Origin of the sequence: uncultured Phyllobacterium sp., assembly GCF_902479695.1 — a bacterium.
GTDB lineage: Bacteria > Pseudomonadota > Alphaproteobacteria > Rhizobiales > Rhizobiaceae > Phyllobacterium > Phyllobacterium calauticae.
In genome coordinates, this window is sequence record NZ_CABSQF010000002.1 from 167526 (window position 1) to 224837 (window position 57312).

Consider the following 57312-nt stretch of genomic DNA (forward strand, 5'->3'; position numbering starts at 1 on the left):
CCATGACCCGGAATATTGAAACCTTTGCTTTTCTTTCCTCCGGAACACCGGAATCCGACGAGGCCATGGCGTCTCTCGTCAATGTCTACGGGCAGACGGCCCCCAAGGATGCCGACGTCATCATTGCGCTCGGCGGCGATGGCTTCATGCTCCAGACGCTGCAGAACCACATGAACCAGGGCAAGATGACCTATGGCATGAATCGCGGCTCCGTCGGGTTTCTCATGAACGAGTACAGCGAGACCGGCCTGAAGGAACGTGTGGAGGCGGCGCAGGCCGAAACCATCCGCCCGCTCAAGATGGTGGCGGAATCGCTGGAGGAAGGCACCGTGACCTCCTTTGCGCTCAACGATGTCTATCTGCTGCGCCAGTCCTATCAGGCCGCGAAGATCAGGATCACCGTCGACGACCAGGTTCGCCTGGAGGAACTGATCTGCGATGGCGTGATGGTGGCAACACCCGCTGGTTCAACCGCCTACAATCTCTCGGCGCAAGGGCCGATCCTGCCGCTCGATGCCCGTTTGCTGGCCCTCACCCCGGTCTCTCCCTTCCGCCCGCGCCGCTGGCGCGGTGCGCTCCTGTCGAACAAGGTCACGGTGCGGCTTGATATCCTCGAGCCGGAGAAGCGGCCGGTCAATGCGGTCGCCGATCACACGGAAGTGAAGTCGGTTCTTTCGGTCACCATCGAAGAAGCCTCACAACTGCGCGCAACCATCCTGTTCGACAAGAACCATTCGTGGAATGAACGAATTCTCAAAGAACAGTTCCTTTATTGACAACATTAGATTAAAGTGATGCACAATTGTAACAGACTCTTAAATCTCACGGGACGCGAGAGTTGACTTTTGCTGGCATGAGCCCTAACGCCATTCCTGCAAGACAATGTGCAATACAAAGCACCCATTCCATTGGCAAAAATGACGGACATGTGCGGCATCGACTGCAGATAGAAAGTTAAACCTCCATTGACCACGTTCGCTGATCTGGGCCTTTCGCCGAAAGTGCTCGACGCTGTCGAAGCAGCAGGATACACAATCCCCACTCCGATCCAGGCAGGCGCCATCCCGCATGCGCTGCAGCGCAAGGACGTGCTCGGCATTGCCCAGACAGGGACCGGCAAGACAGCCTCCTTCGTGCTGCCGATGCTGACGCTGCTGGAACAGGGCCGCGCCCGCGCCCGCATGCCGCGTACGCTCATTCTGGAGCCGACACGCGAACTCGCGGCGCAGGTCGAGGAAAACTTCGTCAAATACGGCAAGAACCATCGCCTCAACGTTGCGCTGCTGATCGGCGGCGTCTCGTTTGACGACCAGCTGCGCAAGCTGGAACGCGGTGCCGACGTCCTGATCGCCACGCCCGGCCGCCTGCTCGATCATTTCGAGCGCGGCAAGCTGCTCCTGACCGGCGTCGACATTCTCGTCATCGACGAAGCCGACCGCATGCTCGACATGGGCTTCATCCCCGATATCGAGCGCATCTGCAAACTGATCCCCTTTACCCGCCAGACACTGTTCTTCTCGGCCACCATGCCGCCTGAGATCACCAAGCTGACCGAACAGTTCCTGCATGCGCCGGTGCGTGTTGAAGTCGCCAAGGCGGCGACGACGGCCAAGACCGTCGAGCAGCAGCTGGTCAAATCGGGCAAGAAGGATTGGGAAAAGCGCGCCAAGCTGCGCGATCTCATCCGCGCCGAAGAGGATGGCCTGAAGAACGCGATCATCTTCTGCAACCGCAAAAAGGATGTTTCGGAGCTGTTCCGCTCGCTGGTCAAGCATGAATTCGATGCCGGTGCCCTGCACGGCGATATGGATCAGCGCGCCCGCACGACGATGCTGGCCAATTTCAAGGACGGCAAGCTCAAGATCCTCGTTGCCTCCGATGTGGCTGCCCGCGGTCTCGATATTCCCGATGTCAGCCACGTCTTCAATTTCGACGTGCCGATCCATTCGGAAGATTACGTCCACCGCATTGGCCGCACGGGCCGCGCCGGACGCTCGGGCAAGGCTTTCACGCTGGTCACGCCATCCGATGTCAAACATCTCGCCTCCATCGAAAAACTGATCGGCGAAGACATCAACTGGTATGACGGCGATCTCACCACCCTGCCCGTTTCGGAAGAAACCGACGAAGCGCCGCGCCGTGGCCGTAGTGCCCGCGGCAAGAGCGAAAGCAAGCGTAAGCCGCGCAATGAGGGCCGCGAGCGCGAACGCCCGCAGTCGGAAATCGACATCATTGCCGCCGCCGAGCGCGCCAAGGAAACCGGCGAACAGCCGGTTGTCGCCGAAGCGCCCGTCAAGAAGACGGCCGAGAAGCCGCAAAAGGCCGCGATCAAGGCTGACAATGAACAGCGCCGCGCCCGCCCTGCCGCTCAGCAGGAACAACCACGGCGCGAACGTGAGCGCGAATACCGCCGCGACCGGGGCGACAATGAACCGTCGCCGGTCGGCTTTGGCGATGATATTCCTGCCTTCATGCTGATCGACACGAAAATCTGAGGTTTTGGTGTGGATTCGCCGGGCGTCGGATGCGGAATCGTTTTCATAAGAGACGGCCACATCCTCTTGTTACAGCGCAAGAAAAGCCCGGAGACCGGTGCCTGGGGCATTCCCGGCGGCAAGATCGATTTCCTGGAAACCGCCGAACAGGCGATCCGGCGCGAAGCGCTGGAGGAAACCGGGCTGGAAGCCGGCGACATCAAATTGCTGGGCCTCAGCGAACAGCTTTTCCACGATGAGAAGCAGCATTGGTTCGGCGTTCTGTTTCAAGCGGAAAGCTTTTCCGGCGAAATGCAGCTGCTTGAACCGGACAAGCACGGCGGTATCGACTGGTTTCCACTCGATAAGCTGCCGGACAGACTGACACTCCCCACCGTTCATGCCCTGGACCTGATCCGTCAGATGGCCTGACAGGCTCGCAGAAGCCCGACAGAGCGGTTCTCAACGTCTATGCCTGCCTGGCCACGCGCAGCGAGGCCTCATAGGCCCTGCGCGCCCATTCGGTCATAATGTCAGGGTCATCGAATGCATCAGCAGGAACGGACCAATACGGCATGTTGACGATCTTCGACTTGCCTTCATAATTCCAGCGTCGGCAGCCGGCCGCCTCGAAATCCGGCGCGGAAATCGCATCGGCCTTGAGCAGGATTTCGTCGGCCACCTCAAGCGCAATGATCAGGCCATTGTGATAGATGCCCTTGCCGCCAAACATGCGTTTGATGGTGACAGGCCCCAGCCCGGAAAACAGATCGTGAATCGCGTCATTGTCCATGCCCGATTATTGCAGGCGCACAGGAAGACGTCACGCCCAAAAAGCGTTCCGTCCGTCCCGGATAGCGATTTCTGAAAAATCAGGAAGCGGCAGGCGCCAAGGCTTCCGGCTTGACCGGTGTCAGTTCGACCGACTCACCGCAGCCGCAGGCGGACGTCTGGTTGGGATTGTTGAAGACAAAGCCCGTGCGCAGGGTCGTGACCTCGAAGTCCATCTGCGTTCCCAGGAGATACAGCACCGCTTCCGGCGCAACGAAGACCCTGGAGCCTTCCTTTTCAACGATATCGTCGCCAGGCTTGGCCTCGGTGACGAGGTCGATGGTATATTCCATGCCGGCGCAGCCGCCCTTCTTGATGCCGACGCGAATGCCGAGCGCATTCTCGCGCGTCGCCACGATCTCGCTTACGCGGGCAGCGGCAGCGTCAGTCAACGTCATGACAGAAAAACGACCCATTTCTCATCTCTCTTGGTTCGGATCGTGTAATGATCCGTCTGTACCATAGTTAGTGTTACACAACCGTCACCGCAAGTGTTCAAACTCGTCCCGTCCCAAAAACCCGCACGCAGAAGGCAGAAATCATGAATTACCGCCATCTCATTCTCACCAGCCTTGCCGGTATGGCGCTGAACCTGACGCCTGCACTTGCTCAGGAGACCAAGAAGCCCGAGCCGAAGCAGGAAACCGGAACGAAGCCCGCAGCGGCGCCCGCCGAGGCCGCCCCAGAAGCACCTGCCCCCAAGGAAGCGGCTGGAGCGCCCAATCAGTCCGTACCGGACTATCTCGACGACCGCAGCACGCCGGAGCAACTGGTCAAATCCTATTACAATGCCATCAATCGCCAGGAATATGCGCGCGCCTACAGCTACTATGCCGAGGAAGGCCATAGCCAGCCGTTTCCGCAGTTCCAGGCCGGGTACGAGAACACCGTCTCGGTGGAATTGCGCCTTGGCAAATCCGAAAGCGAGGGCGCGGCTGGTTCCACCTATTGGAGCCTGCCTCTGGCGATCGAATCGACGCAGAAGGACGGAAAACACACCGTCTACAACGGTTGCTACCGCCTCCGGCTGGCGAATGCCGCCATCCAGGGCGTTCCCTTTGTTCCCTTGTCCATTCTCGACGGCACGTTGCAGAAATTCGAAAAGCCGCTGGATCAAAGCGTTCCGGAAGGCTGCGAAGCGCCCTGAGGGCGCTTCAAAACCAGCTGGCGATGCCGACGATGGCGGCCAGCACGCCCGCCCAAGCAGCGGCCCTGGAACCCCGGGCGTTCTGCCGCGCCTGTTCCAGCGCGGACTCGGCAACGACGCCCATGGCCGACCGGGCGTCAAGCAGCCCGGCAATATCCGCTCGCGTCAAAACGCCAGTCGATGCCTGCCAATGCCACGCGGCTTTGAGCGCAAAGAAGATCACACCTGCCATACCGAGGCGCACGATCCAGAAAGCACTCATCGCGGACCTCCTGAGGGGCTGTTCCGTTAATCGGCGGCCCACGCGCTGCGGCATGGGACACCCCACAGTGACGAGCCGCGACGTATCTGACAATTAGACATTAGGAGAAGATATCAGCCGAAAGCGCAATGCACCCGGAACAGATCAGTACCAGCCGACAGCGACCTGCGCTTCTTCCGACATGCGGTCGGGTGTCCACGGTGGGTCGAAAGTCATGGACACATCGACAAAGCTGACGCCCTCGACAGAGCTGACGGCATCCTGCACCCAGCCCGGCATTTCCCCGGCAACCGGACAGCCCGGCGCCGTCAAGGTCATCTCGATCTTCACCGAACGATCGTCTTCGATGTCGATCTTGTAGACGAGGCCAAGCTCATAGATATCCGCCGGAATTTCCGGATCATAGACCGTCTTCAGCGCGCCGATGATATCATCGGTCATGCGGGCGAGTTCATCGGCTGGAATGGCGGAAGCGGAAACCGCGCCGCTCACCGCGGAAGCCTCCGGCTTCAGCGTCTCGTCTTTTTCCAGCGTTTCGACTTTGTCGGTCATGGTCATCACCCAAAGAATTTCCGCGCCTTTTCCAGCGCATCGGCGAGAACATCGATCTCGTCTCTCGTATTATACATCGCAAACGATGCACGGCATGTGGACGTTACGCCGAACCGTTTCAAGAGCGGCTGGGCACAATGTGTGCCCGCGCGCACGGCAACACCCGCCCGGTCGATCACCATGGACACATCGTGTGCATGAATACCTTCGAGCTCGAAGGAGATAATCGCGCCCTTGCCCTTGGCATCGCCAAAAATGCGCAGGGAATTGATCTCACGCAGCCGCTCATGCGCGTAATCGCGCAGATCTTCCTCATGCGCGAGAATGGCGGCGCGGCCGATCTTCTCGACATATTCGATGGCAGCGCCAAGTCCGATGGCTTGCGCAATCGGCGGTGTCCCGGCTTCGAAACGGTGCGGCGGGTGATTGTAGGTAACGATATCCTCCGTCACCTCTTCGATCATCTCGCCGCCGCCCTGGAACGGGCGCATCGCTTCCAGCTTTTCCTTGCGGCCATAAAGAACACCGATACCGGATGGACCGTAAATCTTGTGCCCGGTGAAAATATACCAGTCACAGCCGAGATCCTGCACGTCAACCGGCAGATGCACGGCGCCCTGGCTGCCGTCGACAAGCACCGGAATGCCGCGCGCATGGGCAATACGGACGATGTCCTTGATCGGTGTCACGGTCCCCAGCACATTCGACATATGGGTGATGGCTACCAGCTTGGTGCGCTCCGACAGCCGTGCCTCGAATTCCTCGATATGGAACGCGCCCTGCTCGTCGACCGGAACCCAGACCAGCTTGGCGCCCTGCCGTTCCCGGATGAAATGCCATGGAACGATGTTGGAATGGTGCTCCATGATCGACAGGACGATCTCGTCGCCCTCGCCGATATGCGGCATGCCATAGCCATAGGCAACCGTATTGATCGCCTCGGTGGCCGATTTGGTGAAGACGATCTCATCGACCGAACCGGCGTTCAGAAAACGGCGAACGTTTTCGCGGGCCTTTTCATAGGCATCGGTGGCCGCGTTCGACAGGAAATGCAGGCCGCGATGCACATTGGCATATTCGTTCGAATAGGTATGGGTGATCGCGTCGATCACCGCCTGCGGTTTCTGCGCGGAGGCACCGTTGTCGAGATAAACCAGCGGTTTGCCGTAGACTTCGCGCGACAGGATGGGGAAATCGCGGCGGATCGCCTCGACATCATAACCGCTTCGAATGATCTTCGTATCCATGTTGCCCGCGCTTTCCTGCGTTTCAGTCGGGTGTTTCACCTGAAATAGTGCCCGCCGGACCAGCCGGCAGGCAAACGATCAGACATGCGCCGCCAGCCACTTGTCGAGAATGGCTTCCAGAGCCTCGACCAGTGGTTCGCTTTCCAGTTCTTCGATGATCTCAGCCACGAATGCCTTGATCAGCAGGCCGCGTGCATCGCTTTCCGGGATACCGCGCGCCTGCAGATAGAACAGGTGGTTTCCGTCGATCTCGGTCACCGTCGCCCCGTGGCCGCACGCCACGTCGTCGGCAAAGATTTCCAGTTCCGGCTTGGCATCGAATTCGCCGTCATCCGACAACAACAGGGTGTTGCAGGCCATGCGCGCATCGGTCTTCTGGGCGATCTTGTTGACCTTGATCTGTCCCTGGAAAACGCCGCGCGCCCGGTCCGTCACCACATTGCGGATGATCTGCACCGACGTGGTATTCTCGACGAGGTGGCCGAGCGTCATCGTCACGTCCGTGTGGCTGTCGCCGCCGAGCAGGTTGACGCCGCGCAACTGGAAGTCGGAGCCTTCGCCCTTCGACAGCACATGCACTTCCTGCCGCACCAGCTTGCCGCCGGCATTGACGATATAGAGCGTCAGCTTGGCATTGGTGCCGATGGTCGCGGTGAACTGGGCAAGCTGCGTTGCGTCGACACCCTGCTCGCGCAGGATGATCCAGACGATCTGCGCATCGTCGGCAACGGTGACGTTGCTGACACTGGTCGAGAAGCCCTCGCCCGCGCCGCCTGTCTGGCGTTCGATCACGGTTGCCTTGCTGCCCTTGCCGAATTTGACGGCAAAGCGCACGTGGCCCTGTCCGCGCGCCTGCGCATTCTGCAGTTCCAGCGGCGCCTGAAGCTCCGTGCCATCGGCAATGGAGACGGCCCAGCCGTCGGTCACGTAAGCTGCGTTGATCTGGCCGATCGCATCGTCACCGCCACGAATGGCGAGATCGCGGATCACCGATCCGTCAGCCAGTCTGTCGCTGTACTTGGCGAATTCGACACCGGCGACCCGCGGCGACGTCAGCGCCACACCATTGGAAACCGTTGCAACCGCCGATCCCGGGATGACTGCCGGCAAGGCATTGGTGCCCGCCGTGCCATCATAGGCGGCGACACTGCGCAAAAGGGTGCGCAGATCGGTATAGTGCCAGGCTTCGACGCGGCGTGACGGTAGACCCTGCGTCTTCAATGCCTCGATGGCATTGTCGCGCGCGCTGACAATCTCCGCATCGCCGGGCAGTTCGCCCATCCGGTCAACGAAGGAGTCGACCAGCGCCGCTTCTGCGCTTGTCGGCTGGCGTCCTGTATGAACATTCATGACGTCGCTCCTCAGGCTGCCTCGCCGATGATATCGGCGTAGCCGTTCTCTTCGAGATGGAGGGCAAGGTTCTTGTCGCCTGACTTGATGACCTGTCCCTTGTAGAGAACGTGCACGCTGTCCGGAACGATATAGTCGAGAAGGCGCTGATAGTGGGTGATGACGATCACGGCACGGTCGGGCGAACGCAGTGCATTGACGCCATCGGAAACGATCTTCAGCGCATCGATATCGAGGCCCGAATCTGTTTCATCCAGCACGCAAAGCTTCGGCTCCAGCAGCTTCATCTGCAGGATTTCCGCACGCTTCTTCTCGCCACCGGAAAAACCGACATTGAGCGGACGCTTCAGCATGGCGATATCCATGTCGAGCGAGGCGGCCGCCGTCTTCACCCGGGCAATGAATTCCGGGATTTTCAGCGGCTCTTCGCCGCGCGCCTTGCGCTGCGAGTTCATCGCCACTTTCAAAAATTCCATCGTGGCAACGCCGGGTATTTCCATCGGATACTGGAATGCCAGGAAGATGCCCTTGGCGGCGCGCTCGGACGGGTCGAGTTCGAGAATGGACTCGCCGTTGTAAAGGATGTCACCCGCGGTGACTTCGTAGTCTTCGCGGCCCGCAAGAATATAGGACAGCGTCGACTTGCCCGAACCGTTCGGTCCCATGATGGCCGCCACTTCGCCCGCCTTGACCGTGAGGTTCAGGCCGCGAATGATTTCGGTGTCCGTATCTGCGATCTTCGCATGAAGGTTTCTGATTTCCAGCATTCTATTACCCTTTGAATTCCTCGGGATCAGCCTCGGCGATCCCAACAATAATCTTGTTTGGCGAGTGACGGGCCGATGATGGCCGTCCCATGGCTATCCGACTGAGCCTTCGAGGCTGATGCCGATGAGTTTCTGCGCTTCCACGGCAAACTCCATCGGCAGTTCCTGAATGACTTCCTTGACGAAGCCGTTGACGATCAGCGCAATCGCCTCCTCTTCCGGAATGCCGCGCTGCATCACATAGAACAGCGCATCTTCGGAAATCTTGGAGGTGGTGGCTTCGTGCTCGAACTGCGCCGTGGCGTTCTTCGCCTCGATGTAAGGCACCGTATGCGCACCGCAATCATTGCCGATCAGCAGCGAGTCGCACTGGGTGAAGTTGCGCGCATTCTCCGCCTTGCGGTGAGCAGAAACCTGACCGCGATAGGTGTTGTTCGACTTGCCCGCCGAAATACCCTTGGAGATGATGCGGCTCGACGTGTTCTTGCCGAGGTGCAGCATCTTGGTGCCGCTGTCGATCTGCTGATGACCATTCGAAACGGCAATCGAGTAGAACTCGCCGCGTGAATTGTCGCCGCGCAGGATCACCGACGGATATTTCCAGGTGATCGCCGAACCGGTCTCGACCTGGGTCCAGGAGATCTTGGAATTGACGCCGCGGCAATCGCCACGCTTGGTGACGAAATTGTAGATGCCGCCCTTGCCTTCCGCATCGCCGGGGAACCAGTTCTGCACGGTCGAGTACTTGATCTCGGCATCATCCAGGGCAATCAGCTCCACGACAGCCGCGTGCAGCTGGTTTTCGTCGCGCTGCGGCGCGGTGCAGCCTTCGAGATAGGACACATAGGCGCCTTCTTCGGCGATGATCAGCGTGCGTTCGAACTGACCGGTATCCCGCTCGTTGATGCGGAAATAGGTCGACAGTTCCATCGGGCAGCGGACACCCTTCGGCACGTAGACGAAGGAGCCGTCCGTGAAGACAGCCGAATTCAGCGTCGCATAGAAGTTGTCGGAAACCGGCACCACGGACGCCAGGTACTTCTTGACCAGTTCCGGATGTTCGCGGATCGCTTCGGAGATCGAGCAGAAAATGACGCCGGCCTTGGCCAGTTCCGCCTTGAAGGTCGTAACCACGGACACGCTGTCGAACACGGCATCCACCGCCACGCGGCCGGACTTGTAGACATTGTCGCTGGCCTCTTCGTCTTCGTCCGAAGGGCTCGGTTCGCCCATCTTGCGCACGCCCGCAAGGATTTCCTGCTCTTTCAGCGGAATTCCCAGCTTCTCATAGGTGCGCAGCAGCTCGGGATCGACCTCGGCAAGCGATGTCGGTCCGGTCTGATTCTTCGGCCCGGCATAATAGACCATGTCCTGGAAATCGATTTTCGGGTAGTTCACCCGCGCCCATGTGGGCTCTTCCATCGTCAGCCAGCGTTCATAGGCTTTCAGACGCCATTCCAGCATCCACTCCGGCTCATTCTTCTTGGCCGAAATAAAGCGGATAATGTCTTCGCTGAGGCCCTTTGGCGCCTTATCCATTTCGATAAGGGTCTCAAAGCCATACTTGTACTGGTCCACGTCCAGGGTGCGGACCTGATCAATAGTTTCCTGCACGGCAGGCATTGGCGTTCTCCATCCTCGCGGGATTCAAGGTCCCGCAGTTGCAAACGTCAAGGCGTGTGTCGTCTTGAATATTTGCCTCAATGTAGTGTGCAATCGCACGATTTAACACCGGTATTCACCGGATTCTTTTGCATTTATCGACTATTTATTGTCGATATCTGCGATAATTCACGCCGCATCGGCAGAAACCGGCTTCGTCCGGTCCCGCCGCGCGACAATTTTTGTCAGCGCCTCAAGGAAAAGCGCAATTTCGTCCTGCGTGGTTTCCGGCGTTGTGGAGACCCGCAGCCCCCCGGTTCCATCGCCAAATCCCATGGCCGCAAGCACATGGCTTGGCCCGACTTTTCCCGAAGAACAGGCAGAGCCTGCCGATAGCGCAATTCCCGCCAGATCGAAAGCGATTTGCACGGTTTCCGCCTTCATATCTGTCAGGCTGAAGAAGGTCGTATTGGCGAGCCGCCCGGCCGCATCGCCATAAATCACCGCATCGGGCGCGATCGCCCGGATGCCGTCCTCGATCCGCTGCCGGTTGGCAAGCCCCCAGCCGCCGACCAGCAGCTGTTCGCGGGCAACCCGCGCCGCAGCGCCGAAACCCGCTATAACAGGCAAGGCTTCCGTCCCGGCACGGTGGCCCTTTTCCTGTCCGCCGCCGCGCACCAGCGCCTTCGGCATGACCAGATCGGACACCGCAATGATGGCGCCTACGCCCTTCGGACCGCCGATCTTGTGCGACGAGAGAATGAGATAATCAGCGCAAGCCGTTGCAATATCGAGAGGAATCCGCCCGGCCGCCTGCACCGCATCGACGACAAAAAAGCCACCGAACGCTTTGACAAGCCTGCCGATTTCATCGATGGGCTGCAAGACGCCGGTCTCGTTGTTGGCGGCCTGCACGGCGACCAGCGGCAGACCTTCGCCCTTGTCATGGGCCGCCAGCAGCGTACGCAGCCGCTCAAGATCGAGCAGTCCGTTGCGATCCACCGGAACCGTATCGATCTGGTCGGCGGCAAACTGCCCGCCCGCCAGCACGCAAGGGTGCTCGCTGGCGCTGACATAAAGCCGCGACAGCCGCACAGGCGCGCGTCCCATCATATAATGTGGCGTCAGAAGGGTTGAAGCAGCCTCGGTCGCACCCGATGTAAAGAACACATGATCAGGCTTGGCATTCACAAGAGCAGCCACGTCGCGGCGGGCGCGTTCGAGAATGGCTTTTGAAGCACGGCCTTCCTGATGAACGGACGATGGATTGCCCGTTTGCGCCAAAGCATCGACCACAGCATCGCGCGCAGCCGCAAGAAGCGGCGCACTGGCGTTGTAGTCGAGATAGGCGCGTTTTTGGGCCATACCTGTCATGATTCCTGTTCTTTTGAACTCAGCGCCGGCAAAAAGCGCAATTTTCTTGAAATTCAACCTCGGACCGGCCTATGAAGCCGCTTCGAGACAAAATCCTACACCAGTTTTGAACGGTTCTAAACTGGTTTTATGGGTGCTGTTGATCGCCGTCAAGTCCGGCTGATCGACAGACGCCCTGTGGCGAAGAGTGGAGTACACATGCCTGAAGTAATTTTCAATGGACCTGCGGGGCGTCTTGAGGGCCGTTATCAGCCTTCGATGGAAAAAAATGCACCGATAGCGATTGTCCTGCACCCGCATCCGCAGTTTGGCGGCACCATGAACAACAAGATCGTCTACGATCTGTTCTACATGTTCCAGCAGCGCGGCTTCACGACATTGCGGTTCAACTTCCGTGGCATTGGCCGCAGCCAGGGCGAATTCGACCATGGCTCGGGTGAATTGTCCGACGCGGCCGGCGCGCTTGACTGGGTGCAGTCGCTGCATCCGGATTCCAAGACGTGCTGGGTCGCCGGCTATTCCTTCGGCGCGTGGATCGGCATGCAGCTCCTGATGCGCCGTCCGGAAATCGAAGGGTTCATCTCGGTCGCGCCACAGCCGAACACCTATGATTTCTCGTTCCTCGCACCCTGCCCGTCATCCGGACTGATCATTCATGGCGATCAGGACAAGGTTGCACCGGCCAAGGATGTGCAGGGACTGGTCGACAAGCTGAAGACCCAGAAGGGCATCACCATCACGCAGAAGACGATGGTCGGCGCCAATCACTTCTTCACCGGCATGACCGATGAAGTCATCGGCGAATGCTCCGAATATCTCGACCGCCGCCTGAACGGCGAGCTGGTCGAAGCCAAGCCGAAACGTCTGCGTTAAAAAACGCGCTGCACGACGTTGTTGCAGCTATAGATTACGGTGAAGCCCCTATTTGTTGGGGCTCACCACCCCGCCCGAAACAGCCACATCGCAACCCGTCGTGGTCGGAAATGTCAGCGGCAGGCCATCGAGGGCCCGCACGGCGAGATAGGCCCAGGCCTCCGCCTCCATCGAATCGCCGTTCAGTCCCAATTCCTCGGCAGCGATCACAGTAGCACCCGATTTGGCCGCGCCCTCCACAAGATCAGCCATGACGGCCGCATTCTTGCGCCCGCCGCCGCAGATCACCCAGAGCGCCGGTTGTTCCGGCGCATAGGCGCCGGCTTGGAGAATGGCATCGGCGGTCACCCTGGCGAGCGTGCGGGCGCCATCGGCCAGTTCCGGATTGCCAAGGTCCTCAAGCGTGAAATCATTGCGGTCGAGCGATTTCGGCGGCTTCAGCGCGAAAAACGGCTTTGCCATATAGCGCGCCACGGCGCCGGCCAGCACCTGGCCTTCGCTGGCAATCATACCGCCCGCATCATAGGCGATTCCCGCCTTGTCGGCGACCCACTGATCGATCAGCGTGTTGCCGGGCCCGGTATCGAAAGCGACGGGGTCCCCTGTCGCCGAAACGATCGTGACATTGGAGATGCCGCCAATATTGACGAAGACGACCGGCTTGCCCCTGCCAAGCTCGACCGGAACCCTTGCCGCGAGTGCCTGGTGATAGACCGGAACCAGCGGCGCCCCTTGCCCGCCATGCACCATATCGTTGGCGCGCATGTCGTGGACAACGGGAATGCCTGTCATATCGGCCAGCAACCGCCCGTCACCCAGCTGGACGGTCAGCTGTTCCTGCGGGCGATGCAGAACGGTCTGGCCATGAAAACCAATAATATCAATGGTATCGGTGCTTAACTTATAATCCGAGAGGAAGCCGAGCACCGCCTCGCCATGTCGCCGCGTCAGTTCCTGTTCGACGGCGGCGAGACCGCCGGGGCGCTGATCGCGCTTGCGGATGGATTTGGCATCCTCGAGCCCTGCCTCGATCTGCCGCCGGAATGCCGGGTCATAGGCGACGAAGCCCGAAGGTCCGCGCTGCACCGCATTTCTGCCGTCGGTTTCGATGAGCGCGATGTCGATTCCATCCATGGATGTTCCGCTCATCAGGCCAATTGCCCGCCTTGTCGCTGTCACGTCACACCCTTTCTTGTGATTCGGCCCCGAATGATGTTAAACGGCCACGTCTTGTTCGGCACGTTCTTCATGCCGGACGCTTCCCTACGTAAAGTTTCAGGAAAAACTCATGTCTGCCTTCAAATCCGACTTTCTGCACACGCTTTCCACGCGCGGCTTCATCCATCAGGTCTCCGACGAGGCCGGTCTGGATGCGCTTTTCGCCAAGGAGACAGTGACAGCCTATGTCGGCTATGATGCGACGGCGACGAGCCTGCACATCGGCAACCTCATTTCCGCGACCATGCTGTACTGGCTGCAGGAAACCGGCCACCGGCCGATTGCGCTGATGGGCGGCGGCACCTCGATGGTGGGCGACCCCTCTTTCCGCGACGAACAGCGCAAGCTGCTGACACCCGAGGCGATCAACACGAATATCGAAGGCATCAAGCGGATTTTCGCCCGCATCCTGCGCTTTGGTGATGGCCCGACCGATGCTTTCCTCGTCAACAATGCCGATTGGCTGATGGGACTGGGCTACGTCGAGTTCCTGCGCGAGGTCGGCCGTCACTTCTCCGTCAACCGCATGCTGTCATTCGACAGCGTCAAGCTGCGGCTGGACCGGGAGCAGTCCCTCTCCTTCCTCGAATTCAACTACATGATCATGCAGGGTTACGATTTCGTCGAGCTCAACCGCCGCCATGGCTGCGTGCTGCAGATGGGCGGTTCGGACCAGTGGGGCAACATCATCAACGGCGTCGATCTCGGACACCGCATGGGAACGCCGCAGCTCTATGCCCTGACGACGCCGCTTTTGACCACCAGTTCGGGTGCCAAGATGGGCAAATCGGCCACCGGCGCGGTCTGGCTCAACGAAGATGTCTTCAGCCCCTATGATTTCTGGCAGTACTGGCGCAACACGGAAGATGCCGATGTCGGCCGCTTCCTGAAAATCTTCACGCGCCTGCCGCTCGATGAAATTGCCCGGCTGGAAGCACTTGGCGGTTCGGAAATCAACGAGGCGAAGAAAATCCTCGCGACCGAAGCCACCGCTATCGTTCATGGCCGTGAAGCCGCCACCATGGCCGCAGAAACCGCCCGCACGACCTTCGAGGAAGGCGCGCTGGCTGCCAACCTGCCATCCATCGACATCGCCACAGGCGAGCTCGAGGGCGGCATCGGCATTCTGACGCTGCTGGTCAAGGCCGGCCTGGCCGGTTCGAATGGCGAGGCCCGCCGTCACATTCAGGGCGGCGCGGTCCGGGTGAACGACGCCAGCGTTTCCGATGAAAAGGCGCAGGTTTCGACCGCTGACGTGACAGGCGACGGCATCGTCAAGCTGTCGCTGGGCAAGAAGAAGCACATTCTCGTTCGTCCGATCTAAGCCATTCGGCTTCAGCGTTGTGCGTGGTTCGACAAGCTCACCATGAGGGAGGTGGTTTGGTGCAAGATCACCACAAACGTTGCAGAACTTAGCTCCCAGCAGCCGACTCCATCCCTCATGGTGAGCTTGTCGAACCACGCACAATGATTCTACTACCAGAGATTCTCACTGAAACTCGAAAATCGACCGGAAAATACCCGGTGCGATCACCGAAATCGGATTGACGATGATCTGCGGTTGCTTGATCGGCCCCTGCAACTTGTAGGTGATGCCGATCAGGCCGCGATCCCGTCCATTGCCAAGCAGAAGGCCGAGGACGGGCAATTCGCCAAAGATGCGGTTGATGCCATAGGCGGGCATGAAGGTGCCCGTCAGCGCCATGTTGCCCTGGGGATCGCTGAGCACGCCCTGGAAGGTGGTGCCGATGGTCGAACCGCGGACCACGCCATTGGCAAGATTGATGTAGTTCTTGCCCTTTTCGATTTGCGAAAAGCCGCGCTCGAAGGTCACCACCGACACATCGATGTTCTTTTTCACCGCATCGTTGAGGCTCGTGCCATTCGGCGAGGATGACACGAGACTGGCCAGCCTGGGCTCGTTGACGAGGGTGAAGTCGCGCGCATCGATCTGCCCGCGCAGGGGGCCATCCCCCTTCGAATCCAGTGCAACAAGGATGCTGCCGCCCTGCATCTTGTCATAAAAGCCGGTGAAACGCAGCACGGCACCCGCATCCTTCGACTGCAGGCTGACGGAACGGGCACCGCTTTCCGAACTGTCCGTTGCGATCACCTTCTGGCCGGATTTGGTCACGGCGTTGAAGGCAAGGCCCGAGACATGCGAACCGACGCCCTCATAGGACAGCGAGACATTGCCGAAACTTTCGGAATAGAAGCCCTGTACATCGTCGATATCGGCATTGACCAGAATGCGCTTCTTGTCATTGCTGTCGCCTGCCTGCTTCTTGTCGGTCACCTGGTTCAGCAGCGACCGCGCATCGAAGGATTTCCCCTTCACGTCGGCCCGGTAGCCATAGCCGGTGCGCGATATTTTGACGGCGATGTCATCCGTCCGGTTGAGACTGACCTGGCTGAAATCCGCGGATACCAGATCGCCCTTGACCACGGAGATGTCCCCGCGCAGCCGGAACGTCTCTCCGGCGACATCGAGATTGCGCACGCTGATATTGTCCGCATCCTGCTGCAGGCTGAACTTGGCGGTGGCTTTCACCCCTGCGCCCTTGGTCCAGCCGAGTTGCGCCAGCTTGACCTCGGCCTTGGACAAATCCGCGACAGCGACCTGCGAGCCATCCGCCGACTTGTCGATATTGATGCTGATCGGGCCGGATATGAACGGATCGAGACTTGGGAACAGCGTGTTGCGCGTCTTGTCGTCCAGCTGCAGGGAAACCGACTGTTTGCGCTTGGCCGGATTGCTGCCGAGCGGCTCGAACATGGTGATATCGGCCGGCACGCCATTCAGCTGCGCTTTGACATCGATATTCGCCTCGGTGTCGTTGACGTTCAGCGTCCCGTTGGCATTGGTTATGGTCTGGCCATCGACCTTTTTGGCAAGGTTCACGCCGTTCAGGGCGATCTCCGCCGACCATTGCAGGCTTCCCTCCGGCGCATGGCGAGTGACGGGGAACGTCACGAGGACATGGGTTTTCACATCGCCGCTGATATCAGCCGGTGCAAAGGGCACGCCTTTCACCGCATTGATCGGTTTGAAACCGGCGATTTCGGCGATGGCCGAAGCATCGCCGGCAATATTCAGATCAAGCTCCGACAGCACCGGACGCTGCGGGCCCCACGGGATGATCAGCGTGCCGTCCACAATATGCGCTTCCCGGTTGCCGGGCGTAAACGCCGAGCCCTTCAGCAGCTTGATCGTGGTATAGGCGCCGCGCACGCTGATCGCGCCATCCGCATCGCGAATGGGCGGCAGATCGCCGACAATATCGAAACGCGTGTTCTGCACATTGAAATCGACCTGCACTTCGTCCGCCGTCAGCGGTGGCGGCTTGCCCGGACCGTCGAAACGGCCGGCGGCAAACATCACGTCCACCCGGCTGTCCCTGACATCGCCGCCGAACAGATTGTCGAGCACCCAGCGGCGCGCGCCGGTCGCCACCCAGATCGGCCAGAGCTGCTTCACCTGCGCGGTGGGCATTTTCGGTATGCGCAGCGCCAATGTCATGGCTGGCGAACCCTTGCCGAACACCACACTGCCCTGCCCGTAAAGTTCGCTTTCGCCATCGGCGCGCACGGCAATCTCGGAAATGTCCAGCTTGGCCTCCCCAGGCGCAAACCGGCCGGCAATGCGGGCATTGAAGGCGAGCGGCGGCTCGCTCGAATCCGCCGGAGCGGAAACGGCTTCCTGCGTGATCAGTTCAAAACGATAGCCGGGATTGGCAACGGCAGCGACAGCCGTCGCATCCTCCGGCAGCGGTTCGGGTCCGACCGCCCCCTCGACAACCCCTTTGAAACCGCCGAAATGGATGGCTGACGGCGTAATCTCGACCTTTTCAGTACCGAAAACATGCTCGAAATTGATTTGGGCACCGGCACCCATATCCTCCACATTGCCGATGCTCACCGGTCCTTCGCTCACATTGAGCGAACCGGAGATCCGCATGGGTATGGCGGCTGCGGCTGCAACCCCGTCCAGCCTGATTTCAGCTTCATTGTTATAGGCGAGATAGGACGTATCCGGCTTTATGCCATCGGCATCGGGAACAGGTGCTTCGCCCTGTTTGCCGATCAGCGGAATCTTGCTGATCGCCAACGAGAATGAATCAATCCTGGCGCCAAGGGCCGCGCGCTTGACCTGTGCCGAGACGTCGATGACCTTTCCCCGCCATTCCACCGTCCCCTTGATGGCAACGGGGCCGCCGGTTTCCGTCAGTTCCAGATGGATGATGCGCAGGTTTTCCGGCCGGCCCGCAACGGTGAAATCAAAGCGTGTATCGGCAACCGTGATGTCACGGGTTTCCCGCTGATCCAGCAGCGAAACGGCATTTTGCAATCCGGTGAAAATGAGTTGGGACACACCGTCGAGGTTGACGAGTCCGCGATCATCCTGCGGCACGATCGACATGAAATCGAACGGCTCCTGGCTGGCACCAACTGTGATCTGCGCGCCGGTGAGTTCGAGGCTCTGCACTTTGACGTCGCCCTGCAGCAACGGCAGGGTGGCCAGACCGATGCGCACGGAACGGATATTCTTGATCTCCACCCCGCGCTTGACGTCCGAAATATTGACGTTGCGCGCCTCGAGCGCGACGTGCTTACGCTGGTCGAGGGAAATTTGCGCCGACTGGATCGTCGCGTCTGTATCGGGACCGACAACGGATTTGAGCGCAGTCTGCGCGCGTTGGGTCAGGGCCTCGCCGCCGATACCCACCCGCAGGACGACAAAAGCTATTCCGGCCAGAACCACAAGGAGAATCAGGAATGACGCAAGTGCCCCGCAGGCGAAACGAAACCGCGAGCGGCGCGCGGGCATGGCCACGGGCACCTCGCCTTGCTCGACCGCAGAGGGGTAATGATGAAATTTTAGAAAGTCCCGCTTTGTAAAACGGACTCTTTTCGGTTTCTCTGTCAAATTCCCAAGCCAATTGAGGAATCATGTGGGAAACCGTAGACGATTCCCGTGCCTCTCTTATAGTTGCCTAACTGAGGCGCGCATTCAATGATGAAAGAAAGGCTTTCCTATGACAACGCTCGATATCGGCAGTTCTGCCCCGGATTTCACCCTTCCCCGCGACGGCGGCGGAACGCTTTCCCTGGCTGAATTGCGCGGGAAACCTGTCGTTCTCTATTTCTATCCCAAGGACGATACGAGCGGCTGCACCCAGGAAGCCATCGAGTTTTCCGGGCTGAAGCCGGAATTCGACAAACTGGGAGCCAAGGTCATCGGCATGTCGCCCGATCCGACCAAGAAGCACGACAAGTTCAAGACGAAGTACGATCTCAAGGTGGATCTGGTCGCCGATGAGCAGAAGACCATTCTGGAAGCGTATGGCGTGTGGGCCGAAAAAAGCATGTATGGCCGCAAATATATGGGCGTTGAACGCACCACCTTCCTGATCGATTCGAACGGCAGGATCGCAAAAATATGGAACAAGGTGAAGGTTCCCAATCACGCGGCCGAAGTTCTCGAAGCAACCAGGGCTCTCTAGACCGAACTCAACCGCTTTCTACCTGAAATTGATGGAAAATCGGCGCTCCGTCAGGATTTGTTAACCATAACGGGGTGTAATGCCTTCTATAAATTGAAGCTGCAAAATGACGAGCGAAGCGGCCATGAAGAAGGCAAAACACTCCCCCATCTTCAGCAACCAGCAGGAACCCCACACGATCATCATCGCGCGGGGCGAAACGATCCGTCATTTCACCCTGCGCCCCTGGGCCGCCATCCTTGGCGGCACACTGGCCTTTGCGCTGGCCGGCACCTACCTCATTGCCACCTCCTATCTGGTTTTCCGCGACGACCTGATCAATGGCAGCGTCGCCCGTCAGGCGCGGCTGCAGCAGGCCTATGAAGACCGCATCGCCAGCCTGCGCACCCAGCTCGACCAGGTCACCAGCCGCCAGCTGCTCGACCAGCAGGCGATGGAAGGCAAGGTCGCCGAACTCATCCAGCGGCAGAAATCCCTTACGGAACGCCATGCCAAGCTTGCCCCCATGCTGCAGCGGGCAGAACACGCCGGCGCTGCCATTCCGCCCGAGGCGGACAGCAATGCGCCGATGGACAGCAACGGCCAGGATATCGTCAAATCGAACGATGATGACGCCTTCTATGGCATCGATCCGATCATCACCGGTCCGACCAGCGTGACCCGCAAACCGGCACCGCGCGATGACAAGCCGCGCAAGAGTGTCGACAAGGCCGAACTGCTGCTGAAATCGGTCAATACCTCGCTGACGGATATCGAGACCAAACAGATCGCCCAGATGCAGGCGCTGTCCAATACGGCCTACGAGAATGCCGACAAGATCATGGAAGCGCTTGCCGCAACCGGGGTGAAACCCGTTCTGGATGAAAAGTCGGATACGGGCGGCCCGTTCATTCCCGCCGGCAGCATTGCCCCGTTTGACGCCAAGCTGAACGATCTTGATCAGGCGCTCGAACGGCTGGAAGGCGCCAAGGCTCTTGCCAAATCCATCCCGATTTCCAATCCGGTCCCCGGCATGCCGGTTTCCAGCACGTTCGGCGTGCGCAAGGACCCGATCATCGGCTCGATGGCGTTCCACTCAGGCATCGACTTTCGCGCCATGAGCGGCTCGTCGGTGCGCGCGACAGCCAACGGCACGGTCACCGAAGCGGGCTACAATGGCGGCTACGGCAATATGGCGGAGGGCCACCACGGCAACGGCCTCTCCACCCGCTACGGCCATATGAGCCAGATTCTCGTCACCCCCGGCCAAAAAATCAAGATCGGCGACGTCGTCGGCAAGGTCGGCAGCACCGGGCGCTCGACCGGCCCGCATCTCCACTACGAGGTGCGCCGGAACGGCAGCGCCGTCAATCCCGCCAGCTTCCTGACGATAGGTCGCGAAGTCGCGGCCGAACTATAAGCTCCTGGATGCAGGAGCTCGGATCATCATAAAAAATCCCCGGCAGGACATCTCCTGCCGGGGATTTTTGTTCAGACAATACGCCTGGACTTAAGCGATATCCTGCACTTCCACATCGCTGCCGTGCACGCGGTGCGCCAGGGCTGCCTCCATGAACATGTCGACGTCGCCGTCGAGCACATCCTGCGGGCTGGTGCTTTCGACACCGGTGCGCAAATCCTTGACCAGCTGATAGGGCTGCAGGACGTAGGAGCGGATCTGGTGCCCCCAGCCGATATCCGTCTTGGAGGCGGAAATGGCATCGGCCGCCTGCTCGCGCTTTTCCAGTTCCGCTTCGTAGAGCCGCGCGCGCAGCATCGACCATGCCGTGGCACGGTTCTTGTGCTGCGAGCGTTCCGCCTGGCACTGCACGACGATACCGGTTGCGATATGCGTGATGCGCACCGCCGAGTCAGTCGTGTTGACGTGCTGGCCGCCGGCACCAGACGCGCGATAGGTATCGATGCGCACATCCGATTCCGTCACCGCAATCTCGATATTGTCATCGACGACGGGATAGACCCAGATGCTGGAGAAGGATGTATGCCGCCGCGCATTGGAATCATACGGCGAGATGCGCACCAGCCGGTGCACGCCCGATTCGGTCTTCATCAGACCATAGGCATTGTGGCCCTTGATCAGAATGGTGGCCGACTTGATGCCCGCCTCTTCGCCGTCGTGGATTTCGAGCAGCTCGACCTTCATGCCCTTGCGGTCGGCCCAGCGCGTGTACATGCGCAGCAGCATCGATGCCCAATCCTGGCTTTCCGTGCCGCCTGCCCCCGAATGCACTTCGACATAGGTGTCATTGGCGTCGGCTTCGCCCGACAGCAGCGTATCGATCTGGCGCCGGTCCACTTCCACCTTGATGGCGCGAATGGCTTCTTCCGCCTCGGTGACGATGGACTTGTCGCCCTCTTCGTCGCCCATGGCGATCAGCTCGATATTGTCTTCGAGCGACTGGCTGAGCGTGCGGATGGAGTTGATGCCGTCTTCCAGCTGCTGGCGCTCACGCATGAGCTTCTGGGCTTCCTGCGCGTCATTCCACAGCGCTGGATCTTCGGCAAGCTGGTTCAGATAGCCAAGGCGTTTGATTGACGTATCCCAGTCAAAGATGCCTCCTCAGCAGGCTTATGGCCTGCTTGATCTCGTCGACCAGCGTCTCGATTTCAGCGCGCATTGGCTGTCCGTTCCTTCTGTATATGCCATTGTTTTCGAATTGCGGCGGACCATATTCACTGGTCCGCGCGATGTAAAGTCTTCAGACTTTACGAAAGTTCACAGGCTCGATCGGTCAGAAAAGTCCGCCGCCGCCGCCCTGGATGACCCTGTTGACGTTCGGAGACTGCACCTCCATGGGCGCGCCCTCGGAGAAGGAATTCGCGCCAATGACGGAATAGCTGTCCGCAGGGCCCGTGCCCGGCTTGAAGGCTTCCATGATCACGTTCGGCTGGCCTTCGGTGGCGCGCATGCCGGTCTTGCGGTCAATCGCCACAACGGTCATGCCTTCCGGCACGCGGAAGTCAACCGAACGCTGGCCCTTCATGGCAGCATCCATGAAATCCTTGAAGACCGGGGTCGCAAGGCCGCCGCCGGTGCCGCCATGGCCCATGGGCGTCGGCGTGTCATAGCCGAGATAGAGGCCGACAACGAGGTCCGGCGTGAAGCCGATGAACCAGGCGTCCTTTTCGTCGTTCGTCGTGCCGGTCTTGCCGGCGATCGGACGGTTGAGGCTCTTCAGGATGGTTGCCGTACCGCGCTGGATGACGCCTTCCATCATCGACGTGATCTGGTAGGCGGTCATCGGGTCGAGCACCTGATCGCGGTCGTCGACCAGCTCCGGCTCCGGCTGGTTCTTCCAGTCCTCGGCAGAGCAGTTGTCGCATTTGCGCTCATCGTGCTTGAAGATGGTCTTGCCGTAACGGTCCTGCACGCGGTCGATGATCGATGGCGTGATCTTGCGTCCGCCATTGGCGATGATCGAATAGCCCGTCACCATGCGCATCACCGTGGTTTCGCCCGACCCGAGCGCCATGGCCAGAACCGGCAGCATCTTGTCATAGATGCCGAACCGTTCGGCATATTCGGCAACGAGCTTCATGCCCATGTCCTGCGCCAGACGCACCGTCATCAGGTTGCGCGACTGCTCGATGCCGTAGCGCAGGGTGGACGGGCCGGCAAACTTGCCGCCATAGTTCTTCGGTGCCCAAATGCCGAGACTGCCGCCCTGGTCGATGGAGATCGGGCCATCCAGCACCACCGATGCCGGGGTGTAGCCATTGTCCAGCGCGGCCGAATAGACGAACGGCTTGAAGGAGGAACCCGGCTGGCGCATGGCCTGCGTGGCGCGGTTGAATTCCGATTCGGCGAAGGAGAAGCCTCCGACCATCGCGAGCACGCGGCCGGTATGCGGGTCCATGGCAACCATCGCGCCTTCGATTCCCGGCACCTGGTGCAGATCGAAGGCCGTATCGCTGCCTTCCTTCTTCTGCACGAATACCACGTCACCAGGCTTGAACACGCCCTCCAGTGATTTCGCCGATGTGCGCCTGCCATCCTTGTAGAGGTTCATGGCCCATTTGATATCGGCGGCGGCAATCGTGCCCTTCTTGCGCGCGGCAACCAGGCTGTTGGCATCGTTGCGCTCGGGCTGCAGGCCGATGACGGCCTGTGTTGGCGTCACCTCGAGAATGACCGCGAGCTGCCAGTCCGGAACATCGGAAAACGCCTTGATCTCGGCCAGAGGAATACCCCAGTCGCCGATGGTGGAAATCGTCTTGTACGGGCCGCGGTAGCCCTTGGCTTCGTCATACTTGAACAATCCGTGCTGCAGGGCGGCGCGGGCCTGCACCTGCATCTTGGGGTCAAGTGTGGTGCGCACGGACAACCCGCCCTCATAGAGCGCATTTTCACCGTACTTGCCGATGATCTGGCGACGGACTTCTTCCGTGAAATATTCAGACGCGAACAGGTAGTTGCCGGTATGGCGCGGCGTAACACCGAGCGGTTCGGCCTTGGCCGTCTTGGCTTCGTCCGTCGTGATGTAGCCGTTCTCGGCCATGCGGTCGATCACCCAGTTGCGGCGTTCGAGCGCCCGCTCCGTCTGGCGGAACGGATGATAGTTGGACGGTCCCTTGGGCAGCGCAGCCAGATAGGCCGCCTCGGCGATGGTAAGCTCATTGACCGACTTGTTGTAATAGGTCAGCGCCGCACCGGCGATACCGTAGGAATTGAGACCGAAGAAAATTTCGTTGAGGTAAAGTTCGAGAATGCGATCCTTCGAATAGGCCTGCTCGATGCGGAAGGACAGGATGGCTTCCTTCACCTTGCGGCCCATCGTCTGGTCGGACGACAGGAGGAAGTTCTTCGCCACCTGCTGGGTAATGGTGGACGCACCAACCGGGCGGCGCGAGCCCCAATTCTGCACATTGACGATAACGGCGCGGGCAAGACCGCTGATGTCGATACCCGGATGCTGATAGAAGTTCTTGTCTTCCGCCGACACGAATGCGGCCTTCACCCGGTCCGGAATGGCCTGGATCGGCAGATAGAGGCGGCGCTGCCTGGCGAATTCAGCCATCAGCGCTCCATCGGACGCGTGAATGCGCGTCATGACAGGCGGCTCGTACTTGGCCAGAACTTCATAATCGGGCAGGTCTTTGGATACTTTGACCACATAGAGCGCTGCACCGCCCGCGGCCAGCAGCGCGACGACGGTACCGATTCCGAAAAAATATCCGATCAAGCGTATCATTTGTATCCGGAACCCGTTTCATCCATTTGGCATGTCGATAATCGATGCACGATCTTGGTCAATGCAAATCGCACTCCGGGAAGCAGTTTCCCGGTACTCCAACCGGATTACACAACGCCCGGCAAATTCAGTGACGCAATTGAGCGACAAATGTGACAAAGGCAAGGACAACCCGGTTCTGCGCACAATTTAAATACCAATTGTGGAGTTTCGGCAACGCACAGACAAGTATATTAGGCTCCGCGAACTGTCTGATGGTCAATCGTTGCATAAACGCTGTCGGAAACTGTCAATTCGATGCGCCTGCTGTCTTTTTTCCTGAAAATTCGCCAACGGCTGCAGCAAGCCGTTCCGCCACATGGGTCCGCCATGCCGGGTCGAGCATCAGTTTTGCGTCTTCGTCATTGGACAAATAGCCGATTTCAACCAGCACGGAAGGCACATCGGGCGCCCGCAACACCTGGAACCCGGCGAAACGGTGCGGATTGTTGATCATGTTCACATCGCCCTTGAGCGCCCGCACCACGCCCTTGGCGAAACTGAGCGAGAATGTATGCGTCTCGCGCCGGGTCAGATCCATGAGAATATCGGCAATTTCCGGCGTCTCATTGTCAAAGGCAACACCGGCAACCGCATCGGCCTTGTTTTCGCGGTCGGCCATGGCGCGCGATGCGGCATCGGACGCCTTGTCGGAAACCGTATAGACCGTCGCGCCGCGAATGTTGCGCTGGTTGATCGTATCGGCGTGCACCGAGATAAACAGATCAGCCTCATATTGCCGGGCAATGCGCACGCGTTCCGGCAGGCGCAGGAATTCGTCGCTGTCGCGCGTCATCTCGATCCGCAGGCCGGGAATCTTGCTCAGCTGATCGCGCAGCTCGCGTGCGAACATCAGGGTGACATCTTTTTCCATGATGCCGCCGGTGCTTTCCGCGCCGCTGTCTATGCCGCCATGCCCCGCATCCACGACGACGGTGAACGGCTTGGGCGCCTTGCTGACTTCCAGCGGCGCCGCACTGGCAACACGGTCGCCCTTGGGGCCAACCTGCGTGGATGCGGTGGGTGCATTCTGGTTTTTGATGGCATCGGCAAACTGCCGGTCCGACGAGGCGACAAGATCGGCAACAAGGCGATAGCCGGGACTGTTGTCATTCTTGAGCACGTCGACGCGTTCGACACTGAACGGGCCCTTCATGGTAAAGATGAGCCGCGAACGGGCATCGCTGATCATCCCGTAGCGCACATTGTCGATCAGTCCGCGCGGCTCCAGTGATTTCTTGTCAAAGGCAAAGACGGCTTTCGGCAAATCGATCACCAGGCGATGCGGCTCGCCCAGCAGCAGCGTCGACACCTCAGGCTCATGGTCGAAATTGATCACGACGCGGGTGCGCAGTTCGTCGCCAGCCGCCTGATAGGTCAACGCCGCCAGTTCATCGGCCGCAACCGCGCCCTGGCCGGATTGCGCGACAGCAACCGAGACCAGAAAGACTGTTACCAAAAACCGGCAGATCACATTCATGTCATTGCAGATGGACGCCGGCGCGTGCCGGGCAATCATCCCCTCTGGTGCTATTTCGTATCAGACGGAGCCACATTATATGTGAATGATAGGTAACTCGTCGTGGTTAATTTAATCTTATTAACCGCCTATCCCCGTTATCCCGCTGTTATCGTGACCGCCACTTCTGTGCCATAGCGATGACACGATTATGAAGAAGGCCTTGTCATAACGCGACACACCTCCTAAAAGCAAAGGTGGGTTACTTTCCGCCATCCGGAATCATGCTCGCTATGTCACGGCAATTGGCCGGCTGACACTGAAGGCAGAGACACGGAGTGGCAGAAGCGAAGCATCGCTGTGGTAACCGGAAAAGAATTTGGCGTGAGCAGACAGGGAATGTCGGCTGCGCTTTGTGTGAACGGCAGATGGCGCAGACAAGGCGCGTCGAGCCAGCCCTTTCGAGGGTGTTACCGCATAACCCCAAAGATCATTTTCGATTTTTGGATAAGGATTATGCGCAATCTTAGTTGTTACTGCGCCTCTGTGCGTCCGAAAAGACGCACGGCGCAGTAACGGGTCGGCAATGCTTCAGAGCATGCCATTCGTAGAGGTCGTTTCGTCAGGAACAGAAATGTTTGACACAGGCGTGACTATTACCGGCTTGAAAGCCGCGGGTGCTGAAAAGCAACACCGCGTGATGCCGTGTCTGTCTGTTTCTGCGAACCTTAATATATCCGGCAAATGTGAAACCGCGGCTCCGGCACCCCTATGGGCGTCCCGGTTGTCCCGCGTTTTGTGCGTTTCAGCCGGGGAGAAGAATCATAATGTCGGACAAAATGCTAATCGACGCCTCCCACCAGGAGGAAACGCGCGTTGTCGTGGTTCGCGGCAACCGGATTGAAGAATTTGACTTTGAGTCGGAACACAAGAAACAGATCAAAGGCAATATCTATCTCGCGCGTGTCACACGTGTAGAACCATCGCTTCAGGCAGCTTTCGTTGAATATGGCGGCAATCGCCATGGCTTTCTCGCGTTCAGCGAAATCCATCCTGACTACTACCAGATTCCGATGGCGGATCGTCAGGCGCTGATCGACGCGGAAGCGGAGGCAGCCAGCCAGGACGAAGACCACGAGGAAGCAGCCGGCGAGCAGCGCACCCGCGATCGCAACGATCGCGGACAGCGCAATCGCCGCCGCAGCCGTCGGGGCACGCGCCAGGGCGACGAATCGGTCAAGCTCGATTCGGCGGATGACGAGAACGCTGCCGCCGATGAAGCTGGCGAAAGCCACGAATCATCAGAGCAGGCTGCATCGGATGAGAACCCCTCTTCCGAAAACAATGGCGGGCAGACACTTGCCGCCGCCATCGACGCCGATGTCATTTCGGAAGCCGTTGTCGTTGACACCAACGATGCGGCTGACGCTGCCACGGATGCCGCTGAAAGGGCCGACGACGGCGACCACCAGCCGCGCCGGTCGAAGCGCCGGTCGCAGGACGACAAGGAAGAGCCGCATGACGAGCTCGACGAAGTCGATTCCATCGGTGCCGAAGATGCCATGGAAGAAGTTCCGACGCATCAGCGCTTCCAGCGCCGCCAGTACAACATCCAGGACGTGATCAAGCGCCGGCAGATCCTGCTGGTTCAGGTTGTCAAGGAAGAGCGCGGCAACAAGGGCGCGGCCCTGACCACGTATCTCTCGCTCGCTGGCCGTTATTCCGTCCTGATGCCGAACACCGCGCGCGGCGGCGGCATTTCGCGCAAGATCACCAGCATCCAGGACCGCAAGCGCCTGAAGGATATCGTCAAGGACCTCGAAGTGCCCAAGGGCATGGGTGTGATCCTGCGCACGGCCGGTGCAATGCGCACCAAGCCGGAAGTGAAGCGCGATTACGAATATCTGATGCGCCTGTGGGAAAATGTCCGCAGCCTCACCCTCGCCTCCAGTGCGCCGACCCTCGTCTACGAGGAAGGCAGCCTGATCAAGCGCTCCATCCGCGATCTCTACAACAAGGACATCACGGAAGTGCTCGTCGCCGGTGAAAACGGTTACCGCGAGGCCAAGGACTTCATGCGCATGCTCATGCCGAGCCATGCCAAGGTGGTGCAGCCCTATCGCGAACTGACGCCGATCTTTGCGCGCAACGGCATCGAAGCGCAGCTCGACCGCATGCTGCAGCCGCAGGTGACGCTGAAATCCGGCGGTTACATCATCATCAACCAGACGGAAGCTCTGGTGGCGATCGACGTCAACTCCGGACGGTCGACACGCGAACATTCGATTGAAGATACGGCCTTGCAGACGAATCTTGAAGCGGCAGATGAAGTCGCGCGCCAGCTGCGGTTGCGCGATCTTGCCGGTCTGATCGTCATCGACTTCATCGACATGGAAGAAAACCGCAACAACCGTGCGGTGGAAAAGCGCCTGAAGGATTGCCTGAAGGACGATCGCGCCCGCATTCAGGTCGGCCGCATTTCCCACTTCGGCCTGCTTGAAATGTCGCGCCAGCGCATCCGCGCCAGCGTGCTGGAAAGCACCACGCAGATCTGCTCGCATTGCGGCGGCACCGGCCATGTGCGCTCCGCCTCCTCCATCGCGCTGCATGTCATGCGTTCGATCGAGGAATATCTGCTGCGTCATTCGCAGAACAACATCATCGTTCGCACCACGGTTGCAACGGCGCTCTATGTGCTCAACCACAAGCGTCAGAACCTTGCCGATCTGGAAGCCCGTTTTGGCCTGACGATCAGCATCGAAGCCGATGAGAGCGTGGGTGCGCAGCATTTCGCCATCGACAAGGGTTCCATTGCGCTTGGTCCGATTGTTCCGCTGACTGAAACGCCGGCCCTTGGCATTGTCGACGACTTCGACGAGACCGATCCGGTGATCGAGGATATCGACGAAGACGCCGACAGCGAAGCACAGCCCGGTGAAACCGCCCGCACGGGCGATCAGGACGAATCATCCCGCAAACGCCGGCGCAAGCGGCGGCGGCGTGGCGGTCGTGACCGCCAGGAAGCGGCAGCCGGTGAGCCCGGCCAGGCCGTGCGCGGTGACACCGATGGTGATGATGCGGATGTTCCGGCCGTCGAAGGCGAGGATGCAGCAGCAGCCAAAGCCCGCGAGGAAGAGAACGAACGTCGCAAGAAGCGCCGGCGCGGCCGGCGCGGCGGACGCAAGAACCGTCGTCCGGAAGATGGCGATGATCAGGAGATCGCTGCCAAATCCGTGCCCGATGCGGAACCGGTCTTCGTGACCATCCCTCTGCCGGATTTCAGCAAGCCAGCGGCCGTTGAAACCAAGGCGACTGCGGTTGAAGAGACGGTTGTCGTTGCAGACACCGTGGTTGAAGCGGAACCGGCGGTTGCCGGAGACTCTCCGGCCAAGAAGGCTTCCCGCCGCAAGCCGCGCGCCAAGGCGGGGGCCCAGCCGGTCGCAGAAGCCACAGCAGAGGCTGCGCCCGTCGAAGCCGAAGCCGAGGCTCCAGCCAAGCCGAAACGCGCACCGCGCAAGACCGCCAAGAAGGCGGTTGCCGAGGAAACGGTTGCCGAGCCTGCGCCAGCAGTCGAGGCGGAGGCGCCAGCTGCCGCTCCGGCGGAAATCCAGCCGGAACCCGCTACCCCCGCAAAGGCGGAACCGGCAAAGGTGGAAAACAGCACGCCAGTCGTCACGTCCACCTCTCCCAAGGACAAGAAGGACGGCGAAGCGTCGCCCAAGCGCGGCTGGTGGCAGAAGAAGGGTTTCTTCTGAGAGCCAGAAACGCGTGGATAACTGAACTGGAGAACCGGCATCTTTGCCGGTTCTTCTTTATCAAGGCCCGCGCTATCCTTAAGCCGGGCCTCAGATTTGCCGGAATAATCCGCCATCTCACAAAAAAGAGAACACGGTTTGCTTCTCTTTCCTTCAAAGACCGACTTCGATACGAATAAGCCATGATGACAGTTCGACAGATCATTTCCCGTCAATCGTTGACTGCCATGGCGCGCAGCACGGTCGCGGCTCTCGTTGCGGGCGCTGTCAGCCTGGTCCAGACGAGCATCGCTGCGGCACAGTCCAACGTTCCCATCGTCCGCGATGCTGAAATCGAAGCGCTTGTAACCGACTACGCCACGCCGATCATCAACACGGCGGGTCTGGGCAAACGCGCCATTCGCATCGTTCTCGTCAACAACAGCAGTTTCAACGCGTTTGTGGATGGCCGGCGTATTTTCATCAACACCGGGGCGCTGCTGCAGGCCGAAACACCCAATGAGATCATCGGGGTGCTGGCCCATGAAACCGGGCACCTGGCGGGCGGACACCAGTTCCAGTTGCGCGAGCAGATGGCGCACGCCAAGACCATGGCGGTTGTTGCCGGGCTGCTTGGCCTCGGTGCAGCCGTTGCAGGGGCCGCAACCAAGCAAGGCGGCATGGCGCAGGCAGGGACAGGCGTGGCCATGGGCGGTACGGAGATGGCCATGCGCAGCCTGCTCAGCTATCAGCGCACGGAAGAAATGGCAGCGGATCGCTCGGCAATCACCTATCTCGCCAATACCGGGCAATCGGCGAAGGGCATGCTGACGACATTCGAGCGTTTCTCCAATGCCCTGTCGCTCAGCGGCACGCGCACCGATCCCTACCGCATCAGCCATCCCATGCCGCGCGAGCGCATTGCCAATCTGGAAACACTCGCCCGCGCCAGCCCCTATTTCGACAAGACGGACAGCCCTGCGCTGCAGCAGCGCCATGATCTCATGCGCGGCAAGATCGCGGCCTATACCGGCGGCGGCGCCAGCGTGCTGCAGAACTTCCGCAAGGACCCGAACAATATCGGCGCCCGTTACGGCAATGCCATCGCCACCTACCTCAACGGCTCGTCGCAGGAAGCACTCGGAAAGATCGATGCGCTCATCCGCGAGCAGCCGAAGAATCCCTACTTTCACGAAATGCGCGGCGAAATCCTCCTGAAGCAGAACAAGGTGATGGAGGCAGCGGCGGCCTACCAGAAGGCCAGCACGCTTGATCCGCGCAAATCGGGCCTGATCCGCATGGCCTATGGCCGCGCGCTGATGCTGAGCGGCACGCCCGCCAACCTGAAGGCTTCGATCAAGGAAATTCAGGCCGGCATCGACCGGGACCGCGAATTCCCCGATGGCTACGGCTATCTGGCGCAGGCCTATGGCCAGCTTGGCGACGGACCGCGTTCGGACCTCGCCGCAGCTGAGGAAAAATACTATTCCGGCAAGATCCAGGACGCACAGATCTTCGCCATTCGAGCCCAGCGCGCCCTTGCAAAGGGATCGCCAGACTGGGTTCGCGCCCAGGACATCATCAATTCCAAGCGCAATTGAGCATGATCATCCTGCTTTTTGCCAACACCGATACAAACAAGGACATGACGTTATGAAAAAAGTCGCTCTGGTAAGTGCATCCGCAGGCCTCGCGGTCCTGGCCGCACTCGGTTTCAGCCAACAGGCTGTCATGGCACAGACCAGCACGGCTGCAACGCCGCAGCCCGCCATGTCCTCCACCGTCAACCGCGCCGAAGTTGAGGCCATTATCAAGGATTACCTGATCAAGAACCCGGAAGTGCTGCTTGAAGCGCAGGCGGCACTCAGCGCCAAGCAGGAAGCCTCGCAGCAGCAGGCACAGGGTCAGGTCATCAGCCAGAACCACGACAAGCTGTTCAACTCATCGCTCGATGCGGTCTTCGGCAATCCCAAGGGCGATGTCACCGTCGTCGAGTTCTTCGACTACAATTGCGGCTACTGCAAGCGCGCCCTGCCCGACATGGACGCCCTGCTCAAGAGCGACCCGAAGCTGCGCTTCGTGATGAAGGAATTCCCGATTCTGGGACCTGACTCCACCAAGGCCCACATTGTCGCCAAGGCGTTCAAGGCCCTGATGCCGGAAAAATACCTGGAATTCCACCGCGACCTCCTCGGCCGTGACGGCCGCGCCACGGAAGACGCGGCGATGCAGATTGCGGTCAAGCTCGGCGGAAACGAGAAAGCCATCCGCGAAAAGATGCAGTCACCTGATATCGCCCAGGCCTTCCAGCAGAACTACGACCTCGCCAACGCCCTGAACATCAATGGCACACCGTCCTACATCATCGGCAACGAGGTGGTTCCGGGTGCCCTCGGTGCCGATGCACTGGCGGAAAAAGTCAGCCATATTCGCAACAAATAGCGCTGCATTCATGCCAATGACTGCAGAAACCATTTGCGGACAGGCAATCGCGTGATTTTTCGGCTGGCGAACACCCGCTTTGTCAGGCAGTTTCGTCCGGTGGAGAAACATCGGACCTGCTACCTTCCTTGTGGATTGCTTCGCCATCCGGAAAAGAGAACTAGTTCCATTTGGCTATCCATTGCTCTATATGGGACCCGTCATCGGGTTCCGAAACCCGTCATTATTGTCCGGTATGGTATGAAACAGCTGATCTTTGTCCTCAATGGCCCGAACCTGAACATGCTGGGAAAGCGTGAGCCGGGAATCTATGGCGCTTCCACGTTGAGCGATATCGAGGCTCTCTGCCGTGCCGAGGCGGAAAAGCTCGGCGCCGGGATCGAATTCCGCCAGTCCAATCATGAGGGTGATCTGGTCTCGTGGATTCAGGAGGCAGGCGAGAAAAACGCCGCTGTCCTGATCAATCCGGCTGCCTATACGCATACATCAATCGCATTGCATGATGCCATCCGCGCGGCTGCCGTCACGCTGGTGGAAGTTCATCTGTCCAATATTCACGCGCGCGAGTCATTCCGCCATCACTCCTACGTTTCCCCTTTGGCCAAAGGGGTGATATGTGGCTTCGGAGTGGATGGCTATGTGATGGGCTTGCGCGCACTCGTCAAAGCAGCGGCACCGCAATAACAAGGGCTGCCGAACAGAAATAAGGGGCTTGAAAAAGCATGGCTAGCAGAAACAACGGGATCGACAAGGTCATGATCCGCGATCTCGCAGAAATTCTGAACGAGACGGATCTTACCGATATCGAGATCGAACAGGGCGACCTGCGTATTCGCGTATCGCGGCAGATCACGATGCAGGCTGCGGCACCGCAGGCCGTCTATGCGCAGGCTCCCGCCGCCATCGCTGCGCCATCCGCGGCGCCGGCCGATGCCGCCAAGCCTGCCGGTGATCCGTCCAAGAATGCGGTTCCCTCGCCGATGGTCGGCACGGCCTACCTCTCCCCGGCGCCGGGCGCCCGCGCCTTCATCGAAGTCGGTTCGAAGGTCAAGGAAGGCCAGACGCTGATGATCATCGAGGCAATGAAGACGATGAACCAGATTCCATCGCCGCGCGCCGGTACCGTCACGGCCATTCTCATCGAGGACAGCCAGCCGGTCGAATACGGCGAATTGCTAGTTGTGATCGAATAAATCGAGAGCGTGATGTTTCAGAAAATTCTCATAGCCAACCGCGGCGAAATTGCCCTGCGCGTCCTGCGCGCCTGCAAGGAGCTCGGCATTCAGACCGTCGCGGTCCATTCGACCGCCGACGCCGACGCCATGCATGTCCGCCTGGCGGATGAAAGCGTCTGCATTGGACCGCCCCCTTCGCGCGAAAGCTATCTGAATATTCACCAGATCGTTGCCGCCTGCGAAATCACCGGCGCCGATGCCATCCATCCCGGCTACGGCTTCCTGTCCGAGAACGCCAAGTTCGCGGAAATCCTCGAAGCGCACGGCATCACCTTCATCGGCCCCACCGCGGCGCATATCCGCATCATGGGTGACAAGATCGAAGCCAAGCGCACCGCAAAGCGCCTGGGCATCCCCGTCGTTCCCGGCTCCGATGGCGGCGTGACCGATGACAAGGAAGCCGCGCGCATCGCCGCTGAAATCGGCTATCCCGTGATCATCAAGGCTTCTGCCGGTGGTGGCGGACGCGGCATGAAGGTGGCGCTGAGCGAAGACGAATTGTCCGTTGCGCTTTCGACAGCGCGTACGGAAGCCGGCGCAGCCTTTGGCGACGACGCCGTCTACATCGAAAAATACCTGCAGAAGCCGCGTCATATCGAAGTTCAGGTGATGGGCGACGGCATGGGCAAGGCCGTGCATCTGGGCGAACGCGACTGCTCGTTGCAGCGCCGGCACCAGAAGGTCTGGGAAGAGGCCAATTCCCCCGCTCTGAATGCGGATGCGCGCGACCGCATCGGCATGATCTGCGCCAACGCCATGGCCGATATGGGTTATCGCGGCGCCGGTACGATCGAGTTCCTCTACGAAAACGGCGAGTTCTATTTCATCGAAATGAACACCCGCCTGCAGGTGGAGCATCCGGTCACCGAAGCCATCACCGGCATCGATCTCGTGCATGAACAGATCCGTGTTGCCTCCGGCGGCGGTCTCTCCGTCACCCAGGATGAGATCCGCTTCCATGGCCATGCCATCGAGTGCCGCATCAATGCGGAAGATCCCCGCACCTTTGCACCCTCGCCCGGCAAGATTACCCATTACCACACACCAGGCGGCCTCGGCATCCGTGTCGATTCCGGCGTCTATACCGGCTACAAGATTCCGCCCTATTACGACAGCCTCATCGGCAAGCTGATCGTGCATGGCCGCAACCGCGTGGAATGCCTGATGCGTCTGCGCCGGGCGCTGGATGAATTCGTGGTGGATGGCATCAAGACGACCCTGCCGCTGTTTCAGGACCTGATCAACAATCCTGATATCGCCAACGGCGACTACGATATCCATTGGCTCGAAAAATATCTGGCCGGCGATACCGCTATTGCCGAAGAAGAGGCATGACGGGCAAGGACCCGGCAGAGAACTTCAAAATAGACCCCGAGTTGCTGCTGCGCGCCTATGCAACCGGGGTCTTTCCCATGGCCGAAGAGGCTGACAACCCGGAAATCTTCTGGGTTCGTCCGGAACGGCGCGGCATCATCCCCTTCGAGAATTTTCACGTTTCGCACAGCCTGCGCAAAACCATCCGCCAGGGGCGCTTCGATATCCGTTTCGATACGGACTTTACCGGTGTGATCGACGGCTGCGCCAGCGGCAGCGGCGAGCGTGCCCGCACCTGGATCAACCAGCCCATCCGCGAAGCCTATGGCAAGCTGTTTGCCCTTGGCCACTGCCATACGGTCGAGGCTTGGCAGGAGGATCGGCTGGTCGGCGGTCTCTACGGCATCTCGCTGGGATCGGCATTTTTCGGCGAAAGCATGTTCTCGCGCCAGCGCGATGCGTCGAAAGTCTGCCTCGTACATCTGGTCAGCCATTTGATCGAAAAGGGCTTTACCCTGCTCGACACCCAGTTCACCACAACCCATCTGGAAAGCTTCGGGGCTGTTGAAGTTCCGCGACGGCAATACCAGAAGATGCTCGACAATGCCCTGGCGCAGTCAGCAGAGTTTTGAAACGTCATAGTCCTCGTGTGAATCTGTAGTATTGTGCCCCTGGCCGTAACTGTCGACGGGAGCAGACCGGCCGAATATTTTTCTGATGAACAGTGTCGGGTTGCGATCTCTCCATACGTCCTTGGACGGGAAGACCCAATCCATGCGAGGAGAACTGTTATGAAAATCAATGCCTATCTGAATTTTGACGGACAATGCGAAGAAGCATTCAAATTCTACGAGAAGGTCCTGAACGGCAAAATCCAGTTCATGGCCCGTTTTGGCGATATGCCGGAAGGTGCCCAGATGACCGGGTCGGAACATCTGATCATGCACGTCCATATGACGGTCGGCGACAATGCGTTGATGGGTTCTGATTCACCGCCGCCATACTTCCAGAAAATGCAGGGTCTGCAGGTTGCCCTTCATCTCGACTCCCCGGAAGAAGCCGACAGGATCTACGGCGCATTGAGCGAGGGCGGCAACGTCACCATGCCTATCGGCGAAACCTCCTGGGCGATACGCTTCGGCATGCTGGTGGACCGTTTCGGCACACCCTGGATCATCAACCACGCCAAACCAATGTAATCTGGTTTGGGCAGTTGATCCCGGTGCTCAAGTGCCGGGATCGATATCCGCTCGCAGCTACCTCTGTGGGTGTGCGTGGTTCGACAAGCTCACCATGAGGTAGGTGGTTTGGTGCAAGATTATGCACAAACGTCGCAGAATATGGCTCCCTGCAATCCCCAGCATCCCTCATGGTGAGCTTGTCGAACCACGCAGGGACGTTTATGCAACAGAAAACAATCAGCTTTTGGCTGGCGCGGGAACATCCGAGGACTGCTTGCAGCCTTTGAGCCAGACGTCGTACACGGGATGCTCCACGGCGTTGAGACCGGGGCTATCGGCAAACATCCAGCCCGAGAAAATCTTGCGGATCTTGCGGTCGAGGGTGATTTCATCCACTTCGACAAAGGTATCGGTTTTCGGTGTTTCCGTATCCGGACGCGTGTAGCAAACGCGCGGCGTCAGCTGCAGCGCGCCGAACTGAACCGTCTCATCGATATAGACGTCGAACGAGGTGATTCGTCCGGTGATCTTGTCGAGCCCGGAAAAAACAGCGATCGGATTGGAAATCTTGTCGTCGGCGGCATGCGCCGGTGCGCAAAGGCCGATAGCCATCAAACCGGCCGCGAGAAGACGGGCTTTGTTCTGGAACAGAAAGGACAAGTTGGGACGGATCATTTCAATTCCGGCTGTGTTCAGGCTGACGGGACAGTTTCATACCAGCCCGTCGATAATCGCCAATTGTGGCAGAAGAAAATCCGCTCAGGATCCCGGTGTCCACGCATCATAATCGCCCGTTACCGCAGGACGATTGTCGCCATGGGCGATGGAGCCCTTCGGACGGTAGGCAGCCGCGGAACCGGTCAGGTTCGGCTGATGGGTCTTTTCCCAGGCATGCGCCTTGTAGGTTTCACGCGATGGCGGCGTTTCGGCACGATGATGGATCCAGCCGTGCCAGCCTGCAGGAATGGCCGACGCTTCCGCATAGCCCTTGTAGATCACCCAGCGGCGCGTGCGGCCTTCGGAATCCTGCGTGCCTTCGTAATAGACATTGCCGAACTCGTCCTCACCGACTTTCGTACCCTTGCGCCAGGTAAAGACGCGCGTACCGATCGTCTGACTGTTCCACCAGGTGAAAAACTGTAAAAGGAAGGTCTTCATTGCAATCCTGCTTCGAACTATGTCGTTCAACTCTTCGGGTTATGGCCGTATCGCCGGGCGATAGCAAGGGTCAAGTTGCCGCTGGCACGGCTTCCACGAGCATTTTGAAACCGGCATGGCTCTTCTTGAACCCCAGCCTTTCATAGAACCGATGCGCATCCACGCGCTTGGCGTTCGACATCAGCTGGATCAACCCCACGCCGCGCGCCTTGCCCAGCGCAACGCAATGCTGGATCAGCTTGGCGCCGATCCCCTTGCCGCGCAGGTCGCTGCGCGTCTGCACCGCGCCGATGGTCATGTTGGTGGTGCCGCGGCTGGGCAATGTCGTGGTGAACGTCACCTGCGCCGTGGCAACCACGTCCCCGTCCAGCACGCCGACAATCAGCTCGTCGCAATTGCTGGCTTCAATCGCATCGAAGGCGCGCTCATAGCGCGGGAAAAATTCGGGATCCGTCGTGTCGCCATGGCCGCCGAGCACATCCTCGGCGAAAATCGCAATCAGCGCCGGCAAGTCCGCGCGCTCGGCGCGGCGAAAAACGGGCTCAGCGGCAGAGGTCACGGTGCAAGCTCATAGCCTGACAGGGATTTTTCCATGACCAGCACGGAAATACCGGAATTGGCTTCCCCCCAATTGTCCGTCCGCGCGCCTGTCAGATCAAAGCCCCGGCTTTCATAGAAGCGGCGGGCCTTCTGGTTCGATTCGATCACTTCGAGCTGCAGCATGAACACGCCGGGGAAAGCGCTTTCCACTTCCGCCAGCAGCAGCGAACCCACGCCGTTGCTCTGCTTTTCCGGATGCACATAGAGCTGGTTGAGCAGCGCCAGCTTGTGATCCTTTTGCGAGGCATAGGCCATGCCGTAGAGGTCGGCGCCATCATCGGCAAGAATGAACTCGGAATAGGGCTTTGCCAGCTGCTTTTTCAAGGCATCCAGCGAGTGGTAGCGATTGGTGACCGCATTGACCTTTTCAACGCCGTAGACATCGTCATAGGTGGCGTGCCAAGTCTCTACGAGCAATTCACGGACAGTTGCCAGATCGTCCTTCGTCGCGCTTCGAATCCACATGCTTTAATCGACAATCCCGAGTTTTGCCTTGACCAGATCGCTGACAGCCTGCGGATTTGCCTTGCCACCAGTGGACTTCATCACCTGCCCGACAAACCAGCCCGCCATGGTGGGCTTTGCCTTCGCCTGCTCGACCTTATCAGGATTCGCGGCAATGACATCATCCACGGCTTTTTCAATCGCTCCGGTATCGGTCACCTGCTTCATGCCGCGCTCTTCGACCAGCGCGCGCGGATCGCCGCCCTCGTTCCAGACAAGCTCGAACAGGTCCTTGGCGATCTTGCCGGAAATCGTGCCTTCCCTGATCAGGTCGATAATACAGCCGAGCTGATCCGGCGACACCGGCGACTCTTCGATGCCCTTGCCGGCCTTGTTCAGCGCGCCGAGCAGATCGTTGATCACCCAGTTGGCGGCAAGCTTGCCGTCGCGGCCTTCAGCCACCGCTTCGAAATAATCGGCAATCGCCTTTTCCGTCACCAGAATGGAGGCGTCGTAGACGGAAAGGCCGAGCACTGAAACAAGCCGCGCCTTCTTGTCATCCGGCAGCTCCGGAAGGTCGGCCCGCAGCTCATCGACATAGGACTGCTCGAATTCGAGGGGCAGAAGGTCGGGATCCGGGAAATAGCGATAGTCGTGCGCTTCTTCCTTGGAGCGCATGGAGCGCGTCTCACCCTTCACCGGGTCGAACAGGCGTGTTTCCTGATCGATCGATCCGCCATCCTCCAGAATGGCGACCTGCCGGCGTGCTTCATAGTCGATCGCCTGCCCGACGAAGCGGATGGAGTTGACGTTCTTGATCTCGCACCGCGTTCCGAATTCCCCGCCCGGCTTGCGCACCGAGACGTTGACGTCGGCACGCATGGAGCCTTCGTCCATGTTGCCGTCGCAGGTGCCGAGATAGCGCACGATGGTGCGCATCTTGGTGAGGTACGCCTTGGCTTCGTCGGCCGAGCGCATGTCCGGCTTGGAGACGATTTCCATCAGCGCCACGCCGGACCGGTTGAGGTCCACGTAGGACATTGTCGGGTTCTGGTCATGCAGGGATTTTCCGGCGTCTTGTTCCAGATGCAGACGCTCGATGCCGATCTCAATATCCTCGAACTGGCCTTTGTTATCGGGGCCGACCGAAATGATCATCGTGCCTTCGCCGACGATGGGCTGTTTGAACTGCGAAATCTGGTAACCCTGCGGCAGATCCGGATAAAAATAGTTCTTCCGGTCAAAGACCGATTTCAGGTTGATCTGCGCCTTCAGGCCAAGACCGGTGCGAATCGCCTGGCGCACGCACCATTCGTTGATGACAGGCAGCATGCCGGGCATGGCGGCATCGACCAGCGATACATTTTCGTTGGGCTCGGCACCGAATGTCGTGGAAGCGCCGGAGAACAGCTTCGAATTGGATGTGACCTGCGCATGCACTTCCATGCCAACGACAATTTCCCAGTCGCCTGTGGCACCGGAAATGAAACGCTTGGGTTCGGGCGTACGGGTATCAACGAGAGTCATGCTGGGCTGTCATTCCTGGCTAAATTTGTCTGTCTACTGGCTAGTCGAAACGGCCCCGTGAGGCAAGTGTTTCTCCATCCTGAAGCCGCGCGATTGCGGAAATGCGCCGCTTCGGCCTGTTTTTCCGGCGCAGCAATGCTAGGCTCGATTCCAGGCAGCGGTGATCGGGAGCGGATCGCCCGACACATTCGGAGGACACCGATGCAGAACATTTATGGCCTTGCCATCCCCGAAACCCTTGCCGAAACGGTCAGGTCCGAAACAACGGCGCTGGTGGTCTATGACATGCAGGTCGGCATATTGCGGCAGATGCAGGACGGCGGCGCCATTCTGGAAAAGGTGCTGCAAACCCTCGACATCGCCCGGTCCGCCGGTATCCGCATCTTTTTCATGCGCCATATGTCCCTGCCCAAGAAAATGGCTGGCGTATTTCAATACAAGCAGATGATGGCGTGGCAGCGCCAATCATCCGCTCAAAATGTCGAGCCATGGTTCCTGCGCGACAGTCCCGGCTTTGCACTTGCCCCGGAACTGGCCGTCCGCGATGACGAAGCCATTCTCGACAAGATCACCTTCTCGGCGTTCGAAGGCACGCCGCTGGCCATCGCCATGCGCGACTGCGGTCTCAAGAGTTTCATCATCTGCGGTATCGCCACGGAAATCGGTATTGATCCGACGGTTCGTCACGGCGCCGATCTTGGCTTCATCCCCGTCGTCCTGACCGATGCCTGCGGCGGCGGCCACGCGGAAGCGGCGGAGCGGTCAATGGCCAACCTGGCCTATATGGGTGACGCGATGCTGTGCACGGTCGAGGAACTCTCTGCAGCGGTTCGATAGACCAAGGGATATCAAGTGCGTGGTGCGTGGTTCGACAGGCTCACCATGAGGGAGGTGGTTTGGTGCAATGCCAATCGCAAAGGTTGCTAAATAGTGCTCCCTGCAATCCCTCGACTTCCCTCATGGTGAGCCTGTCGAACCACGCATGATTGTTCTGCAACGCTCTTCTCCGTTGCCACGCCCGCTTTCGCGTCTGGCCGTTGAAAGGTGGGAAAGACGGGCGGTCCCTGGAACGCGGGTCTTGGGTATTCTGGTATGCGATGCTTGCGATCCTGGGGACCACCCGCCCCGGCGTTTTTGAGGGTTTTGCCCAATGCGCAACCATTGAACCAAACCTCCCCGGCCGCACAGGTTCCTCCCTGTGAAGCCGAAGCGCCGATCCTTTCCCGACTTGCGAAGGTTTCCGGAAGCATTCCCGCCGGAAAGGACACGTTGAGAATAACGTGGGTTGGGACGTGTTGGATAAGTTGGTGTGGTTTTTATGTGGGATGGCAAAACTGTGGTGCGTGGTTCGACAAGCTCACCATGAGGGAGGTTGCATTTTGCAGAGCACTGGATTCCCTCATGGTGAGCTTGTCGAACCACGCACCACGAACAATGCAAATGCCCTCCAAATCGCCTAGCCCGCCAGCATTTCCCGCAGCACCATCCGCTTGAACGTCTCGACCAGTGCATCGCCTTCCCCGCGGTCGACGGAAATCGCCAGATGCATGGTGGCTTGGCCCAGCTGCATGATCAGGAAGCTGGAGCTTTCGAGCATCGCCCTGTCCGCCGCCGGGTTGATGCGCAAACGCGCCTCGGCAAGCACGGCGCCATTCAGGCGGCTGTCATGCAGATCGATATCGCGCAGCGCCTTGTCCGCCTGCGTTCCCGACCAGATGTCGCGCATGACGGGTTCGGCCAGAAACATCGCGTGATAGGTATCGATCAATTCTGCAAAAGATGACTGCAAGCCATTCATATCACTGACGTTTTGCAACGCGTCTGCAATGCATTCGCGCCCCAGTGCATTATACCTTTCCGCCAGCGTCCGGATGATCGATCCCTTGTCCGGAAAATACTGGTAGAGCGACCCGATCGATATTTCCGCCATCTGCGCCACATCGCTCATGCGCATGGCGTCGCTGCCGCCCGTGGCGATGAGCGTCGAGGCGCAGGACAGAATGCGCTCCACCCTCTCCCTGCTGCGCCGCTGCGTCGGCTCCTTGCGCGGCATGGTGGCTTCCCTGTCGCCGGAGGCAGGCACAACAGACGCAATCTCGTTCATGGGCAGGATCTCCAAGGTTCTCAAATTCCGCTTGACTCGCAGAATATGAGGATTTATCACATATTGCAAATGTGAGTGTTACTCATATTTTTTTGCAAGGGAGATCACCATGACCAGCAGCAACAGCATGTCGACAGCAAAACCCATTCTTATCGTCGGCGGTACGGGCAAGACCGGACGCCGTGTGGCGGAACGGCTCACGGCGCGGAACCTGCCCGTGCGCATCGGTTCGCGCAGCGGCAACCCGGCCTTTGACTGGGAAGACCGCAATACCTGGCTTCCCGTGCTTGACGGCGCCAAAGCCGCCTACATCACCTATTATCCGGACATTGCCATTCCCGGTGCGACAGAAACCGTCGAGGCGTTCACGCGGCTTGCCGTGGACAATGGCGTGAAACGGCTCGTGCTCCTGTCGGGGCGCGGCGAACATGAAGCCCAGCGTGCCGAAAAGGCATTTCAGCAGTCCGGCGCCGACTGGACCATCGTCCGCGCCAGCTGGTTTGCCCAGAATTTCAGCGAGAACGTCATGCTGGCCTCCATTCTTGCCGGCGAACTCGCCCTGCCGGTCGGCGATGTGGGCGAGCCGTTCATCGATGCCAACGATATTGCCGATGTGGTGGCGGCAGCGCTGACCGACGATCGTCATATCGGCCAGCTCTATGAAGTCACGGGGCCGCGTCTCTTGACTTTTGCGCAAGCGACGGAAGAAATCGCCAGCGCCGTCAAACGCGATATTCGCTATGTGACGATCACGCCGGAACAATTCTCGCAGGGGTTGGCGCAGGAACAGCTTCCGCCTGAAATCGTCGGCCTGCTCAACGAGCTCTTCACCCAGGTGCTTGACGGGCGCAACGAATATCTCGCCGATGGCGTGCAACGGGCGCTGGGCCGCGCCCCGCGTGACTTCTCGCACTACGTTCAGGAAACAGCAGCAACCGGCATCTGGTCGGATATTTCGGAGGGACAGTAACATGTGGCTACCTATTCTCACCCTTTTGGCCGCCCTGGGAAGCGGTCTGATGGCAGGGTTGTTCTTCGCCTTTTCAAGCTTCGTCATGACCGCGCTGGCCAAACTGCCAGCCGAACAGGGTATCGCCGCGATGAATTCGATCAACGTGACGATCCTGAATTTCTCGTTCACGCTGGCCTTTTTCGGCACCGCGGCGATCTGTGTCGTCCTCGGCGTGGTCAGTGTCATGCGCTGGGGTGAATCCGGGTCGCTGGCGCTGCTGGCCGGCAGCGTGCTTTTCCTTGTTGGCACCATCATTGTCACCATGGTGTTCAACGTACCGCTGAATGACACGCTGGCTGCAATCAGCCCGACAAGCGCCGAAGGCGCCAGTGCATGGACGAGCTATCTGAATGACTGGCTGCCGTGGAACCATGTGCGGACAGTGGCAAATTTCGCAGCCCTCGCCGCCTTCATCTTCGCTTTCGCCCAGCAGTCGCAGGCATGAAGCATCCGGTAAGCTGAAACGTTTATCCGCTCTGCCCAGACAATCGAACCCGGCCGTCCCCACGGCCGGGTTTTCATTTCCGGCACCCGTAAAAAATCACGCTTGCGACTAACATAAGTCTATGCTTATGTATCGGCATGTCCGAAGTCGATATATTCAAGGCTCTTGCCGACCCCACCCGCCGCGCCGTGTTCGAACGGCTGGCCGATGGCGAGAAGAATGCGACCGAGCTGCGCGAGGGTTTTTCCCTTTCACAGCCCGCCATGTCGCAGCATCTGGCCGTCTTGCGCTCCGCCGGACTTGTCGCCGAGCAGAAGTCGGGCCGCCACGTTCACTACCGGGTCAATCCCGACGGCCTGGCGCAACTGCACCAATGGCTCCACCGCTACCGCGCCTTCTGGCCGCAGCGCGTCGATGAGTTGAAACAGCTTTTGAGGGAAATGGATCAATGACCAGCGAAACAGCGCAAGCCGATACCGCACTGCGTTATGAATATGATCTGGATGCCGCGCCTTCAAAAGTCTGGCGCGCGCTGACCGTACCGGAATTCGTTGCCCGCTGGCTGCTGCCCGACCCGCAGGCGCCGCAGGAGGCACCGCGCATTTCGCTTGAAATGATCGAAGCCGACACCGAGCGTTTCGTTCGCTATTCCATGCGCGAAGAGGATGATGCCGTGGCTGACAGCATCGTCACCTTCCGGCTCAACCCCAACGGTTCGGGCGGCACCATTTTCAGCATCCTGCATGAACCGGTCGCCCTGGCGAAGCCGGTTGGCCGCACTGCCGCCAATGGCAACGTGCCGCCGACCACCATGCGCCTCGCCGCCTAAGCACACAGAAATTCAATTGATGAAGGAGTGTTCGCCATGCGCGACATGATGCAGCTCGTCCCTATGGTCGTGGAACAATCCAGCCGCGGTGAGCGGTCATTCGATATTTTTTCCCGCCTGCTGCGGGAAAGGATCGTCTTTCTGAATGGTCAGGTTGAGGACGGCATGGCGGCGCTGATCTGCGCGCAGCTGCTGTTTCTCGAATCCGAAAATCCGAAAAAGCCCATCTCCATGTACATCAACTCGCCCGGCGGGGTCATCACGGCGGGCCTTGCTATCTATGACACGATGCAGTTCATCACCTGCCCGGTCGCCACGCTGTGCATGGGCACGGCGCGCTCCATGGGTTCATTCCTGCTGATGGCGGGCGAACCCGGCCACCGTGCCGCCCTGCCCAATTCGAGCCTGCATGTGCACCAGCCGCTTGGCGGGTTTCAGGGACAGGCCTCGGATATTTTCATTCAGGCGCAGGAAATGGCGGTGGTCAAGCAGCGCATGACCCGGCTCTATGCCGAGCATTGCGGCCGCACGGTGGAAGAGGTCGAGAAAACCCTCGACCGCGACCATTTCATGACAGCGCAGGAAGGCCTCGACTGGGGCCTCGTCGACACGATCATCAGCAAACGCGACGGCAGCCCCTTGCAGCTTCCCAGTGCCTGACGACGGGCCACATCGACTTTGACATCGCCGTTTTCTTCTTTTATACGGCTCGTCCACACCGATGGAGTGTTTATGTCTAATCAGTCTGAGTCCCTCTAAAGCCCCAGCTTCTTTGAAGGTTGGGGCGTGAAAACAGGAGCCCCGCGCCAGAATTCTTTGGCAGCGGACGTGTTCTTATGGGCTTTTGCCCGTTTTCCCAGGACTTGGATCAATGGACATTTCGCGCGACGAACAGCGCATACTTCACCTGCTCGCCCAGGGCGGCAAAATCTTGCTTGAAAAAGATGAGCGCAGGGCCATCACGGATATCATCTGCCTGACCCGCGATGGTGCCCGCTACACAGCCTGCGACCTCAGGCTCTTCCGCAAACTCAAACAGAAAAAGGCCATCGCCTCCTCCGGCGGCGGCCCTTACCGGGTGACCCGGCGCGGCCTGCAACTGGTGCGCTCGGAGCTCGACAACCGGTAAAACAAACCGGGCAGCGGCACCGTCAGGTGCCGCCGCTCACTCCCGCAAGGCAGGAAAGACCATCACGTTATATTTTCAAAAATCTTCCGGTTCCGGAATCCGGCCAAAGGCAATCTTGGAGCCGATGTAATTGCCGGGTCCGGTCGTCAGCCCGAGATTGAGCGCCTTGGAGCCATGGCGCACGCGCACCCTGTCGAGCAGGTCCGAAACGCGCTCCCATTGGCCGCGCTGCTCGGTCATCCCTCGCGTGTCGAACAGATCAAGGCTTGCCTCCGTCTCGCTGGAAAGATCATGCAGCACGACGGTGACCGAACTGACCTTCTTCATTTCACCTGCCTTGATCAATTTCTCATGCAAATCATTGAGACAATTGAGAAAACTGTGATCATCCCGCGCCGGGCGGAACTGGCCTTCCACCGTCACGCGGCTATCCCAGCGTGTCCCGACGGTATAGCTGAGCGCTCCGGCGCGGTAATGCGACCGGCGCAGGCGGCGCGCGGCGCTGAGACACAGCAGCCGCGCGCATTGCAGCACCCTGTCCGGCGCCCGCCAATCCGGTGGCAGATTGCGGCCATGGCCGAACATGCGTTTGACGGTCTCCGGCTTTTCCACGGCGTAACCATGCAGCGCCGCAACAAAACGCTCGCCCTCGACACTGTTCCAGATCGCGCGGGCATGTTTGGGCGCCAGCGCCCAGAGACCACGCACATCGTTCACGCCGGACTGCCCCAGGCGCTGTTCCATTCCCTTGGAGATACCGGGCAGATCCTTCAACCTGAGGTCGAACAGCCGTCCCGGCAGGTCATCATGATCCAGCACCACGCAGCCATCGGGCTTGTCCATTTCAGCGGCGATCTTGGCAAGAAGCTCGTTGAGGGAAACGCCGATCGAACAGGTCAGCACCGCGCCCATTTCATCGTGCAGCGCCCGCTTGATGCGCGTCGCCAACCCCTGCGGGTCCCTGGCTTCGGAGGCCAGCAGCGTGCACGCCACCTCGTCAATCGAGCGCACGGCGGCAATCGGCACGCAGGTCTCGATGGTCGACAGAATCCGGTTGTGCATCTTCACATAGACATCGGGCCGCGCTTCGAGAAACACGATATCCGGGCAGAGCGCACGGGCATCGCGCACAGAGGTGCCCGTCTTGATGCCGAAGGGTTTTGCCTCGCGGCTGGCGGCAATGACGCTTGTATGCGGCGAATCCAGCGGCACCACCGCGATGGGCCGGTTGCGCAGCGCCGGATTGAGCTGCTGCTCGGCGCTGGCAAAAAAGCTGTCGAAATCCAGATAGAGCTTTTCCAGATGGGTCGGTTTGCGCATGGGTTCTGTTCTCGCTGCAGAATGAGAACAAAAATAGAACATGCAACCGTTCAATGCAAACTGAATCAGGAAATGCCGCTATCCCTGCTGACACACGGTCAAGCCCGCGCGGCATCCATGATGCGGAACTGGGTGGTTGTCGAGCCGTTCCAGTGGTTCAAGGCCAGATTACCCGCCACATGCATGGACTGGCCGAGATTGCCGAACAGAAAATCACCCAGCGGCCCGCCCGTTGCACGAAAGGCAATCGCGTTGATACGCTTGCCGTCTGCGCCCGCCAGCGTCGCCTTGACATGGTTCGTCCCGACGGTGCGGGCATCGACAAGCCGGTGGTGCGGCAGCACCAGCACCGGCTGCGGGTGGCCGGAACCAAACGGCCCGGCCCGCTCCATGGTCTCGTAGAGTGGCACCGTTGCGCCGGATGCGCTGAGCGCACCGTCAATGGCCAATGACTGGTTCTCGCGCAGCTGGCCGACCATTTCGGCCGCCTGCTCCTCGAAAAAGGCCCGCAGCGCGCCCATCTTGCCACGCTCCACCGTGATACCCGCCGCCATGGCATGGCCGCCGCCTTTGACCAGCAGCCCGGCATCAACGGCGCTGCGCACCAGTTTTCCCAGATCAAACCCGCTGATCGAACGGCCGGAACCGCTGCCGGTACCGTTGACGTTGAAGGCGATGGCAAAGACCGGGCGCCGGGCCCGTTCCTTCAGCCGCGCCGCGATCAGGCCGACAATGCCCGGGTGCCAGTCGTCGCTGGCCGTCACCAGAACGGCGGGTCCGCCGCCGCTCGACATTTCCAGCATGGCTTCGGCTTCCGCCTGCTCCAGCATCACGGTTTCCATCGCCTGCCGCTCGGTGTTGAGCCGGTCAAGCTCGGCGGCAATCCGCGCCGCCTCGTTCGGATCGTCCAGCGTCAGCAGCCGCGCGCCGAGCCCGGCATCGCCGATGCGCCCGCCCGCATTGATGCGCGGTCCGATGAGATAGCCGAAATGAAAGGCGCTGAGCGGTTCGCCGATACGCGACACCCGCGCCAGGGCGGCCAGCCCGGCATTCTGCTGCGCCCGCGCGACGAGCAGGCCCTTGACCACGAAGGCGCGGTTCAGCTCCTTCAGCGGCACCACATCACACACGGTGGCAAGCGCCACCAGATCGAGCATCGACAACAGATCCGGCGCCAGCGTTCCCGTGGCAATGCGCTGCGCGCGCAACGTGCGCAGAACCTGCACCAGGGTGAGGAACACCACCCCTGCCGCGCAAAGATGGCCCTGCCCGGACAAATCGTCCTCGCGGTTGGGATTGACCACCGCCGTGGCGGCAGCCGGCAGTTCGCCGCCGACCTGATGATGGTCGAGGACGACCACGTCGGCACCCGCCTCGCGCGCAGCCTCGATGGCAGCTGAGCTGTTGGTGCCGCAATCCACCGTCACGATCAGGGAAGCGCCATTTTGCGCCAGGTCGCGCATGGCCTGCGGATTGGGCCCGTACCCCTCGAAAATCCGGTCGGGGATATAGATATGGTTGGCAACGCCGTAATGGCTGAGAAAGCGCGAGAGAATGGCCGACGAACAGGCGCCATCCACATCGTAATCGCCGAAAATCGCCACCTTCTCGTGTTTGCCGATGGCCTGCGCGATACGACCGGCCGCTTTTTCCATATCGGTCAGCGATGCGGGATCGGGCATCAGGCCTTTGATGGTCGGGTCCATGAAAGCGGGCGCATCGTCCACCCCGACGCCGCGCCCGGCGAGAACGCGGGTGACGAGATCTGGAAAACCATGGTTCTGCGCCATGGCGAGCGCGATATTGGCTTCACGCGGTCCCAGCCGGTCAACCCATTTCAGACCGGTTGCAGAATGTTCAATGCCGAGGAAAAGCCGTTCTGGTGCCATGCAAGGGTTCAATCATCCGGCCGCGCCGAATGCAATGCTCCGAACGATCAATCCGGTGCACAAACGCGCAATTACTGCGGGGCTGTCGCGGGTGCGACCTGACCATTGACCGCCGGTGCCCCCAGATCGTTCATCGTCGTGGCAATCGAGGTCGCGAAATCGGCAAGGCTGCGCTCGGCCGCATCCTTGCTGCCCTTGGCGTAATTGGCAACGGGCTGGATCAGCAGATAGCGGCTGTGCATGCCGATCACGCAGACCAGGAAGGCGTGCTTCTCCTGTGCCGCATCCGCGGTGACGCACGGCATTGCCCGGCCTGCGCTGTAGGGCAGCGTTGTCTGCACCGCGATTTCGCCGGGCTGGGTCGAATGGTACTGGGTGGCCTTTTCAAAGAGATCGCGCACAACGGGATCATCGGGACCATCCTTGATCGGATAGGCGGCATCCTTGTTGCTGGCCCTGACGCCAGCCATCGTCACCGTCGCCCTGGCGTCAACGGCTTCATATTCGGCCGTCACGCTGAAATCCTGCGGATTGACGCTGTGTTTGACGAGGGTAAAGGGTCCGACCATCTGTGGAAACCGGTCGGCAATCGAATTGGAGCGATAACCTTGAATGAGATCAAGGTAAGGATCCTGCGCAAAAGCACCGTTCAGCGAGCCCAGAAGAACGAGCGTTGATACAAGGCAACCGGTTATTTTCGTTCGGATATTCATGGCTGTTCCACCGATCTGAACTCCCGCTCTGAAAATACCTCAAAAAGCATGGCCTCAATAGGGCATTTCCTATTGAGCCATCAACGCAGTTAACAAAATGCCCTGCAGCCCGAAGGAACTGCAGGGCAAAAAGTGTTTCAAATACCAGTTCTTACTGGAATTTTGTCATGTCCTGGTGTTTTGCCTTGATCTCGCGCACGGTCTGCGAATGCGAACGCATGACGATCGTGTGGGTCTGGATATAGTCGCGGGCGAATTTCACGCCGGACAGCATATTGCCGTCGGTGACACCCGTGGCTGCGAACAGCACATCGCCCTTGGCCATTTCTTCCATGGTGTAGATCTTCTTCGGATCGCTGATGCCCATCTTGGCGGCGCGGGCAATCTTGTCGTCGCTGTTGAGCTGCAACCGGCCCTGCATCTGGCCACCGATGCAGCGCAGAGCCGCCGCGGCAAGAACGCCTTCCGGCGCACCGCCGATGCCGATGTAGATATCGATGCCGGTTTCATCGGGATCGGTGGTGTGGATCACCCCGGCAACGTCGCCATCACCGATGAGGCGGATGGAGGCGCCGGTTGCGCGCACTTCCTCGATCAGGCGCGCATGGCGCGGACGATCCATGATGCAGGCGGTGATCTCATTGACCGGAACGCCCTTGGCCCTGGCCACAGCCGCAATGTTTTCCGCCGCAGGCGCATCAAGCTGGATGATGCCGGCGGGGTAGCCCGGTCCGACGGCAATCTTTTCCATGTAGACGTCGGGTGCGTAAAGCAGGTTGCCCTTTTCGGCAATCGCGATCACGGCGAGTGAGTTGGGCAGGTTCTTGGCGCAGATGGTGGTGCCTTCAAGCGGATCGAGCGCGATATCGACCTCGGGGCCTGTGCGCGTGCCGACTTCTTCACCGATGTAGAGCATCGGCGCTTCGTCGCGCTCGCCCTCGCCGATCACCACGGTACCGCTGATGGGAAGACGATTGAGTTCCTGACGCATGGCATCCACGGCAGCCTGATCGGCAGCCATTTCATCGCCGCGCCCGCGCAGACGGGCAGCGGCAACGGCGGCACGCTCGGTCACGCGGACGAGCTCAAGGGTCAAAATACGGTCGAGGCCCATCGAAGTCTGGTCAGAAGTTTTCGGCATAATCTATCCTGCGTTCGTGTGGGAATTACCCTTTTGCGGATCAACAGGGTACTTCCTAGCATTGCTGTGCAAACCTTTTGTCAAAGTCGCAGAGCAGCGGCAAGACCCCGCCGGCAGGAAAGTGCCTTCACCGAAAAAGCTAATCGATTAAACGGGGTAGCGGCCGTTCACGAAGCAATACAAGCCTTTTACAAACGGTCATGGGCCGGCTGTGTCAGCCGGCGCGTTCGATGCGGATCATCTGCGGCTTGTCCGTGGAATGACCATCCTTCACGATGCCCTCAAGCGCCTTCTTGACAGCCGCCTCGGTGGTTTCGTGCGTGACGAGGATGACTGTCTTGGTCGCATCCGGGTGGCTTTCCGCACTCTGACGCTGGACGATGGATTCCAGCGAAATGTCATTGTCAGCCATGCGCTTGGCAATCGCCGCAAAAACGCCAGCGCGGTCATGCACGGTCAGACGGATGAAGTATCCGCCCTCGTGCGAGCGCATTTTGGCGCGTTTGTAGGGCGCCAGCGATTTTGCCGGCGTCCCGAAGACGGGGCCATGCTGGAAGCCCGGACGGCTCTTGGCGATGTCGGCGAGATCACCGATGACGGCGGATGCCGTGGCGGCACCACCGGCGCCCGGACCCGACAACAGCAATTCGCCGAGAAGATCGGTTTCGATAGCGACAGCATTGGTCACGCCATGCACCTGCGCAATCACCGATTCGACCGGCACCATGGTCGGATGCACACGCTGCTCGATGCCGCTGTCTGTCTTCAGCGCAACGCCAAGCAGCTTGATGCGGTAACCGAGCTCGTCGGCCGCCTTGATATCGGCCAGCGAGATATTGCTGATCCCTTCGAGATAAATGTCATCGGCGGCAATCTGCGTGCCGAAGGCAAGGCTGGTCAGGATCGCCAGCTTGTGTGCGGTGTCGTTGCCCTCGATATCGAATGTCGGATCGGCTTCCGCATAGCCGAGACGCTGGGCATCGGCGAGGCAATCCTCGAAGGAAATACCCTCGTCCCACATCCGCGTCAGGATGTAGTTGCAGGTGCCGTTCATGATGCCGTAGACGCGCGACACGGTGTTGCCGGTCAGGGACTCGCGCAGGGCCTTGATGACGGGAATGCCGCCAGCCACCGCCGCTTCGAAGTTGAGCAGGACGCCCTTCTCCTCGGCAATTTTGGCAAGAGACACGCCATGCTTGGCCAGAAGCGCCTTGTTGGCGGTGACCACGTGGCGGCCGGATTTCAGCGCCGCCTCGACGGCAGCGCGCGCCGGACCCTCGTCGCCGCCGATCAGTTCGATGAACACGTCGATATTGTTCGATTTGGCCAGGGCAACCGGATCGTCGAACCATGTGGCCGACGAGAAGTCCACGCCGCGATCCCGCTTGGCATCACGGGCGGACACGGCGGTGACGATGATTTCCTTGCCGCACTGACGGGTGAGCATCTCGCCCTTGTCCCGCAAAATTTTCAGAACCGAGGCACCAACAGTGCCCAGTCCGGCGATTCCCACGCGCAGCGCATCACTCATCGTTCATTTCCCTGAAGTGTTTTAGCCTGAAGCGGCGCCCGACGGCGCCGCGAATTCCGATGTCGGCATGCCGCTCAGCGGCGTGCGTTCAACGGAATGACGTTGTGCAGCTTTTCATCCGCCGTTGCAAGGAACCGCTTGAGGTTGCGGGCTGCCTGACGAATGCGATGTTCATTCTCGACCAGCGCGATGCGGATGTAGTCATCGCCATGCTCGCCGAAGCCGATGCCGGGCGCCACGGCGACATCCGCATGCTCGATCAAAAGCTTGGAGAACTCCAGCGAACCGAGGGCGCGGAACTTTTCCGGGATCGGCGCCCAGGCAAACATCGTCGCCGCCGGTGACGGGATATCCCATCCGGCACGGGCGAAACTGTCGACAAGGACATCACGGCGATGCTTGTAGACCGCACGCACTTCCGCAATGTCGGAACCATCGCCATTCAAGGCAGCTGCAGCGGCAACCTGAATGGGCGTGAACGCGCCATAATCGAGATAGGATTTGACCCGGGTGAGCGCCGAGATCAGGCGTTCATTGCCGACGGCAAAGCCCATGCGCCAGCCCGGCATCGAGAATGTCTTCGACATGGAGGTAAACTCCACGGCAACATCGATCGCGCCCGGCACCTGCAGGACGGACGGAGGCGGCGCGTCGTCGAAATAAATCTCGGAATAGGCCAGATCCGACAGAATGATGATTTCATTCTTGCGGGCGAAGGCAACCACATCCTTGTAGAAATCCAGCGATGCCACATGGGCGGTCGGATTGGAGGGGTAGTTGAGGATCAGCGCCAATGGCTTCGGAATGGAATGGCGGATACCGCGTTCCAGCGCCGGAATGAACTGGTCATCGGGCATCGCCGGGATCGAACGGATGACGCCGCCGGACATGATGAAGCCGAACGCATGGATCGGATAGGTCGGATCAGGGCACAGCACGACATCGCCGGGCGCGGTGATCGCCTGCGCCATGTTGGCAAAACCTTCCTTGGAGCCAAGGGTCGCCACGACCTGCGTGTCGGGATTGAGCTTCACGCCGAAACGCCGCTCATAATAGGCGGCCTGGGCACGGCGCAGACCGGGAATGCCCTTCGACGACGAATAGCGGTGGGTGCGCGGGTCCTGGACGGCCTCGCACAGCTTGTCGACGATGCCCTGCGGCGTCGGCAGGTCAGGATTGCCCATACCCAGATCGATAATGTCCGCACCGGCCGCTCGCGCGCTCGCCTTCAGGCGATTGACCTGTTCAAAAACGTAAGGTGGCAGGCGGCGAACTTTATGAAATTCTTCCATAGGTTTGGGTCCGGTAAAAATGGGTTCAATGTGCGGGTGCGCTATACACCCAAACTGTACGGCGGTCGAGCGATCATTGACACCGCGCGTCGCGCGCCGGGTCAATCGCCGTCATGCCATCCAGCCCGGGATTCTCCTGAGCAAGACACCCATTCGTGGTGTCTTCATGACCTTGCCGGCAATGGGCTATTGCCCGCTTTCAATAGCCTTCAAATCGTCCTGCTGCTGCTGGACCAGCTTCTTCATCTCGGCCTGGCGCCGGGCAACCGCTGCCGGATCGGCGGTGGCATTGCCCTGCCCGCCTTTGGCCGCCACCAGCTTCTTCTGCAGATCGTCCTTCTGCTGCGGCGTCAGCTGTGCGGTCTCGCCCTTCGGATCGGGCGTGAAAACCGGAAAGGTGCCGGTGTTGACAGGACCGGTCAGAGGCGAATTCGACATGGGCTCGGGCGGCATGTTCGCGCAGGCGCTCAAACCGGCAATCAGAACGGCGCCAACCGAGAAGCGGATGATGGTTTTGACCGAGATATTCATTGTTTGTCCTGACTGCCGGAATCGATATTCATCATAGTGATATGAAATGCACGTTAGAGGGATAGCATTAGAGCAACCGACATTCAAATGGGTTCAATTCCGTTTCTCCCATGGAAATACAATCTGCGAAGATGGTGACAAGGCCGTGATCTTTCCTGCACAATGACCGCAATTGAATGTCCGTTGCTCTGACTTGTGGTATCATGTCTATTATGCTGATCGGGAGGATCGGCGGGAGGAGTGCACATATGGACAATCCGGGCGACAAGAGTGCAAAAACGCCGAACCTCGACAAATATGTCATCAAGGATCCGGAAGCTTTCGCGCGCAATGTCGCCCATATGATCGAACAGGCCGGCAAGGCCGCCTCTGCCTGGGTCGAGCCGCGTGAAAAAGGTTTGAAGCGCGACACGATCGCCGATCCCGTCACCGATGTGGTGAAAACCCTCTCGCGTGTTTCCGAATACTGGCTGTCCGAACCGGGGCGCGCGCTGGAGGCGCAGACCAAGCTGTTCGCCAGCTATATGGCCATCTGGTCCAATTCCATCCGCCGCATGAGCGGCGAACAGGTCGATGACGTCGTCAAGCCCGACAAGGGCGACAAGCGCTTCGCCGACGAGGACTGGGGCAGGAACGCTTTCTTCGACTTCCTCAAGCAGGCCTATCTCGTCACGGCAAACTGGGCCGGCGAACTGGTCACCCATGCCGAAGGCCTCGACGATCACACGCGCCACAAGGCGGCGTTCTACGTCAAGCAGCTGACGACGGCGATATCGCCCAGCAACTTCCTGCTGACCAATCCGGAACTCTACAAGGAAACGGTCGCCAGCAATGGCGAGAACCTGGTCAAGGGCATGAAGATGCTGGCGGAAGACATCGTTGCCGGCGGCGGCGACCTGCGCCTGCGGCAATCGGATATGACCAAATTCGCCCTCGGTGAAAATGTCGCGACCACCCCCGGCAAGGTTATCGCGCGCAGCGATGTCGCCGAAATCATCCAGTATGAACCCTCGACACCGGATGTGCTGAAACGCCCGCTGCTGATCTGCCCGCCGTGGATCAACAAATTCTACATTCTCGATCTGAACGCCGAAAAATCCTTCATCAAATGGGCCATCGACCAGGGACACACCGTGTTCGTGATTTCCTGGGTCAATCCGGACCACCGTCACGCCATGAAGGACTGGACCGCCTATATCAATGAAGGCCTGCGCTTCGGCCTCGACACCATCGAGAACGCAACGGGCGAAAAAGCCGTCAATGCCATCGGCTACTGCGTCGGCGGAACGCTTCTGAGCGCCGCCCTCGCCCTTTTTGCCCAGGAAGGCGAAAACAGGATCCGGAGCGCGACCCTTTTCACCACGCAGGTCGATTTCACCTATGCGGGCGATCTCAAGGTTTTCGTCGACGAAGATCAGATTCGCGCCCTGGAAGCCGCCATGTCCGCCGAAGGCTATCTGGACGGCACGCGCATGGCGACGGCCTTCAACATGCTGCGTTCCGGCGACCTGATCTGGCCCTATGTCGTCAACAACTACATGCGCGGCCGCGATCCTGTCCCATTCGACCTTCTCTACTGGAATGCCGATGCCACGCGGATGAGTGCGGCCAACCACTCCTACTATCTGCGCAACTGCTATCTCGACAACAATCTGGTGCGCGGGATGATGAAGCTCGCCGGGCAAAACCTGTCACTGGGCGATGTCAAAATCCCCATCTACAATCTCGCCGCCAAGGAAGACCATATTGCGCCGGCACTGTCGGTTTTCACCGGCTGCAAATATTTCGGCGGCGACGTCACCTATGTCCTGGCCGGCTCCGGCCATATCGCCGGCGTGGTCAATCCGCCCGCCAAGAACAAGTACCAGTATTGGACCGGCGGTTCGCCCGTCGGCGCGTTCGACGAATGGCTCACCAACACGTCGGAACATCCCGGCTCCTGGTGGAATCATTGGCATAAATGGATCGAATCGCAGGACGACGCGCGCGTTCCCGCACGCCAGCCCGGTGAAAATGGTTCGGAAATTCTCGGCGAGGCGCCGGGAACCTACGTGCGCATCCGCGTGTAAAAATTCGCTGTTTTGCTGGCTTTTGAGCCTATCCTGGTCGTGAAAACCATGGCAGGAAGGTGGCCAATCACGTTTTCGCCTCATTCTGGCTATAGCCCGGAGCTTGTGGAGACGTTTAAAAATCGTTAACTTTGCGCTCTCTCTGCCGGTGTTTTTGCACTTCAACTAAACTTCGCGAGCATCCTGCTCATCTCAAAGCGGATTGGACTGAACCATTGCAAGAGCCGGAAAAGACGAGACGGGGGAATCGTTGAACAAGCTGTCAGCCTCAGTAGCAGCCTTCCGGGCGAGCACCGCTATTTGCTTCGTAACGATTTTTGCGATGGCGACGGCATCCTGCACGTCGACAGGGTCGCCACCGACTGCCGGCTCCGTCCTCAACGTCGCCTCAGCCACCACAAGCACCGCGACAGCCAGCGCGAATGCGATTCCGGCAGCCGGACCGGAAAAAGCATCACCCGAAGCACTGGCCCTTGCTGGCGGCGCCGAGACAACCGCCGCCAAAGCAGCCAATCAGGCCGCCGCGTCGGCGGAACAGGGCAAAACGGTTGCCGCCCATCCGCAATCGCCGAAGGAGGCAGCCGCCGCTGAGGCCACAGCCAAAACGACGGCGGAAACCGGGCAGCACGTCACAGCCTTCGCGCCCGCGGTGGTAAAGCCGCCGGTGAAGACATCGCTGTTCGGAAGCGCCGCGCCTGAAACGGTCGAGCAACCGCAAGCAGCAGAATCGCATGCCGCTCCGGAAACCGGCGCAAAGCCAACCAAGGCGGACGCGGAAGCCAAGGCGGCACAGGTTGCATCAGCCGGTGCCGGGCAGACAATCACCGTTCCCGAAGCCAAACCGGCAGCGCATGCACCGGCACCCGACAAGGACAATGGCTTGCTGGTGCGGCTCTTTGCCAACAATGCCGGTGCTGCCGCGTCGAAGCGCCAGGTGGCCGTCATTCAGCCCAAGGCGCAGGCACAGCTCAAGGCCATCAGCGGCAACGCGCCGGTACAGGTGGCCAGCGCCGCCGGATTGCCGTCGCCGTCGAACTACCGGCCGACCGAACATCTGTCGTCCCTGCCCGGCGTGCGCCCCAATGGCGGCATCCAGATCATGCAGCGCGACAGTCTCTATCAGGACGACGACGAATCAGCCGCCGCGCCGGTGATTCTGGCTTCGGCGGCCGGACTTGCACGGCTGGCCCCCAATGGGCTCAAGGTTCAGCGCGAAAGCGTGGATGTCGCCTGCCTGAAACCGCAACTGGTCGGCATGCTGAAAACGATCGAACGCCGCTTCGGCAAATCGGTGATCGTGACGTCAGGCTATCGCAGCCCGCCTTACAACCGACTCGTGAACGGCGCCAAGGCCTCGCTTCACATGTCCTGCGCGGCAGCGGATATCCAGGTTCCCGGCGTTTCCAAGTGGGATCTGGCGAATTTTGCCCGGACAATGCCGGGTCGCGGTGGCGTTGGCACCTATTGCTATACCGAATCAGTTCACGTGGATATTGGCCCGACTCGCGACTGGAACTGGCGCTGCGGCAGCCGTCGCGGCTGATCCGGATTAATTGCGGTCGCTCCCGGCCGCCCATGCGCACTGCATTTGTACACAGCCCCGCGAAGAATTTTCACTTTTCCCAAAAAAGAATGAAATATGGGGTTGCAGTCGAAAAACTGTTTCACTATAAGCCGCTTACCTGCAGGCGCCCATCGTCTAGCGGTTAGGACGGCGCCCTTTCACGGCGCAAACAGGGGTTCGATTCCCCTTGGGCGTACCAGGCTTTCTCCCTGTAAAA

Annotated in this window: 51 protein-coding genes, 1 tRNA gene and 2 pseudogenes; 27 read left to right on the forward strand and 27 right to left on the reverse strand. The window is 59.7% G+C overall.

The annotated features are described in order from the left end of the window. Positions 1 to 2: 2 nt before the first annotated feature. The 4 genes and pseudogenes from RDL77_RS02110 to RDL77_RS02120 all read left to right on the forward strand — a co-directional run bounded on the left by RDL77_RS02110 (position 3) and on the right by RDL77_RS02120 (position 2906). Positions 3 to 776: an NAD kinase gene (locus RDL77_RS02110; protein WP_223613234.1), complete on the forward strand. Its 774-nt coding sequence runs from the start codon at positions 3 to 5 to the stop codon at positions 774 to 776. Between the two features lie 189 nt (positions 777 to 965). Beyond that, a pseudogene (locus RDL77_RS02115) lies at positions 966 to 2165 on the forward strand (DEAD/DEAH box helicase); the annotation flags it as partial. A gap of 159 nt (positions 2166 to 2324) precedes the next feature. Continuing rightward, positions 2325 to 2495: pseudogene (locus tag RDL77_RS24810) on the forward strand (ATP-dependent helicase); the annotation flags it as partial. Between the two features lie 9 nt (positions 2496 to 2504). Next, entirely contained in the window at positions 2505 to 2906 is a 402-nt protein-coding gene (locus RDL77_RS02120) for an NUDIX domain-containing protein (protein WP_223613232.1), read from the forward strand. 37 nt (positions 2907 to 2943) lie between these two features. On the opposite strand, the gene RDL77_RS02125 is transcribed toward RDL77_RS02120, so the two are convergent. Both RDL77_RS02125 and sufA read right to left on the reverse strand, forming a co-directional pair. Beyond that, positions 2944 to 3267: a TfoX/Sxy family protein gene (locus RDL77_RS02125; protein ID WP_223613231.1), complete on the reverse strand. Its 324-nt coding sequence runs from the start codon at positions 3265 to 3267 to the stop codon at positions 2944 to 2946. A gap of 79 nt (positions 3268 to 3346) precedes the next feature. Beyond that, positions 3347 to 3721, reverse strand: a complete 375-nt coding sequence (gene sufA / locus RDL77_RS02130; protein WP_288191617.1) for a Fe-S cluster assembly scaffold SufA — start codon at positions 3719 to 3721, stop codon at positions 3347 to 3349. A gap of 125 nt (positions 3722 to 3846) precedes the next feature. Here sufA and RDL77_RS02135 point away from each other — a divergent pair, with 125 nt between their 5' ends. Further along, the gene (locus tag RDL77_RS02135; protein ID WP_288191618.1) at positions 3847 to 4452 is read left to right on the forward strand and encodes a hypothetical protein; all 606 of its coding nucleotides are present in this window, start codon (positions 3847 to 3849) and stop codon (positions 4450 to 4452) included. A 7-nt stretch (positions 4453 to 4459) separates the two neighbouring features. On the opposite strand, the gene RDL77_RS02140 is transcribed toward RDL77_RS02135, so the two are convergent. The 7 genes from RDL77_RS02140 to RDL77_RS02170 all read right to left on the reverse strand — a co-directional run bounded on the left by RDL77_RS02140 (position 4460) and on the right by RDL77_RS02170 (position 11597). Further along, on the reverse strand, positions 4460 to 4714 hold the full coding sequence (locus tag RDL77_RS02140; RefSeq protein ID WP_288191619.1) for a hypothetical protein: 255 nt from the start codon (positions 4712 to 4714) through the stop codon (positions 4460 to 4462). A 144-nt stretch (positions 4715 to 4858) separates the two neighbouring features. Further along, positions 4859 to 5272 carry an SUF system Fe-S cluster assembly protein gene (locus RDL77_RS02145; protein WP_374042639.1) on the reverse strand — a complete coding sequence of 138 codons (414 nt, stop codon included), beginning with the start codon at positions 5270 to 5272 and terminating at the stop codon, positions 4859 to 4861. Next, complete coding sequence (locus tag RDL77_RS02150; RefSeq protein WP_288191621.1) at positions 5272 to 6513, reverse strand: cysteine desulfurase; 1242 nt, start codon at positions 6511 to 6513, stop codon at positions 5272 to 5274. Before RDL77_RS02150 ends, RDL77_RS02145 begins: the two co-directional genes overlap by 1 nt. A gap of 78 nt (positions 6514 to 6591) precedes the next feature. Continuing rightward, positions 6592 to 7863: a Fe-S cluster assembly protein SufD gene (gene sufD, locus RDL77_RS02155; protein ID WP_223613225.1), complete on the reverse strand. Its 1272-nt coding sequence runs from the start codon at positions 7861 to 7863 to the stop codon at positions 6592 to 6594. An 11-nt stretch (positions 7864 to 7874) separates the two neighbouring features. Next, positions 7875 to 8630, reverse strand: coding sequence for a Fe-S cluster assembly ATPase SufC (gene sufC / locus RDL77_RS02160; RefSeq protein WP_223613224.1), 756 nt, complete (start codon positions 8628 to 8630; stop codon positions 7875 to 7877). 93 nt (positions 8631 to 8723) lie between these two features. Continuing rightward, positions 8724 to 10253 (reverse strand): Fe-S cluster assembly protein SufB, encoded by a 1530-nt coding sequence (sufB, locus tag RDL77_RS02165; protein ID WP_223613223.1) that lies wholly within the window; start codon positions 10251 to 10253, stop codon positions 8724 to 8726. A gap of 168 nt (positions 10254 to 10421) precedes the next feature. Continuing rightward, positions 10422 to 11597, reverse strand: coding sequence for a cysteine desulfurase family protein (locus tag RDL77_RS02170; RefSeq protein ID WP_374042640.1), 1176 nt, complete (start codon positions 11595 to 11597; stop codon positions 10422 to 10424). A gap of 138 nt (positions 11598 to 11735) precedes the next feature. Between RDL77_RS02170 and RDL77_RS02175 the strand changes: the two genes are divergently transcribed. Further along, complete coding sequence (locus RDL77_RS02175) at positions 11736 to 12479, forward strand: alpha/beta hydrolase (protein ID WP_342588452.1); 744 nt, start codon at positions 11736 to 11738, stop codon at positions 12477 to 12479. Between the two features lie 48 nt (positions 12480 to 12527). On the opposite strand, the gene RDL77_RS02180 is transcribed toward RDL77_RS02175, so the two are convergent. Continuing rightward, on the reverse strand, positions 12528 to 13658 hold the full coding sequence (locus RDL77_RS02180; protein ID WP_288191623.1) for an anhydro-N-acetylmuramic acid kinase: 1131 nt from the start codon (positions 13656 to 13658) through the stop codon (positions 12528 to 12530). 109 nt (positions 13659 to 13767) lie between these two features. Between RDL77_RS02180 and tyrS the strand changes: the two genes are divergently transcribed. Further along, entirely contained in the window at positions 13768 to 15021 is a 1254-nt protein-coding gene (tyrS, locus tag RDL77_RS02185; RefSeq protein WP_288191624.1) for a tyrosine--tRNA ligase, read from the forward strand. A 165-nt stretch (positions 15022 to 15186) separates the two neighbouring features. Here tyrS and RDL77_RS02190 read toward each other — a convergent pair whose 3' ends face one another. Further along, positions 15187 to 18525: a DUF3971 domain-containing protein gene (locus RDL77_RS02190; RefSeq protein WP_288191662.1), complete on the reverse strand. Its 3339-nt coding sequence runs from the start codon at positions 18523 to 18525 to the stop codon at positions 15187 to 15189. A 208-nt stretch (positions 18526 to 18733) separates the two neighbouring features. Between RDL77_RS02190 and bcp the strand changes: the two genes are divergently transcribed. Both bcp and RDL77_RS02200 read left to right on the forward strand, forming a co-directional pair. Then, positions 18734 to 19201 (forward strand): thioredoxin-dependent thiol peroxidase, encoded by a 468-nt coding sequence (gene bcp, locus RDL77_RS02195; RefSeq protein WP_288191625.1) that lies wholly within the window; start codon positions 18734 to 18736, stop codon positions 19199 to 19201. A 106-nt stretch (positions 19202 to 19307) separates the two neighbouring features. Next, complete coding sequence (locus RDL77_RS02200; RefSeq protein WP_288191626.1) at positions 19308 to 20600, forward strand: M23 family metallopeptidase; 1293 nt, start codon at positions 19308 to 19310, stop codon at positions 20598 to 20600. A 90-nt stretch (positions 20601 to 20690) separates the two neighbouring features. Here the strand turns inward: RDL77_RS02200 and prfB are convergent. From prfB to RDL77_RS02215, 3 genes are all read right to left on the reverse strand, one after another. Next, positions 20691 to 21819, reverse strand: a protein-coding gene (gene prfB / locus RDL77_RS02205) for a peptide chain release factor 2 (RefSeq protein WP_288191627.1) whose coding sequence is annotated in 2 segments (ribosomal slippage) — positions 20691 to 21749 and positions 21751 to 21819 — 1128 coding nt in all. Because the reading frame shifts where the segments join, the coding sequence is not laid out codon by codon here. A gap of 114 nt (positions 21820 to 21933) precedes the next feature. Next, the gene (locus RDL77_RS02210; protein WP_223613212.1) at positions 21934 to 24393 is read right to left on the reverse strand and encodes a penicillin-binding protein 1A; all 2460 of its coding nucleotides are present in this window, start codon (positions 24391 to 24393) and stop codon (positions 21934 to 21936) included. Between the two features lie 289 nt (positions 24394 to 24682). Continuing rightward, on the reverse strand, positions 24683 to 25951 hold the full coding sequence (locus RDL77_RS02215; RefSeq protein WP_288191628.1) for an N-acetylmuramoyl-L-alanine amidase: 1269 nt from the start codon (positions 25949 to 25951) through the stop codon (positions 24683 to 24685). A gap of 767 nt (positions 25952 to 26718) precedes the next feature. On the opposite strand from RDL77_RS02215, the gene RDL77_RS02220 reads away from it, so the two are divergent. The 8 genes from RDL77_RS02220 (at position 26719) to RDL77_RS02255 (ending at position 35815) form a co-directional block, all read left to right on the forward strand. After that, complete coding sequence (locus tag RDL77_RS02220; RefSeq protein WP_288191629.1) at positions 26719 to 29646, forward strand: ribonuclease E/G; 2928 nt, start codon at positions 26719 to 26721, stop codon at positions 29644 to 29646. Between the two features lie 185 nt (positions 29647 to 29831). Further along, on the forward strand, positions 29832 to 31226 hold the full coding sequence (locus RDL77_RS02225) for a M48 family metalloprotease (protein ID WP_374042643.1): 1395 nt from the start codon (positions 29832 to 29834) through the stop codon (positions 31224 to 31226). 52 nt (positions 31227 to 31278) lie between these two features. Continuing rightward, positions 31279 to 32067: a DsbA family protein gene (locus RDL77_RS02230; protein WP_288191630.1), complete on the forward strand. Its 789-nt coding sequence runs from the start codon at positions 31279 to 31281 to the stop codon at positions 32065 to 32067. Between the two features lie 240 nt (positions 32068 to 32307). Continuing rightward, on the forward strand, positions 32308 to 32751 hold the full coding sequence (aroQ, locus tag RDL77_RS02235; RefSeq protein WP_105732638.1) for a type II 3-dehydroquinate dehydratase: 444 nt from the start codon (positions 32308 to 32310) through the stop codon (positions 32749 to 32751). A gap of 38 nt (positions 32752 to 32789) precedes the next feature. Continuing rightward, entirely contained in the window at positions 32790 to 33260 is a 471-nt protein-coding gene (gene accB / locus RDL77_RS02240; protein WP_288191631.1) for an acetyl-CoA carboxylase biotin carboxyl carrier protein, read from the forward strand. Positions 33261 to 33272: 12 nt separating this feature from the next. Then, complete coding sequence (accC, locus tag RDL77_RS02245) at positions 33273 to 34637, forward strand: acetyl-CoA carboxylase biotin carboxylase subunit (protein WP_288191632.1); 1365 nt, start codon at positions 33273 to 33275, stop codon at positions 34635 to 34637. Next, the gene (gene aat / locus RDL77_RS02250; RefSeq protein WP_288191633.1) at positions 34634 to 35248 is read left to right on the forward strand and encodes a leucyl/phenylalanyl-tRNA--protein transferase; all 615 of its coding nucleotides are present in this window, start codon (positions 34634 to 34636) and stop codon (positions 35246 to 35248) included. The genes accC and aat overlap by 4 nt, the downstream gene beginning before the upstream one ends. Positions 35249 to 35407: 159 nt before the next feature. Next, entirely contained in the window at positions 35408 to 35815 is a 408-nt protein-coding gene (locus RDL77_RS02255; RefSeq protein ID WP_288191634.1) for a VOC family protein, read from the forward strand. A gap of 219 nt (positions 35816 to 36034) precedes the next feature. Here the strand turns inward: RDL77_RS02255 and RDL77_RS02260 are convergent, their stop codons facing one another. The 5 genes from RDL77_RS02260 to gatB form a co-directional block, all read right to left on the reverse strand. Then, on the reverse strand, positions 36035 to 36472 hold the full coding sequence (locus RDL77_RS02260; protein ID WP_374042641.1) for a DUF2155 domain-containing protein: 438 nt from the start codon (positions 36470 to 36472) through the stop codon (positions 36035 to 36037). Between the two features lie 84 nt (positions 36473 to 36556). Further along, a complete protein-coding gene (locus RDL77_RS02265) occupies positions 36557 to 36955 on the reverse strand; it encodes an NADH:ubiquinone oxidoreductase subunit NDUFA12 (RefSeq protein WP_223613204.1) in 399 nt (132 codons plus the stop codon). Positions 36956 to 37025: 70 nt separating this feature from the next. After that, positions 37026 to 37514, reverse strand: coding sequence for a GNAT family N-acetyltransferase (locus RDL77_RS02270; RefSeq protein ID WP_288191635.1), 489 nt, complete (start codon positions 37512 to 37514; stop codon positions 37026 to 37028). Next, positions 37511 to 38020 carry a GNAT family N-acetyltransferase gene (locus RDL77_RS02275; RefSeq protein ID WP_223613202.1) on the reverse strand — a complete coding sequence of 170 codons (510 nt, stop codon included), beginning with the start codon at positions 38018 to 38020 and terminating at the stop codon, positions 37511 to 37513. The genes RDL77_RS02270 and RDL77_RS02275 overlap by 4 nt, the downstream gene beginning before the upstream one ends. Before the next feature lie 3 nt (positions 38021 to 38023). Further along, positions 38024 to 39526, reverse strand: a complete 1503-nt coding sequence (gene gatB / locus RDL77_RS02280) for an Asp-tRNA(Asn)/Glu-tRNA(Gln) amidotransferase subunit GatB (protein WP_223613201.1) — start codon at positions 39524 to 39526, stop codon at positions 38024 to 38026. 201 nt (positions 39527 to 39727) lie between these two features. On the opposite strand from gatB, the gene RDL77_RS02285 reads away from it, so the two are divergent. After that, complete coding sequence (locus tag RDL77_RS02285) at positions 39728 to 40363, forward strand: cysteine hydrolase family protein (RefSeq protein WP_288191636.1); 636 nt, start codon at positions 39728 to 39730, stop codon at positions 40361 to 40363. Between the two features lie 619 nt (positions 40364 to 40982). On the opposite strand, the gene RDL77_RS02290 is transcribed toward RDL77_RS02285, so the two are convergent. Beyond that, a complete protein-coding gene (locus RDL77_RS02290) occupies positions 40983 to 41630 on the reverse strand; it encodes a TetR/AcrR family transcriptional regulator (RefSeq protein ID WP_288191637.1) in 648 nt (215 codons plus the stop codon). Between the two features lie 109 nt (positions 41631 to 41739). On the opposite strand from RDL77_RS02290, the gene RDL77_RS02295 reads away from it, so the two are divergent. The 6 genes from RDL77_RS02295 (at position 41740) to RDL77_RS02320 (ending at position 45045) form a co-directional block, all read left to right on the forward strand. After that, a complete protein-coding gene (locus RDL77_RS02295) occupies positions 41740 to 42600 on the forward strand; it encodes an NAD(P)H-binding protein (protein ID WP_288191641.1) in 861 nt (286 codons plus the stop codon). A gap of 1 nt (position 42601) precedes the next feature. Then, the gene (locus RDL77_RS02300; protein WP_288191642.1) at positions 42602 to 43087 is read left to right on the forward strand and encodes a DUF1772 domain-containing protein; all 486 of its coding nucleotides are present in this window, start codon (positions 42602 to 42604) and stop codon (positions 43085 to 43087) included. A gap of 137 nt (positions 43088 to 43224) precedes the next feature. Further along, positions 43225 to 43539 carry a helix-turn-helix transcriptional regulator gene (locus RDL77_RS02305; RefSeq protein ID WP_223613196.1) on the forward strand — a complete coding sequence of 105 codons (315 nt, stop codon included), beginning with the start codon at positions 43225 to 43227 and terminating at the stop codon, positions 43537 to 43539. Further along, positions 43536 to 43916: an SRPBCC domain-containing protein gene (locus RDL77_RS02310; protein WP_288191643.1), complete on the forward strand. Its 381-nt coding sequence runs from the start codon at positions 43536 to 43538 to the stop codon at positions 43914 to 43916. Before RDL77_RS02305 ends, RDL77_RS02310 begins: the two co-directional genes overlap by 4 nt. A gap of 36 nt (positions 43917 to 43952) precedes the next feature. Then, positions 43953 to 44576, forward strand: coding sequence for an ATP-dependent Clp protease proteolytic subunit (locus RDL77_RS02315; protein WP_223613194.1), 624 nt, complete (start codon positions 43953 to 43955; stop codon positions 44574 to 44576). 211 nt (positions 44577 to 44787) lie between these two features. Next, on the forward strand, positions 44788 to 45045 hold the full coding sequence (locus tag RDL77_RS02320; protein WP_288191644.1) for a YjhX family toxin: 258 nt from the start codon (positions 44788 to 44790) through the stop codon (positions 45043 to 45045). Between the two features lie 75 nt (positions 45046 to 45120). Here the strand turns inward: RDL77_RS02320 and RDL77_RS02325 are convergent, their stop codons facing one another. From RDL77_RS02325 to RDL77_RS02355, 7 genes are all read right to left on the reverse strand, one after another. Further along, complete coding sequence (locus RDL77_RS02325; protein ID WP_288191645.1) at positions 45121 to 46365, reverse strand: type VI secretion protein ImpB; 1245 nt, start codon at positions 46363 to 46365, stop codon at positions 45121 to 45123. 98 nt (positions 46366 to 46463) lie between these two features. Beyond that, positions 46464 to 48254: a single-stranded-DNA-specific exonuclease RecJ gene (gene recJ / locus RDL77_RS02330; protein WP_288191646.1), complete on the reverse strand. Its 1791-nt coding sequence runs from the start codon at positions 48252 to 48254 to the stop codon at positions 46464 to 46466. Between the two features lie 71 nt (positions 48255 to 48325). Next, entirely contained in the window at positions 48326 to 48967 is a 642-nt protein-coding gene (locus RDL77_RS02335) for a hypothetical protein (RefSeq protein ID WP_223613190.1), read from the reverse strand. A 151-nt stretch (positions 48968 to 49118) separates the two neighbouring features. Continuing rightward, positions 49119 to 50108: a class II fructose-bisphosphatase gene (gene glpX, locus RDL77_RS02340; protein WP_288191647.1), complete on the reverse strand. Its 990-nt coding sequence runs from the start codon at positions 50106 to 50108 to the stop codon at positions 49119 to 49121. Positions 50109 to 50322: 214 nt separating this feature from the next. Further along, positions 50323 to 51639: a homoserine dehydrogenase gene (locus RDL77_RS02345; protein WP_223613188.1), complete on the reverse strand. Its 1317-nt coding sequence runs from the start codon at positions 51637 to 51639 to the stop codon at positions 50323 to 50325. Between the two features lie 74 nt (positions 51640 to 51713). Continuing rightward, positions 51714 to 52931 carry an LL-diaminopimelate aminotransferase gene (locus RDL77_RS02350; RefSeq protein WP_223613187.1) on the reverse strand — a complete coding sequence of 406 codons (1218 nt, stop codon included), beginning with the start codon at positions 52929 to 52931 and terminating at the stop codon, positions 51714 to 51716. Positions 52932 to 53117: 186 nt separating this feature from the next. After that, positions 53118 to 53462, reverse strand: coding sequence for a hypothetical protein (locus RDL77_RS02355; protein WP_288191648.1), 345 nt, complete (start codon positions 53460 to 53462; stop codon positions 53118 to 53120). 248 nt (positions 53463 to 53710) lie between these two features. Here RDL77_RS02355 and phaC point away from each other — a divergent pair, with 248 nt between their 5' ends. From phaC to RDL77_RS02370, 3 genes are all read left to right on the forward strand, one after another. Continuing rightward, positions 53711 to 55531, forward strand: coding sequence for a class I poly(R)-hydroxyalkanoic acid synthase (phaC, locus tag RDL77_RS02360; RefSeq protein ID WP_288191649.1), 1821 nt, complete (start codon positions 53711 to 53713; stop codon positions 55529 to 55531). Positions 55532 to 55853: 322 nt separating this feature from the next. Further along, complete coding sequence (locus tag RDL77_RS02365; protein ID WP_288191650.1) at positions 55854 to 57074, forward strand: YcbK family protein; 1221 nt, start codon at positions 55854 to 55856, stop codon at positions 57072 to 57074. 145 nt (positions 57075 to 57219) lie between these two features. Then, positions 57220 to 57294: transfer RNA gene (locus RDL77_RS02370), tRNA-Glu, on the forward strand. The last annotated feature ends 18 nt before the right edge of the window (positions 57295 to 57312 follow it).

Excerpts from the sequence above, each read along its gene's own strand:
- RDL77_RS02265 (WP_223613204.1), bottom strand. The coding sequence starts at position 36,955 with ATGAAGACCTTCCTTTTACAGTTTTTCACCTGGTGGAACAGTCAGACG.
- RDL77_RS02135 (WP_288191618.1), top strand. The coding sequence starts at position 3,847 with ATGAATTACCGCCATCTCATTCTCACCAGCCTTGCCGGTATGGCGCTG.
- RDL77_RS02320 (WP_288191644.1), top strand. The coding sequence starts at position 44,788 with ATGGACATTTCGCGCGACGAACAGCGCATACTTCACCTGCTCGCCCAG.
- accB (WP_288191631.1), top strand. The coding sequence starts at position 32,790 with ATGGCTAGCAGAAACAACGGGATCGACAAGGTCATGATCCGCGATCTC.
- RDL77_RS02335 (WP_223613190.1), bottom strand. The coding sequence starts at position 48,967 with ATGAATATCCGAACGAAAATAACCGGTTGCCTTGTATCAACGCTCGTT.
- aroQ (WP_105732638.1), top strand. The coding sequence starts at position 32,308 with ATGAAACAGCTGATCTTTGTCCTCAATGGCCCGAACCTGAACATGCTG.
- tyrS (WP_288191624.1), top strand. The coding sequence starts at position 13,768 with ATGTCTGCCTTCAAATCCGACTTTCTGCACACGCTTTCCACGCGCGGC.
- RDL77_RS02170 (WP_374042640.1), bottom strand. The coding sequence starts at position 11,597 with ATGGCCCAAAAACGCGCCTATCTCGACTACAACGCCAGTGCGCCGCTT.
- RDL77_RS02315 (WP_223613194.1), top strand. The coding sequence starts at position 43,953 with ATGCGCGACATGATGCAGCTCGTCCCTATGGTCGTGGAACAATCCAGC.
- accC (WP_288191632.1), top strand. The coding sequence starts at position 33,273 with ATGTTTCAGAAAATTCTCATAGCCAACCGCGGCGAAATTGCCCTGCGC.
- sufB (WP_223613223.1), bottom strand. The coding sequence starts at position 10,253 with ATGCCTGCCGTGCAGGAAACTATTGATCAGGTCCGCACCCTGGACGTG.
- RDL77_RS02310 (WP_288191643.1), top strand. The coding sequence starts at position 43,536 with ATGACCAGCGAAACAGCGCAAGCCGATACCGCACTGCGTTATGAATAT.
- glpX (WP_288191647.1), bottom strand. The coding sequence starts at position 50,108 with ATGCCGAAAACTTCTGACCAGACTTCGATGGGCCTCGACCGTATTTTG.
- RDL77_RS02345 (WP_223613188.1), bottom strand. The coding sequence starts at position 51,639 with ATGAGTGATGCGCTGCGCGTGGGAATCGCCGGACTGGGCACTGTTGGT.
- RDL77_RS02110 (WP_223613234.1), top strand. The coding sequence starts at position 3 with ATGACCCGGAATATTGAAACCTTTGCTTTTCTTTCCTCCGGAACACCG.
- RDL77_RS02175 (WP_342588452.1), top strand. The coding sequence starts at position 11,736 with ATGGGTGCTGTTGATCGCCGTCAAGTCCGGCTGATCGACAGACGCCCT.
- gatB (WP_223613201.1), bottom strand. The coding sequence starts at position 39,526 with ATGACTCTCGTTGATACCCGTACGCCCGAACCCAAGCGTTTCATTTCC.
- RDL77_RS02350 (WP_223613187.1), bottom strand. The coding sequence starts at position 52,931 with ATGGAAGAATTTCATAAAGTTCGCCGCCTGCCACCTTACGTTTTTGAA.
- RDL77_RS02365 (WP_288191650.1), top strand. The coding sequence starts at position 55,854 with ATGGCGACGGCATCCTGCACGTCGACAGGGTCGCCACCGACTGCCGGC.
- RDL77_RS02140 (WP_288191619.1), bottom strand. The coding sequence starts at position 4,714 with ATGAGTGCTTTCTGGATCGTGCGCCTCGGTATGGCAGGTGTGATCTTC.
- RDL77_RS02145 (WP_374042639.1), bottom strand. The coding sequence starts at position 5,272 with ATGACCATGACCGACAAAGTCGAAACGCTGGAAAAAGACGAGACGCTG.
- RDL77_RS02220 (WP_288191629.1), top strand. The coding sequence starts at position 26,719 with ATGTCGGACAAAATGCTAATCGACGCCTCCCACCAGGAGGAAACGCGC.
- RDL77_RS02275 (WP_223613202.1), bottom strand. The coding sequence starts at position 38,020 with ATGTGGATTCGAAGCGCGACGAAGGACGATCTGGCAACTGTCCGTGAA.
- sufC (WP_223613224.1), bottom strand. The coding sequence starts at position 8,630 with ATGCTGGAAATCAGAAACCTTCATGCGAAGATCGCAGATACGGACACC.
- RDL77_RS02305 (WP_223613196.1), top strand. The coding sequence starts at position 43,225 with ATGTCCGAAGTCGATATATTCAAGGCTCTTGCCGACCCCACCCGCCGC.
- RDL77_RS02190 (WP_288191662.1), bottom strand. The coding sequence starts at position 18,525 with ATGCCCGCGCGCCGCTCGCGGTTTCGTTTCGCCTGCGGGGCACTTGCG.
- RDL77_RS02125 (WP_223613231.1), bottom strand. The coding sequence starts at position 3,267 with ATGGACAATGACGCGATTCACGATCTGTTTTCCGGGCTGGGGCCTGTC.
- phaC (WP_288191649.1), top strand. The coding sequence starts at position 53,711 with ATGGACAATCCGGGCGACAAGAGTGCAAAAACGCCGAACCTCGACAAA.
- RDL77_RS02210 (WP_223613212.1), bottom strand. The coding sequence starts at position 24,393 with ATGATACGCTTGATCGGATATTTTTTCGGAATCGGTACCGTCGTCGCG.
- recJ (WP_288191646.1), bottom strand. The coding sequence starts at position 48,254 with ATGGCACCAGAACGGCTTTTCCTCGGCATTGAACATTCTGCAACCGGT.
- RDL77_RS02355 (WP_288191648.1), bottom strand. The coding sequence starts at position 53,462 with ATGAATATCTCGGTCAAAACCATCATCCGCTTCTCGGTTGGCGCCGTT.
- aat (WP_288191633.1), top strand. The coding sequence starts at position 34,634 with ATGACGGGCAAGGACCCGGCAGAGAACTTCAAAATAGACCCCGAGTTG.
- RDL77_RS02230 (WP_288191630.1), top strand. The coding sequence starts at position 31,279 with ATGAAAAAAGTCGCTCTGGTAAGTGCATCCGCAGGCCTCGCGGTCCTG.
- sufA (WP_288191617.1), bottom strand. The coding sequence starts at position 3,721 with ATGGGTCGTTTTTCTGTCATGACGTTGACTGACGCTGCCGCTGCCCGC.
- bcp (WP_288191625.1), top strand. The coding sequence starts at position 18,734 with ATGACAACGCTCGATATCGGCAGTTCTGCCCCGGATTTCACCCTTCCC.
- RDL77_RS02150 (WP_288191621.1), bottom strand. The coding sequence starts at position 6,513 with ATGGATACGAAGATCATTCGAAGCGGTTATGATGTCGAGGCGATCCGC.
- RDL77_RS02255 (WP_288191634.1), top strand. The coding sequence starts at position 35,408 with ATGAAAATCAATGCCTATCTGAATTTTGACGGACAATGCGAAGAAGCA.
- RDL77_RS02295 (WP_288191641.1), top strand. The coding sequence starts at position 41,740 with ATGACCAGCAGCAACAGCATGTCGACAGCAAAACCCATTCTTATCGTC.
- RDL77_RS02215 (WP_288191628.1), bottom strand. The coding sequence starts at position 25,951 with ATGATTGCCCGGCACGCGCCGGCGTCCATCTGCAATGACATGAATGTG.
- sufD (WP_223613225.1), bottom strand. The coding sequence starts at position 7,863 with ATGAATGTTCATACAGGACGCCAGCCGACAAGCGCAGAAGCGGCGCTG.
- RDL77_RS02260 (WP_374042641.1), bottom strand. The coding sequence starts at position 36,472 with ATGATCCGTCCCAACTTGTCCTTTCTGTTCCAGAACAAAGCCCGTCTT.
- RDL77_RS02225 (WP_374042643.1), top strand. The coding sequence starts at position 29,832 with ATGACAGTTCGACAGATCATTTCCCGTCAATCGTTGACTGCCATGGCG.
- RDL77_RS02285 (WP_288191636.1), top strand. The coding sequence starts at position 39,728 with ATGCAGAACATTTATGGCCTTGCCATCCCCGAAACCCTTGCCGAAACG.
- RDL77_RS02200 (WP_288191626.1), top strand. The coding sequence starts at position 19,308 with ATGACGAGCGAAGCGGCCATGAAGAAGGCAAAACACTCCCCCATCTTC.
- RDL77_RS02290 (WP_288191637.1), bottom strand. The coding sequence starts at position 41,630 with ATGAACGAGATTGCGTCTGTTGTGCCTGCCTCCGGCGACAGGGAAGCC.
- RDL77_RS02325 (WP_288191645.1), bottom strand. The coding sequence starts at position 46,365 with ATGCGCAAACCGACCCATCTGGAAAAGCTCTATCTGGATTTCGACAGC.
- RDL77_RS02300 (WP_288191642.1), top strand. The coding sequence starts at position 42,602 with ATGTGGCTACCTATTCTCACCCTTTTGGCCGCCCTGGGAAGCGGTCTG.